Raw genomic sequence first — 57,671 nt, forward strand, 5'->3', positions numbered from 1 at the left:
CGAAAGCAATGCGCGCGGACGGCAGGCGCAATCGCGCGCTGGTGCTGGACGCGGCGATCGCCGCCTTCGCCGAGGCCGGTCTGGCGGTCCCGGTCCACGAGATCGCCCGGCGCGCGGGGGTCGGCACCGGCACCGTCTCCCGGCACTTCCCGACCAAGGAGGCGCTGTTCGAGGCGATCGTGCTCGAACGCGTCGAGCGGCTCCTGACACAGAGCCGCGAACTCGCCGAGAAACTGGAACCCGGCCCGGCGTTCTTCGAGTTCTTCTCCGTGTGGGTACGCGAGGGCGCGCTGAACCTCGGACTGGCCCAGGCCCTCTGCGGAGTCGGGTACGACATGGAGGCTGCGGCCCTGCGATCCGGTCTGGACTTCGGCGGAGCGCTCAAGGAACTGTTGGCCGCGGCCCAAAGCGCCGGTTCGGTGCACGCCGACATCGAGGTCGGAGACGTGAAGGCCCTCATGGCCGGCTGCCTGACCAGATCGGACGCCGACGAGCCCGCCCGGGAGCGGATGATCCGGATCGTCTGCGAGGGGATGCGGACGTCTGAACCGCGCACGTGACGACGCCGGAAACCGCCGGACACGGTCACCGAATCACCGCAGCGGCAGGTTCTCGACGGTGAACACCGGGCTCCTGAGCGGGTTGCCGTACAGGAAGGCGTCCAACTGCGAGTTGGTCACCAACAACCGGTCCCCGCTGATCGCGACACCAGTCGTGGTGTCGGCTCCCGGGTAGGTGCGTTCAGCCACGACCGCACCCCGGGTGTCGTGATGCGACAGCCGCACCTCGGTGACCTCGTTGTTCACGGAGCGCGCGATGTAGAGGGCGTTCCCACGCAGCACCATTCCGTCGTCGCTGGGCAGCGGCGGGGCGTCGATCTTGCGGACCGTGCCGTCGGCCAGAGTGAGCCGGTAGAGCGCGCCGCTGTACCAGTACCCGATGATCAGGGACTTGCCGTCCGGGGTGGCGACGATGCCGTTGCCGTTGGACTGCCCTGCCACATAGTCCGGCAGCCGGTAGGCGACCCGCAGAGTCCGGTGCGGCACCGCCCCGGCCACCGGGGCCCGGACTTCGGCAGCCGGGATCCGGTAGACCACCGCACGCAGGGAATCGGTGATGTAGACGTCGCCGTCGGGGGTGATCGCCTCATCGTTGACGAGCGTCTTCTCGCCGGTGTCGGGGACGGTGTACGAGGCGACGAGCTTGCCGGTCTCGGTATAGACGAAGAAGCGTCCGGTGAAGGCGCCGGCGAGCAGCAGCCGGTCGCCGGCGATCTTGACGCCGGTCACTTCGGTGCGACCGTCCTGGCCGGCCGGCAGGAAGGGCTCCAGCGTCTTCGCTCCCAGCCGCCCGCGGTAGACGGTGCCGTCGTCGATGCTGCCGGTGTAGATGTGGTCGCCGTCGGTCGCGATGCTTTCCGGGAAGGCGTTCTCGCCGTGGATCGTGAGCGTGTAAGCACCCTGCTTATGGTTTTGGGATGTCGTGGTCATGGTTGTTGCCTTGGCCGGAACCGTGACGGCGGCCAGCGCGACGGCGGTCGCGGCGAGGGTGGTCGTCGTGCGTCGCATCATCACCGCACCGCCTCGGCGATCGCGGCGGCCAGGGAGGTCGTGGGCCGGCCGATCAGGCGGCTCAGGTCGCCGGAGTCGCTGAACATCTCGTCGCGGCCCAGGCCGAGGTCAGCGTCGGCGAGGACGTGCGCGAGGTCCGCGGGTACGCCCGAGCCGACCAGCGTCTTCGCGAACGCCTCGGCCGACAGGTCGGTATAGCTGATCGGCCGGCCGAGGACGACGGAGACCGTCGAGGCGAGCTCGGGCAGGCTGAACGCCTCGTCGCCGCCCAGCTCGTACACCTTGCCGGCGTGGCCCTCGGTGGTCAGCACGACCGCGGCGGCCTCGGCGTAGTCGGCGCGCGACGCCGCACTGATCCGGCCCCGGCCCGCCGCCCCGATGAAGGCGCCGTGCTGGAGGACCACCGGCAACTGGGAGGTGTAGTTCTCCAGATACCAGCTGTTGCGCAGCAGCACGCTGGGAATCCCGCGCTCGCGCAGGTACTCCTCGGTCTCGCGGTGCGTGCCGCCGATGATCGTGGCGGCCGAGTCGGCGCGCGTCGTACTCGTGTACGCCACCAGCGAGACGCCCGCGGCCTGGGCCGCGTCGACGGCCCGACGATGATTGGCCAGGCGCTCCTCCACGGGAACGGAGGCCGAGATCAGCAGCAGCTTCTCGGCCCCGGCGAAGGCCGCCGCGAGGCTGTCCGGGTCGGCGAAATCGGCCCGGCGCACCACCACCCCGCGATCGGCCAGATCCTTGATCCCGGCGACCTCCCGCCCGGTCGCGATGATCCGCGAGGCCGGCACCCCGCGCCGCAGCAACGCCTCGACGGCGAGCCGGCCCAGTTGTCCGGTGGCTCCGGTGACGACGACTGACATGGATCCGATCCTCTTTTCCGCCGCGGCCTCCCGCGGCACGCCTTCATGCTGACCTGGGGACTAACCACCGGGAAGGAGCCACTTTTTGGTAAGGAAGCCACCCGGAGGAAAGAAAACAGGTGAGTACGATGCGCTCCGCCGCGATCGTGACGGAGGCAACACCGTCCCCTGCGCGGCCGCGGAGAGATCCGGCGACGCCGCGCTTCTCAACGATGTTGATCCCGGCTCATCGCTGCCTCCGAGCCGGGCACCCGTGGACGACGATCGCCGCCGATCCGGCGCAATTCCGGCCTATGAGCAAGGTCACGGCCGTCGATACTCTGACACCGTGAACCGGCGCACGGCGGAGGATGAACAGCAGGCTGACGTTTCGCACCCGGCCCGGATCGGCACGCCGCGCTTCGTCGGTCGCGAAGCCGAACTCGCCCGAGTCGTCCGCGCGCTGACCACCCCTCCCGCGTTGGTCCTCGTCGAGGGCGAAGCCGGTATCGGCAAGAGCCGGATGGTCCGCGAAGCACAGGCTGTCCTCCGGACGCACTCAATCGCTACAGCCGACCCGAGCACCGCACTCACCACCGCACTCGCCACCACACCGACCACCGAGCCGCTGATCGCCGTGTGCCCGCCGTTCCGCGAGCCGCTCACCCTCGGACCGATCGTCGACGCCGCGCGGGAACGATGCTCCGACGTCGCCGGGCTGGGACTCAGCGCACTGGCAGGCACTCTGCGTCCGCTGTTCCCCGAGTGGGGCGAAGCACTGCCGCCGGCTCCCGATCCGCTGATCGATCCGGGAGCGGCGCGCCACCGGCTGATCCGCGCGCTGGCCGAGCTGCTGGACCGGCTCGGGGTACGCGTGCTCGTGGTCGAAGACGTGCACTGGGCCGATGAGGCCACCATGGATTTCCTGCTCTTCCTGGCCACGCGCCCCACGCGGCGCATCAGCCTCCTGCTGACCTACCGGGCCGAGGATCTTCCCGCCGACTCGCTGCTACCGCGGCTGTCGGCCGGCGTGCGGCAGGTCGCGGACTCCTCGGGCGGCCAGGGGAGCGTCCGCATCACGCTCGGCGGGCTGGAGCCGCCGGAGGTCGCGCAGCTGGTCTCCTCGATGCTGGACGACGAACTGGTCTCCCCGGCCTTCGCCGAGCTGCTGCACGCGCGCACCGAAGGCGTGCCGCTCGCCCTCGAAGAGTCGGTGCGGCTGCTGCACGCCCGCTCCGACCTGATCCGGCGGGACGGCGAGTGGATCCGGCGCACCCTCGACGAGATCGACGTGCCGCCCTCGATCCGGGACGCGGTCACCGACCGCGTCGGCCGGCTCAGCGCCGAGGCACAACACATGCTGCTGGCCGCGGCGGTGCTCGTGGACGCCGAGGCGGAACCGGTGCTGGCCCACGTCAGCGGCCTGGCCCCGCACGAGGTCGGCCCCGCACTGCGCGAGGCGGTTCTCAGTGGCCTGATCAGTGAGGACGAGGCAGGACGCATAGCCTTCCGGCACGTCCTGGCCGCACGCGCCGTCTACCATCGTGCCACCGGGCCGGATCGCCGTGCGGCGCATCGGCGGGCTGCGGCGGCGCTGGAGGACAGGCGCCCGGCACCCGTCGCGCGGCTGGCCTACCACTACCGGGCCGCGAACGAGATGACGCAGTGGTGCCGGTACGCCGAGCAGGCCGCCGATCTCGCGCTGGCCGCGGGCGACCATCCGACCGCGGTCTCCTTGCTGCACGAACTCCTCACCGACGGCGGTCTGCCCGCGAGCGGCGTCGCGCGCATCGCGCAGAAGCTCCCGCTGCTCTCGGTCACCGGCTACCTGCGCCGAGCCGATCTCGTCAGCACCCTGCGATCCGTACTGGACGACGAGCGGATCCAGCCGGCCGACCGGGGCCGCATCCGCGAACAGCTCGGCAGGATACTGATCCACGTCGGGGAGCACGCGGACGGCGTCGACCAGCTCCAGCGCGCCATCCCGGACCTGGCGGACAGCCCGTCGCAAGTGGCGCGCGCGATGGCCACCCTCGGCGGCCCGGTCGGCTCGCTGTGGACCGCCGCCGAGCACCGGCGCTGGATCGACCGGGCCGCATCGGTCGCCGAATCCCAACTGCCGGAGGCGGAACGGCGCATCCTGCTGATCGACCGGATCACCGCCCTGCTCGACCTCGGTGACCCCTCCGGCTGGGACCTGGCCGCGGGCTTCCCCGATCAGCAGGAGGCCACGTCACAAGGCGCGCTGGACCTGGCGCGGCTCTCGCTGAACACCGGCGACGCCGCGATGCAGTGGGGTCTGTACCAGGACGCCCGGCGGCGGCTGGCGATCGCCGGCGACATCTCACGCCGTCACCACCATCAGCGGCTGCGCGACATGACGCTGGTGACGATCGCGCACCTGGACTGGTTCACCGGGTCGTGGAGCGGCCTGGCGGACCGCACCCGACACTGGACTCAGCTCGACGACGAACCGGTCATGCAGCTCGACAGCCAGCTGGTCTTCGGGCTGCTGGGCGCGGCCACGGATGACAACCCGACCGCCGAGGACGCGGTGCGCGCAGTCCACGACGACTCCGCCCGGCGGGGCATCGCCGACATGTCGATGGAATCGACCGGAGCTCTCGCCCGGCTCCGCCTGGCCGCCGGCGATGTCGAGGAGGCGCTGTCACTCACCGACGACGCCGTCAAAGTGGTCCTGGGTAAGGAAATGTGGCTGTGGGCCACAGAAACCGTACCGGTGCGGGTAGCGGCACTGATCGCCGCCGAACGCCTCGGTGAAGCCGAGGATCTGGTGGCCGACTTTGCCCGGGGCTTCGGTGACCGGGCCATCCCGGCGACGCGTGCGGCGCTGGAGACCTGTCGTGCCCTCCTCGCCCAAGGCCGCGACGACCATGCCGAGGCTGCCGCCGCTTGGGAAGTCGCCGCCGCCGCGTGGCAGGTGCTGCCGCGTCCGTACTATGCGCTGCTGGCCCGTGAGCAGAAAGCCTGCTGCCTGCTGAAAGCCGGCGAGAGCGAAGCCGCGCTGTCGCAGTGGACCGAGGCCGCGCAAGGGCTGGCCGTGCTCGGCGCGGAGAAGGACGCCGATCGGGTCGCCACCACGCTTCAGGAGCACGGCGGCAAGAAGCCGGGCCGCCGCAAGGCTGGGCGCCGGGGCTACGGCAACGAGCTCTCGCCGCGCGAGCAGGAAGTCGTCGAACTGCTGCTCAGCGGTCTGACGAACCGGGAGATCGCGATCGCGCTGTCCCGCTCCCCGAAGACCGTCGCGGCGCAGCTCAACTCGGCGATGCGCAAGCACGGTGTGACCACGCGCACCGCCCTGGCCGTCATCGTGACGCAGACCCGTTTCGAGGCCACGGCGCACACGGCTCGGGACTGATTCTTTTCTTTAGGGCATCTGCCCAATCGAGCGCCGCACGATCACGCCGCATACTCGCCAAGAACACGACCCACCCGCCCCATGAAAGGCAACTGCCCGATGCACTCCTCCGGGCGCCGTCGTGCGCCCTTTCTGGGACTGATAGCCGGTCTGCTCGGCTTCAGCCTCTGCTACGCCTCCCCGGCGTCGGCGGGTACGAACTCCGTAAGCAACCCAAGCCTGGCCAAGCTCGCCGCGAACCAGCCGGACTACAGCCCGGCGGGGTGCAACGTGCCCGATCCGGCTCCCGGCCACGCGGTCTGCTTCGCTCTGCAAGCCACCACCAACGTCCGCAGTCTGATCGCCGGCACCGACGGACCGCCGGCCACCGCGCTCGGTCCGGCGCAGATCAAGGCCGCCTACAACCTGCCCGACGGCGGCCAGGGGCAGACCGTGGCGATCGTCGACGCGTTCGGCGCCTCCACCGTGGAGGCCGACCTGGCTGTCTTCCGCCAGCATTACGGTCTGCCCGCGTGCACTTCCGCCAACGGATGCTTCCGCAAGACCGACCAGACCGGCGGCACCGACTACCCGGCCGACGACAAGGGCTGGGCCGAGGAGACTTCGCTCGACGTCGACGCGGTGTCCTCGGCGTGCCCGCAGTGCCACATCCTGCTGGTCGAGGCGGCCAGCGCCGCCTCCACCGACCTGGGCACCGCTGAGAAGACCGCGGTGAGCCTGGGCGCGAAGTACGTCTCGAACTCCTACGGCATCCCCGGCGAGTTCGCGGGCGAAGTGGCCGACACCGACTACGACCACCCCGGTGTGGCGATCGTGGCCAGTTCCGGCGACACCGGCAACGTGGTCAACTGGCCGGCGGCCGCCCCGAACGTGGTCGGGGTGGGCGGCACCACGCTGACCGCCGACGCGTCGACGGCGCGCGGCTGGACCGAGACCGCCTGGGCCTCCGGCGGTTCCGGCTGCTCGGCCTACGAGCCGCAGCCGGTGTACCAGAGCGGCCTGGCCACCGACTGTGCCAAGCGGGCCACCACCGACATCTCGGCGGTCGCCGACCCGAAGACCGGGCTGGCGGTCTACGACACGCTCGGCCAGCCGGGGTGGGTGCAGGTCGGCGGCACCAGCCTGTCCGCGCCTCTGATCACCGCGATGTACGCCCTGGCCGGCACTCCGGCCGCCGGGACGTACCCGGTGACCTATCCGTACGCCTTCGGCGGCAACCACCTGTTCGACGTGACCAAGGGCTCTGACGGCAGCTGCGGCAACGTACTGTGCACCGCCGGTCCCGGCTGGGACGGCCCGACCGGCCTCGGCACGCCGAACGGCGTCACCGCGCTGACCCTGGGCAGCTTCGGTACCGCGACCGGCACCCTCACCTCTTCGGCCGGCAGCCCGATAGCGAACGCCAGCGTGGTGCTGACCGACGCGTCGCAAGGCTTGACCTTCCACGCGACGACCGACGCGCAGGGCAAGTTCACCGTCCAGGTCGCGCACGGTACCTACAGCGCGACCGCATCGGCATACGGTTTCAAGCCCGCGACGCAGACCGGCGTGCAGATCACCGAGAATCAGACCACGACGGTGAACCTCACGCTGTCCGTCATCCCGTCCAAGACGGTCTCGGGCAAGGTGCTCGACTCGACCGGCCACAAGTGGGGGCTGTACTCGAAGATCACCATCGACGGCTATCCCTACGGCGCGATCTACACCAACCCGAAGACCGGCGCGTACTCGGTGAGCCTGCCCGAGGACGCGACCTACGCACTGCACGTGACGCCGATCTATCCCGGCTACGGCACCGCCGACCAGTCGGTCGCGGTCGGCACCGCCGACGTGGCCCAGAACCTCGCGGTGGGAGCCGATCAGAACCTTTGCACGGCGCCCGGCTACGCCTACCCGGCTCAGGCAGATTTCGAAGGGTGGAACGGGACGACCGGCAAGGGCGGCTGGACCGTCGCCAACAACAACGGCGCCGCCAACACCTGGGAGTTCGACGACCCGAACTCGATGTGGAACCTCACCACGGGCTCGGGCAACTTCGGCACGGCCGACCCGTACGACCACAACGGCGCGGCCGAGGACACCGACTTCGTCTCGCCGGTCATGGACCTGTCCGGGCAGCCCGGCGCGGACCTGAAGTTCCTCACCGCGTACCTGCCGGCCGCGGGAACCGTGGCCGAGGGAGACGCGAGCGGCGACAGCGGCAAGACCTGGCACCAGGTCTGGAACGCGAACGGCAGTGTCGTCCAGGGTGCGGTCGACGTACCGCTGACCGGTCTGGCCGGTCACACGGGCGTCCGGGTGCGGTTCCACTACAGCGGCGCGGGCCTTTCGCTGTGGCAGATCGACAACGTCTACGTCGGTAGCTGCCGCATCGTGCCCGGCGGCATCGTCGAGGGTACCGTCACCGACGGCAACACGCGCCAGCCGCTCAACGGTGCGGTGACCACGGACGCGGCGAGCGCGACGACCACCGCGACCAGTCACCCGACTCCGGAGGGCACCGGGACCGCCGACGGCTTCTACTGGCTGTTCAGCCAGGGCGCCGGCCGGCACAGCTACACCACCGCGGCCAACCGGTACGCCACGGCGACCACGAGCGCCAGAACCGTCGCGGACTCGGTCGTCGAGCACGATGTCACGCTGCAGGCCGGGCGGCTTTCGGTGGGTCCGTCGTCGCTCTCGGTCGATGAGGAGCTCGGCAAGAAGACCCAGTGGGACGTCACTCTGACCAACACCGGGCGGGCGCCGCTGCACGTCACTCTCGGCGAGCAGAGTGGCGGCTCCACCGCACCGGTTGCCGGTGCTGCGACGAGCGATGCAGTGGCTCCGAACTCCGAGTCCCCGAACGGGACGGCTAGTGCGCCGGTGCCGCTGAAGAAGGTGCCGGGTAATTACCCGACCGGTCCGGCGGTCCGCTCCGCGAGCCCGGATCCATCGGCCCTGACACCGGCGAAGCAGGCTCCTGCGATCGCCCCGGTGGCAGATTCCGGCGGCTGGCAGGCCATCGCCGACCACCCCGAGCCGATCATGGACAACGCGGTCGGGTACTACCAGGGCCGGGCCTACTCCGTCGGAGGCGTGACTCAGATCGTCGGCGGCGTGCCCCACACCGATGGTTTCGTGTACGACCCGGTCAGTGCTTCCTGGACCGCGATCGCGCCACTGCCCCAGGCGCTGGAGTCTCCGTCGGCGGCGTTCCTGAACGGCACGATGTACGTGGTCGGCGGCTGGAACAGCAATGGCAAGATCCAGTCCACCGTCTACGCCTACCATCCGGGCAGCGACTCGTGGACGCAGGTCGCGGACCTGCCGCAGGGCACTTCTTCGTCCACCGTCGCGGTGCTCGACGGCAGCCTGTACGTGATCGGCGGCTGCGCCACCGACAACTGCGAGACTCTCTCGTCAGCGGTCTACCGCTATTCGCCGAACGCCGACAGTTGGACGAAGCTGGCTGACTACCCGGTGTCCATGCAGTGGGGCGCCTGCGCCGGCATCGCCGCTGAGGTGATCTGCGCCGGCGGCGACACGCACGATTCCGGCGGCCACACCGAGGGCCTGGCCTCGACGTACCTCTTCCACCCGAAGACGAATACCTGGACGCAGGCCACTGACATCCCCTACCCCGACTGGGGCATGTCGTCCAGCGGCGCCAACGGCCAGCTGCAGATCGTCGGCGGCATCACCGGCGCCGACGGTACCAACCAGGCAGAACAGTACGACCCGATCAACAACGTGTGGAGCGCGCTGCCGAACGCGGTCTACCCGACCTTCCGCAGCGGCGGCGCGAGCTGCGGCATGTACCAGATCGGCGGCTCGATCGCGGCCGGCTTCGGGTTCCCGAGCGGCAATACCGTGGCCCAGGTGCTGCCCGGGTTCGACCAGTGCGGCGGCGACACCGTCGCGTGGCTCGCCACCCAGCGGAACCGCGGCGCACTGGAGCTGGCGCCGGGCGAGAGCGTCAACGTCCGGGTAACAGTCGACGCCTCGCAGCTCACGGCGCCGGGCAAGTACACCGGCGCGCTGACGTTCACCACCGACACCCCGTACGTCACCGACGCGCTGCCGGTGAACCTGCACGCGACCGCACCCCGGTCCTGGGGCGAGGTCAAGGGCACGGTGACCTCGGCCGCCACGTCGGGCAGCGCCGCGAAACCCCTTCCCGGCGCGACGGTGCAGCTGTGCACGGCCCGCGACGCGGCCTCCGGCACCTGCACCCACCCGAAGTACACAGTCACCACCGACGCCCACGGCGCGTACTCGCTGTGGCTGCCCGGCCGGGGCGAGTCCCTGGCAGTGGTCGCCTCCACCCCGGGATACGCCTCGCAGTCCAAGGAGGTGGTGATCCGCAGAGGCGGCGTCTTCGAGCTCGACTTCACGCTGGCAGCCGCGTAACAGGCTGCGGCACTCCGGATTCCCGCCCAGGCGACAGCTTCGGCGGGAATCCGGCGCTACTGAGGACGAAGGGCCTGGTTGAATCTGCATACAGGCCCATCGATCGGAGGCTGTGTGTCGGAGAAGTCTGTGACCACACTGCTGGCACGGGCGCGCCTGGCGATCGAGGCCGGTGACTCGGTCGGTGCTCGGGCCGCTTGGGACGAGGCCGAACGCCTCGGCCGCCTCGCGGGTGTGTCCGTCAGGGACAGGCTCGATTCCATCGCGTGCCATGAGGATGGGTTGTCGTGGAGTCTGTGGGGAGCGGCGAACGGGAACCCCTCCGCCATGTTCAGCGCCGCATGCTGCTACCGCGACGGGGTGGGCACGCGCCGCGATCGGATGCAAGCGGTGCGCTGGTATCTGGTGATGGTCGCGCACGGTGACGGCGACGCGGCACATGACGCGATGGAGGTCGCCAAGCAGGGCATGACCGATGCACAGATCCTTGAGGCTGGGCGCCTGGCGGGCCAGGAGGCGTGGGCACGCAGCCTGATCAGCGCTGTGCCGGCGGGTCGGCGGCGGGGACGCTGGCTCCGCGGGCGGTAGTGAAGGATGAAAGGCTGAGTTCTACGGCGGTTTGAGGGCGAGGCCGGGTCTTGCCCAGCGCGGCCAGGGCGTCGACGCCGTGCGGGGCAAGATTCGCCAGTGATCGTTTCAGCGCCGACCACAGGCCTTCCACCGGGTTCAAGATCGGCGCGTACGCGGGGAGGTAGTACACGGTCAGCCGGAGCCGGTCGGCGATCAGCTTCTTCGTCGTCGCGTCGCGATGGCTCGCCTTCTGCCCGCTCGACGTCACCCTGGCGAACCTGAGCGAAACGTCAGCCCGAACCGTCGGCGGCGACGGCTCGGCGGCGCTCGCGGGAAGCGGCCAGATTGGTGCGGTTGCCGCAGGTGCGCACGTCGTGCCAGACGCGGCTGTTGTTGCGCGATTCGTCGTAGAACGCGACGCCGCAGACCGGGTAGCGGCAGGTCTTCAAGCGCGACCACGTTCCCGCGTGCTGGGCGAGCATGATCTCCCCGGTCGCCAAGGCGGCCACGCCGCGCCAGCCTGAAGCCGTCGTGCCGTGGCGCACCACTCCGTCGCCGTCTATGCGCAGGCTCAGGTTCGCGGCGCCGAGCTGAACGGCGGTCTGGGTCTGCTCGTCGTGGCCGGCGGCGAGCGCCCGCACGGCCTCGCGGAACCTGGTCAGCGGCGCCAGGTCGGCCTCGGACAGGTGCAGCGCGGGCGGGGTCTGACCGTTCGCGGCGGCCCACCGGGCCAATGCCCCGTCCAGCCAACGGTTCGCCGCCGCGAGGTCCGTGAGCAGGTCGCCGGGGTACGCGCGCTCGGCGTACTTCTCCAGCGTCGCGGTGTTGACCAGGTCCTGGACCAGGACAAGCCCGCCGGGCGCGCGCCCGGCGGGCTGGAGCGCCTGATCTGTCGCGACAGCCTTCATCCCTTCATGCTACCCGCCCCAGAGCCGGTCGCCGGGTTGTGCTGACGCAAGCTAAGTGCCTATGGTTATGTCCAGAAGACTGAAGCAAAATGCTTTTGACTCTGTCAGCCAAGTCTGAGAGCGGAGAGATCGCGATGGCGACGTATCTGAGCGGCACGTATCTGGGCAGCGGGGATGAGGGCAGGCAGAACCGGGACTACTGGCCGGCGTGGCTGGACAAGCTCGCCGACGACGTGACCATGGAGGCGTCCGTCATGACGGACATCGTGACCGGGGCGGAAGCGGTGCGGACGATTCTCGGCTTCGCCAGGACCCTGTACGACTACCAGGAGTTCGAGTACGCCGGCCCGTACGGCGAGCCGGGCCATGGGTTCGCGGAGGACTACAGCGCGCAGGTCAAGGGCGTCGCGCCGATCGGCAGCATCGTGGTCGTCCGCTACAACGAAGCGGGTCGGGCCCAGCACATCGTCATCAACCACCGTCCGCTGGGCTCGGTGCTGCTGTGGTCGCGGCTGATGGCCGAGCACTTCGCCGGCACCGAGTACGCCCGATACTTCTCGGCGGATCCCGGGTCGCTCGCGGCTCCGGCCCTGCAGGAAGCGCAGGTGCACGCATGAACGCGCTGCAGTACGACGTGTCCGTCTCCGGCCTGGAGCCGGTGGCCGGAGCGAGCCTTCCGGACGGCACCACGGCGAACTGGTCGCCGCTGGCGCACACCCTCGTCTACGGCGCCCGCGAGGCGGCCGTCGTCGATCCGCCGATCACGCGCGGACAAGCGACAGCGCTCGCGGACTGGATCGCCGCGCACGAGCGGGAACTCACCCACATCTACATCACGCACTGGCACGGCGACCACTGGTTCGGCACCGCCGAGCTGCTGCGCCGCTTCCCCCACGCCACCGTCCTGGCCGGCGGCGAGACCCGGCGGCGCCTTCGCGAGAGCGTGGCCGACGGAAAGGTGCCGGCGCTGTGGACCAGTCTGTTCGGGGAAAGGCTGTCGGACGGAGCCGAACTGGCGGCCGCGGCAGCAGCGGTCGAACAGGTGCCGGCCGACGGATTCGAGATCGACGGCCACCAACTGGTGTCGATCGAGGTCGGCCACAGCGACACCGACGACAGCACCGTCCTGCACGTCCCCTCACTGGGTCTCGTGGCAGCCGGCGACGTGGTCTACAACAACGTTCACCAGTACCTCGCCGAGACACCGAACGGAGGACTCGAAGCCTGGCACCGCGCCCTCGACCTGGTGGCCGCGCTGGAACCGCGCCACGTCGTCGCCGGCCACAAGGACGCCCGGCGCCCCGACGCGGTATCAGATATCGACGAGACCCACCGCTACCTGGACGCGACATCCACCCTGCTCGGGAACAACCCCACCCGGGCCGAATTCCTCGCACAAGTCCTGGAGCTCTACCCGAACCGGGTCAACCCGTACACCATCTGGCTCAGCGCCGGCCGGCTGCTCGCGGACTAGCGGACTGACCACTGGGGGACGCCATGGCGGCGATCGGAATGCCGACGGCGCCAGCGGGGTTGTGGCAGCGCCGGTCGATCATCCGCCACCGGTGTCGCCGTCCACCCTGACCGCCGATACTGGTCCCGACAAGGAGTAGTCCATGCCAGCCGACAGCAACGACCGCCCGACCCCGGAGCGCCCGCAGATGCGCGCCGTCGTCCTGGAGGAGTTCGGCGTCGAGCCGACGCTGCGCAGCGTCGAGCGGCCGACGCCCGGCCGCGGTGAGGTCCTGGTGCGGGTCGAGGCCAGCAGCGTGAATCCGCTGGACATCAAGATCAAGGGCGGGGCGGCGGGGCATGCGCAGGTCAAGCCGCCGCAGGTGCTCGGCATCGACCTCGCCGGGGTCGTCACCGAGGTCGGCGCCGGGGTGACGCGGTTCGACGTCGGGGACGAGGTCTACGGCATGGCCGGCGGCGTCGGGGAGCTGCCCGGCACGCTGGCCGAATACGCGGCCGTGGACGCCGACCTGCTGGCCCGCAAGCCCGCCCGGCTGAACATGGTCGAGGCGGCGGCGCTGCCGCTGGCCCTGATCACCGCCTGGGAAGGGCTGGTGGACCGGGCCGGAGTCGGCCCGCGCCAGCTCGTGCTGGTGCACGGCGGCGCCGGCGGCGTGGGGCACATCGCGGTGCAGCTGGCGCTCGCGAACGGCGCCACGGTCTTCGCCACCGGCAGCGAAGCGAACCTGGAGACCATTCGCGGCCTGGGTGCCGAGCCGATCGACTACCGCGCGACGTCCATGCAGGAGTACGTCCAGACGGCGACCGGCAGGGAAGGCTTCGACATCGTCTTCGACACCGTCGGCGGAGCCACCCTCGACCTCTCCTTCGCCGCGGTGCGGCCCTACACCGGCCGGGTCGTCAGCATCCTGGGCTGGGGCGAGCACAGCCTGGCGCCGCTGAGCTTCCGCGGCGCCAGCTACTCCGGCGTGTTCACCCTCTTGCCGCTGCTCACCGGAAAGCACCGCGCGCACCACGGCAACGCGCTGGCCGCCGCGGCGGACCTGGTGGACCGGGGCTTGATCACCCCCATCGTCGACCCGACGCCCTACCACCTGGGCACCGTCGGCGAGGCGCATCAGGCCGTGGCCTCGGGAAGCCGCCGAGGCAAAGTCGCCGTCGCCGTCGGCAGCGACACGGGTCCGGACAGGCCCGAAGGCGGGTCAGCTTCCTGACACCGCCGTGCCCGGCCGGAGAGTGATCCGGCCGGGCGGCGGGGTGTGCGAGGGCCGAAGCGACGCCGCCTCAGCCCTTCGCAGCGAACCGCGACGCGATCTTCGCGCCGAGGCCGGTGACCCACTGCTTGTCGGCCTGCGTGAAGGAAGACGCGCCCTCCGGGCTGTTGACGTCGACCTGGATCACGACGTCGCCGAAGCGGACGAACACGTTCCACGTCTTGCTCGGCAGCCCGGGAATGTTCTCGACGAAGCCGCCGTCCCCGATCCCGCTCGGCAGTGAGGCCACGGTCGTGGTCCCGCATCCGGTCTCCGCCTGCTTGCGGAGGTCGGCGAGCTTCTGGGCCCCGGTCCCGGACTTCACCGTCAGCCGGAGGACGTCGGCCCGGACGTTCAACCCGCTGGGCGTCGGACCGGCGAAGGTGTAGTCCGGCACGGTCGAGCCGACCAGATCCGACTGGTCGCTCGCGCACGCGTCGGTCACCAGCGTGGACGGCCGGTTGGGCGTGCCCGTCAGGTCGAGACGCCACCCCGCACCGAAGTCAGCCACCTGAAGCAGCGTCGGCGGCACCGTGACGGCGGCAGCCGCCTTCAGGCCGGGGGCGAGGCCGCCGCCGGACAGCACGCCCGTCAGGTCCCGCACGGTGATCGGCGACGGCGAGAGCACCGTGTCCGGGTTCGGCCCCACGCCGTTCGCGCCGTCCTTGATCGAGTAGTTCAGCCAAAGGGTCTCCACCGTCCCGGCACCGCCGGGGAACTGCCGCATCACGAAGATCGCCGTGAGCTTGCCGAACGACTTCGTCGTGCTCGCCAGGACCGACCCGTCCCCGAGCTGGCGGTGGTCGCACGCACCCCAAGCCACCCGGTCCGGACCGTCGAGGTTGGAGGGGTCCGCGTTGAGATTCGACCAGGTCTCCCCCAGCACGCCCGCGGCCCCGCAGCCGGGCATCGCCGGCTGGAACTTCGCCTCGTCGCCGTCCAGGAACCGCGTGAGCAGGTTGCCGCTCGGCGAGACCGGAAGCCCGGCCGAGCCGCCCCGCGCGGTCGGCTTGCCGTTCGGCGTCCAGGAGGAGTTGATCTGGAGGGTGGCGATGTTGTCGCCGCTCGCGTCACCGAACGGCACGGCCTTGGCCGGGGTTCCCTGGTTGGGCATCGGGACGATGTGCGAGGACGTCGGGTCCAGCCCCGCCAGCAGGACCCCCATGTCCGACACCGCCGGTTCGGGCACATCGATGGACGTCGGCGCGACGCCGTTGCCGAGACTCATGTCTTTGACCTCCGCGGGCAGGAAGGCGACCCGGTCCAGGACCGTCCCGTCCGACAGGGTCGGCGGCGCCGACGGCTTGGTCGGGGAGGTCGCCGGTGACGTCGTCGGCGGCGCCGTCGTCGACCGTCCGCCGCCGCCCGGCGCGGCCAGGCTCACCGCGATCGTCGCCGCCACCGCGACCACGGCGAGCGATCCGCTCCCGGCCCCGACGGTCCGCAGCCGCCGCCGGCGGTCGCCGCCGCCGATCATGGCCTGCGCGTCGGCGTACCAGATCGGCTCCTCCTCTCCCCGCGTCGTGTCGAACACTTCCCGCATCCACTCGCCGTCTTCGGTCATGACTGCTCCTTCTTCGCCGTGAGGAGTTCCTCGCCGCCGGGGCGAGCGGGGTCGGGCAGGATCGAGCGCATCGCCGCCAGACCGCGTGCGGTCTGGCTCTTGACGGTGCCGGTCGAGACGCCGAGCAGCCGGGCCGTGGCCTGGATGTCCTGGTCGTCGAAGAAGCGCAGGACGAGGACCGCGCGCTGCCCGGGCGGCAGCCGGCGCAGCGCCGCCACCACGACGTCCCGGTCGGACACCCTGGCCACCGCGCTGTCGTGGGCCGCGGCCGGGTCGGGCATGGCGTCCGACGAGGGCTGCTCGCGCCGCCAGTGCGCGCGCCGCTTCTCGTCGATGCAGGCGCGCAGCAGCGTGGTGCGCAGGTATGCGTCGACGCCCTGCTCCGAACGGACCCGCCCCCAGGCCGCGTGCAGCTTGATGAAGGCGATCTGCACCAGGTCCTCCGCCTGGGTCCAGTCCCCGCACATCAGGTACGCCATCCGCCGCAGCGCCAGTGATCTGGCCGCCACCAGTTTCGTGAACTCACCGTCATCAGGTCTGCGCATCGATCTCCTCCCCCGACTCCTCGGTATCGCCTCGCTATACGAGGACGGTGCCCGGAAAGGTTGTCATCCGGCTCGGTTCTCGCCATCAGGAAGCGGACTCAGAGTCCTGCGAGACCTACCACCTGGCTCACATCGTCTCTAGTTCATGACAGCCCATGGTTCCGGTCCGCACGTCCCGCGTCCCGGAGCCGTGGCGATGATCTGGAGGAAACGCTTGTGCTAGCACGCATCCGCCGTGTCTCGACGCTTTCGGCGGCCATCGCATTGGCTGTGGTCACCGTGGACGGCGCCGCCACGGCCACCACGGCCAGCACGGCCGCCACGTCTGCGGCCCGGCCACTCGCCGCCGCCACCACCGCCACCGCACCGCAGATCAGCACCCTGCCGAACGGCGACCGGGTTGTCATCATCGGTTCCGGCCAGGGCTCTACCGTCGCGGTGATGGCCCCCGACGGCAGCAACGTCCCCGCCGTCCGCTACGCCCCGAACGCGCAGCATTCCTACGTCATCCCCGAGTCCGTCCTGGCCGCGCCGGCCCAGTTCGTCGCGTCGCAATACGAGGTCCCGGCGCTGAGTACGTCAAACAAGCCTGCGGTGATCCCGCACTTCCCGATGGGGATCGTGCAGATCAACGGCACAGGCATGGACGGCGAAGCCGCCGCCGGCATCACCTTCCTCACCGACGTCGACGACTCCAACCGCTGGAGCAACCCGATCCCGTTGACCAACGGCGTGGCCCGGGTCGCGGTGCCGACCGGCCACTACTCGGCCACCACGCTGTTCACCGAGACCGATCCGAAGACGAACATCCCCACGCTGCGCCAGGTGGTCCAGCTCGACATCACCGTCGCCGGAGGCGGCGTGAGCACCGTGACCGCCGACGAGCGAGCCGCGACCTCCCAAGTGACGGCCACGACGCCGCGCCCGGCGGTGCACGACAACGGAATCCTGCTGGACAACCGCACCGACCTCAACGGGCAGACCAGTGTCCTGATGACCCCGGCCGTCGGGCCCACGTACACGAACGCGACCGCGCCGGCGCAGGTCGGCGGTTTCACGTACCAGGTGCTGGGCTGGGGAGCCTCCAGCCCGGCCGGGACCGTGGACCTCTACCTCTACGACGTGATGTTCCCGGCGTCCGACCACATCGCCGCGAACCAGAGCTACCGGATCGACGCCTCGACACTCGGCACGATCCACAACTCGTTCGACAACGACCCCGGCTTCACGTCCCACAAGGGCGTGTACCTGACCGGATCGGTCTTTCCCAGGGGCACGGGGATCGGCCGCGTCTACCCCGTCACGGTCCCGGGAACCCTCACCACGTACTACGGCCCGCCGGCCGGCGGCGCGGAGTACGTCCGGGACGTCATCCCCGACGCGCCGGCCGCCGGCATCGCACCGCCGATGATCGATCTGCAGACGTTCAACCCGGCCTACACCGGTCCGACCGAGTCCTGGCGGACCTGGGGCCACGGCCCCCTGACCCCGCAGGCCGGGCGCTATCAGGGTGACGCGCCGTGCCGTTCCTGCGCCGACGGCAGCGTCGTGGACCTGGGGATGGACGCGCTTCAGGACAGCAATCCGGACACCGTCGGCGGGCCGGTGGGCCCGGAGAACAGTACGTTCACCATCTACCGCGACGGTGTCCAGATCGCCTCGCAGAGCGGCTACCCCTGGACCGAACTCACCGGCCAGTCCCAGCAGCCCGGCACCTACCGCCTGGTGTTCGACCAGGACCTCAGCCAGCTCCCGCTCGCGCAGTCCACGGCGACGCACACCGACATCACCGTGCCCTACACCCCGACGCCGGACCCGGCGTGGACCTTCCCAGTCGCCGACATCTGCTACGCCCAAGGCGCCAGCACCACGCCGTGCTCGATCCTGCCGGTACTGAACCTGAACTACCAGCTGGCCACGGACGCCTCGAACACCAGCCACGGCCCGGTGGCGGCGCTGCTGCTGACGGTCGGCCACCAGTCCTACGGCACGGCCGGCGCGAACGCCGCGATCACGGCCGAGACCATTTCAGTGTCCTCCGACAAGGGTGCGACCTGGACCCCGGTCTCGGTGATCCCGGCCGGCCCGAACCACTTCGTCGCGTTGTGGAAGAACGGCGCCAAGGGCGGCACGCCCTGGCTGAAGGTGACCGCCACCGACGTACTCGGCGGATCCATCACGCAGACCGTCGCCAACGCCTACACCATCGGCTGAGGGGAATCAGAACCATGAGTCGATTCGCCAATCGCAGGGTGCTGAGCACGTTCGCGGCCGGCATTCTGACCGTCAATGTGATCGCGGTGGCCGTGGCACCGGCCGACGCCGCCACACCCTCCTACGCCGCCGCCACCGCCACCGCTGCCACCACCACGAGTAACGTGAAGGACGTGTGCGGCACACCGAAGCCCGGTTTCGACCGCTGCTTCGCCGAGATCCGCACCGACGTCCACGAGCCCGCCCACATCAGCCGCGCAACCGGCACCGCCGGCAAGCCCGCCACGGCGGCAGCCGCTCCGGTCGGTTTCGGACCGGCGGACCTGCACTCCGCGTACAACCTGCCGATGACCGGCGGGGCGAACCAGACTGTTGCGATCGTCGATGCCGGGGACGACCCACAGGCCGAGGCGGACCTCGCCGTCTACCGCTCCACCTACGGCCTACCGGCCTGCACCACCGCCAACGGCTGCTTCCACAAGGTCAACGAGCGCGGCGCGGCCTCCCCGCTGCCGGCCGACCAGAACTGGGGCGTGGAGATCGCCCTGGACCTGGACATGGTCTCGGCGGCGTGTCCGCAGTGCGAGATCTTGCTGGTGGAAACCGACCAGGCCAGCGGCGTGGACCTGGGCACGTCGGTGAACACCGCGGTCAAGCTCGGCGCCACCGAGGTCTCCAACAGCTACGGCGCCACCGAGTCCAGCGACACGCCCGCCGACGCCGCGTACTACTCACATCCCGGCGTCGCGATCACCGCCTCCTCCGGCGACCGCGGCTACGGCATCCCGAACGAGCCGGCCGTGTTCTCCTCCGTCATCTCGGTCGGCGGCACCTCGCTGACCAAGGCCGCGAACACCCGCGGCTGGTCCGAGACGGCGTGGAACGGCGCCGCCAGCGGCTGCTCGGCCTGGGTCGACAAGCCCGCCTGGCAGACCGACCCCAACTGCCCCGGCCGCATGGTCGCCGACGTCTCCGCCGACGCCGACCCGAACACCGGCCCGGCGGTGTACCTCACCGACTACGGCGCGCCCGGCTGGATCGTCGTCGGCGGCACCAGCGCCTCCTCGCCGTTCATCGCCGGCGTCATAGCCCTGGCCGGCAACCCCGCCAAGTACCCGAACGCCTCGACGCTCTACGCACCGTCCGCACAAGCGGGCCTGAACGACGTCGTCGGCGGCTCGAACGCCCCGAGCACGGTGTGCGGCGGCGACTACCAGTGCAACGCAGTTGTCGGATACGACGGGCCGACGGGGATGGGCTCGCCGAACGGGCTCTCCGCGTTCTAGTCGTGGGCCGGTGCCCTGTCACCAGGGCACCGGCCCGGCGTCGTCGAAGAATCCGCCGGTCGGTCCGTCGTCGGACAGGGTCGCGAGGCGAATCGCGATCGCCGCGCCCTGGTGCGGAGTGCGGACGCCTTGGAAGCCGTTGAGGTCGGTGGCGGTGAAGCCGGGGCAGCCGGCGTTGATCAGGATGTCGGTGTCGCTCAGTTCCTTGGCGTATTGGACGGTGACGGCGTTGAGGAAGGTCTTGGACGCCAAGTACGCGGCGGGAACCGGGCCCAGGTCGATGCCGGGCGTGGTCTGCAGGGTGAGCGAGCCGACGCTGCTGGACATGTTCACGATCCGGGGCGAGGCCGAGCCGCGCAGCATGGGCAGCATCGCGTTGGTGACGCGGACGACCCCGATCACGTTGGTCTCCACGACGTCTCGGACGGTCGCGGGATCGACCGTGGTGGGCGTCTGCGGAAAGCCGCCGGTGATCGCGGCGTTGTTGACCAGGACGTCGAGCCCGCCGACGCGGTCGGCGACCAGCCCGGCCGCGGCGGCCACGCTCGCGTCGTCCGCCACGTCGAGCGGAACACCGAACGCGTCGGTCCCGGCCGCGCGCAGCTTCTCCACCGCGGTGTCGCGGCGCTGTTGATCCCGCGCGCCGACGCCGATTCGCCAGCCGAGGGCGCCCAGGCCCGCCGCGATCTCGTATCCGATTCCCTTGTTCGCACCTGTCACCAGCGCGATTGTCTGTCCACTCATGGCATCGATCGTGGTGCGGACCCGGGTGGGACGTCCAAGACCGGCTGGGTGGGCGGCGATACCGCACGGATATCGGCGGTGGTGAGCGCCGGATACGATGACGCGGTGGAGACGCGAGAGCTGCGATACTTCGTCGCCGTCGCGGAGGAGCTGCACTTCGGGCGGGCGGCGCAGCGGCTCGCCATGGCGCAACCGCCGCTGTCGCGGGCGATCCAGCAACTTGAGCGGCGGCTCGGAGTGGTTCTGCTGCACCGCACCGCTCGCGCGGTCGCCTTGACCGAGGCCGGATCGGTGCTGCTGCGGGAGGCCCGGGCCGCGCTCGACGCGGTCGAAGCCGCCGAGCGCCGCACCCGCCGCGCGGCTGCCGAACAGCCCGGTGTGGTGCTGGCCACGAAAGCCGGAGCGTCCAGCGAACTGTTGTCGAAGCTGCTGGACGCCTACGCCGCCGAGCCCGGCGCGGTCGCCGTCGAGGTGACGCTGTGCGGGCCCGGCGAGCAGGAGCGGCGGCTGCGCGACGGGCGCGCCGACGTCGCCCTGCTCCAGCGGCCCTTCGACACCACGGCCGGACTCGACACCGAGGACCTGCACACCGAACAGCAGGTCCTGGTCCTGCCCGCGGGGCACCCCCTGGCCGACCGACCCCAGCTGTCGATGGCGGAGATCAGCACCCTGACAGACCCACCCCTGCCACGCTGGCCCCGACAGGGCGGCGGCTATCCGGACGGACCCGGCCCTCAGGTACGCGACCACACCCAACTGTTCCAGCTGATCGCTCTCGGACGAGCCTGCGCGGTCGTGCCCGAGTCGCTCCGGGCCCACCTGCGCGACGATCACGCGACGGTGCCGGTGCCGGACGCGCCGGCCGTCACGACCGTCATCGCCTGGCCACCGCACAGCAGATCGAAAGCCGTCGCCGACCTGGTCCGCACCGCGACCCGCCTCTAGCTTCTTCCATCCTGAGACGCCGGCGAACTCGCGTCATGAATCAGAACACGCGGCTCTCCCCCGCCGTCGGCGGGCACGGCCCAGACGTCCCAGTCACCGCCGGACTGACGCGGCCGGCCGTACATGACCGTCTGGTCGTCGAGCCAGGCCGCCTGATCGTCGACGCTGTGCTCCTCCGCCAGCGGCGTCTCCCGCATGGTCCGCAGGTCGAGGACGTACAGGCGCCAGGGCCGGTTCGCGCTGGCGTTGACGCGCTTCTTGAACACGATGCGCGTGCCGTCGGGTGACAAGGAGGGGCATTCGACGTTCTCCCGCAACGTCCGCGCGGTCCAGGCACGAAAGTCGCCCTGGACGAGGTAGGTGCGGCCCCCGGTCCGCACCGTGGCGTAGAAGGTGTTGTCGTCGGCGGCGAAGGTGACGCCCCAGTAGTTCACGTCCGCCGCGTGGTACGGCTTACCGTCGAGCGTGAGGGGAATGCTCTCGACGTTGTCGATGAGCCGACCGGTCCTGGTGTCCAGGATGGACGTCCGAGTGGAGAAGTCGTCGGCCAGGTAGGAATCACCCTGGACGAAGGTCGTCCAGGACACCATCGTGCCGCTGGCCGAAACCCGCGCGCGGTTGGGAAAACCGGCGGTCTTGACCTGGCGAACCTGATGCAGCGAGTGGTCCAGGACGCTGGCATAGGTGGCGGGCAGCGCACCTCCGCGCCGCAAACAGATCGCGGTGCCGTGCGCGGCATAGAAGCGATCGCACAGGGTGCTGCTGACGGTCGGCACGGCGTCCGGACGGGCAGCCGGCACAGACGCCACGTGGCCGAAGTCGGGCCCCGGCGCGGTGTCGCGGAAGAGGATCGTCCCGGCCGCCCCAGCCTTCCCAGCCCGCCCAGCCGTCCCGAGATCGATGCTGCCGGTCGGGGAATCACCGGCGGCGGCACCATGGGCGTTCACCACGTACCCGGTGATCGCAGTGGCCGCCAACAGCCCGGAGACCGTCAGTATCAGTACTCGTACACGCGTGTTCATGTATTGCTTTCCTTCGCCAACGGGAGGATCCACAGGGCCGCGAGGATCGCGGCGGCCAAAGAGACCACGGCCAGCGCGATGGCCGCGTGCAGGCCCCATCGGTCCCAGGCCGCGCCGAAGAGCACCGAGGACGCCAGCAGCGCCACCGACTGGCCGGTCTGGATCAGGGCCATGCCGCTCGCCCGCAGATGCGCGGGCAGCATCGGCCCGACTGCGGCCATCAGGACGCCGTCGGTGGCGGCGTAGAACACGCCGTGCAGCACGAGGGTGGGCAGCAGCAACACCACGCCGCCCACGGGACCGAACAACATCAGGTAGGCGCACAGCAGGGCGGCATAACCGCCGACGAACACCCGGATCCTCCCGACCCGATCGGCGAGCTGCCCGAACGGGACGGCGAGCAGCAAGTACGAGGCCGTGGTGCCGAGCGGCAGCAGCGGGAAGTACTCGGCCGAGATATCAAGGCGCTGTTGCAGGAGCAGGTACACGAAGGAGTCGCTGAGCGCCACGGCGCCCAACAGCAGGGCGGCGACGCAGACCCGGCGGAATCGCGGCAGCAGCAGAAGCCGAAGCGCGGCGCCCACAGAAACCGGGTTCTCCCGGTCGACGGCCTCCGTCCGGTCACGGACCAGCACGGCCAGCATCACAACGCCGAACGCCGCGATGCCGAAGCTGGCGACGAAGACGGTGTCGTAGCGCTCCGGGTTCGCCAGCAGCAGGCCGAACGCGACGACCGGCCCCAGGAACGCCCCGACGGTGTCCAGCGCACGATGCACGCCGAACGAACGGCCGAGGGTCTCCGGTGTGCTGCTCAAAGAGATCAGCGCGTCCCGAGGCCCGGTACGCAGCCCTTTCCCGGTGCGGTCGGCGGCGATGACGACGCCGAGCGCCGACACCGAGGAACCGGCGGTCAGCAGGCCCAGTTTGCACAGTGCGGACAACGCGTAGCCGCTGCCCGCCACGAGCTTACGGCGCTGCCACCGGTCGGCCGCGTGCCCGCCGGCCAGCCGCACCAGCGCGGTGACGCCGAAGTACAGACCGTTGAGCGCGCCGAACTGGAGCGGGCTCAGGCCCAGGGTGAAGATCACATACATCGGCAGCACCGCCGTGATCATCTCCGAGGAGATGTCGGTGACCAGGCTGACCGAGCCCAACGCCAGGACGTTGGGGGCCACGGCCGCGCGGGGGCGGGCCGGTGCGGAATCTTCAGACGCCGCGGAGCCGACCGCGATCGCCGAGTTCTCTGAGATCTGTGAAGAGATCTGCGAAGCGGCTACATCGGTGGGATTCACGCGCGCCGACGAGATGTACATGTCCGTCCTCTCAGACTGACTGCGCGAGCGGGGGCTTCCGGTGGGCACGCCTCAGCGATGTGCCCACCGGAAGCGGTAGGAGGGCGAGCCGGCGTCAGTCGGCGAGGTGGTACGCGTCGCCGTCGGTCTGCCACGTCAGGGGCGCGTTCAGGTTCAGATTGCCCTTAGCGAGGAAGACCTGCTGTTCGGTGTCGATGCGGCTGGTGTCCTCACGCGCGGCCGAGGCGTGCATCGCGGCCTTGCGAGCGCCGAGGAAGGCGTTGATGTACGTCGCCTCGTCACCGCCCTGCGCAGGCGTGCGGGCCTGCTTCAGGGCCGCGGCGCGGATCGCGGTGAAGCCGGCCGGATCCGTCCGGGAGCCGTTCGCGATCATCGCGTCGAAGTAGGCGAACTGCCCCAGCGCGTGCAGGCCGTCCGCCTTGGCCTGGGCGACCGCGGGGTTGAAGTAGAGGCGGTCCGTCTCGTCGGTCTGGGCACGCTGGAACGCCGGGTCCAAGGCGGCGGTGTGCCAGGCGGAGGTGAAGTCCGGGTCCAGCCCGAGGTGCGAGCTGCTGCCGTTGACCGCGCGCAGCGCCGGCAGGTACGCGGCGAGCACGTTGTGCGGGACCCGCTGGGTGTAGAGGTTCACCAGGTCGAGCAGCGTGCCGTTGGCGGAGCTGAATCCGGCGGTTCCGGCGGTGTAGCCGCGGCCGTCGCTGATGTCCTCGATGGACGCGTACTGCGATTTCCAGTCCAGCGAAGAGTTCTGCGCGCTGGAGACCAGTTCCATCGCGGCTTCCTTCTTACGCGGATCGGTCAGGTCGCTCGCTACTGGCGCGTTCGCCGGCGGAGCGGCCTGAGCAGCCTGAACAGCCGGGGCCGCCACGGCCGACGCCGGGCCGTAGACGCCGAACTCGTAGAGCGAGTAGCCGTAGGAGGTGCCGCGTTTGGTGCCGTACATGCGGACGTAGCGGCCGTGGCCGTTGACGGTCAGGTCCTCGGTTCCGCCGTGGCCGGTGGTCGTGGAGAAGACGGTCGTCCAGGTTTTGTCGTCGTCGGAGGTCTGGATCGTGTAGGCCTTGCCGTACGCGGCCTCCCAGCTCAGCTTGACCCGGTTGATCGCCGTGTCCGCTCCCAGATCGACGGAGATCCACTGCGGATCCGAGCCTTCCTTGCTGGCCCACCTCGTCGTCAGCTTGCCGTCGAAGGCGTTGGCCGCTCCCAGCGACGAGCTCTCCATGGAGGACGCGGTGGCCGACCGGTTCACCGCGAGGTCCGTGCCGCCGCCAGGCGGCGAGGTCGGCGAAGTCGGGGACGTCGGCGGGGGTCCACCCTGATCCCAGATGCCGGAGATATCGCCGGCCGTGGCCGCGCTGCCCAGCGCCGGCAGGCCGTAGACGTCCTCCATGGTGCGCAGCAGCGAGTAGTGGTTGTAGCGGGTGCCGCTGCTGGCGCCCAGCGTGACGTGGGCGCCGACGATCACGGTGGCGATCTGGTTGTCGGAGTCGTCGCCGTCGTTCTCGTCCCAGGTCACGATCAGCAGGCTGTTGTGCGCCTTGGCCCACTGCGCGTAGCCGTCGAGGTGGTCGCGCAGCCAGGTGTCGCCGGCCTGGACCGTGCCGTCGTGCATGTCGTCGTCGAGGTTCGGCGTCACGAACGACACGGTGGGCAGCCGGCTGAAGTCCGTCGGGAAGCGGCTGAAGCGCAGGTTCGAGCTCGCCGGGATGTCGGCGAAGTCGACCCAGCCGTTGTGCTTGCGGGCGTAGCCACCGCTTCCGTCGTCGCCGCAGTCCTTCGAGCCGTCCGCGGGCAGGCTCTCGGAGTAGCCGACGAAGCTGTGACCGCTGGTCAGCAGCTGGTTGCCGAGGTTGTCGGCGCTGAAGTTATAGGGACAGTCGTCGGAGTTGACCCCGTGCAGCGAGCCGGAGAACAAGGCCACGTAGTTGCCCTGACTCGGATGCGTCGTGCCGTGGAAGTTCGTGAACGACGCGCCCTGCGTGATCAGGGAGTTGATGTACGGCGCGGAGCTGCTGCCGACGATGTCGTCGTAATACTTGTTCTCCTCGGTGACCAGCACGATGTGGTCGTACACGGGCAGACCCGCGGCCGAGGTCGAGAACGAGGAGGACGAGGACGCCGGGGACGACCCCGCGGCAGCGGTCGACGCCACGCCGAGCGCGACGAGCGCGAAGGCCGCGCCGGCGGCCACAAGCGCGCGGCGCTTCTTCGTGGCCAAGAGGGGTTCCGCAGTCAGCGGTGGACGTGTGCGCCCGGGACGCACAAAGGGGTGCCGAGATCGCATGTCAGTCTCCTTGAGGGACGCTGCCCTCGATGCGATGGGGGAACGGCAGCGCCCAGCACATCGCCACAGGCGCTTTCCGCAACGAGAAGACGGCATGGGGCCGCAGGCAGCCGGGTCAGATTCCCTCTGAGCGTGTCCGGTTCGGAACTTTCACGCCAAGCCGCTGATATGAATACCTACATGCGCCGATACGCGCTTGTCAAGAAGGTTTACCAGAAGTCGTCCTCCGAGGTCAGCCTACTGACTCAGTGGCGGACTCATCCCATCCGGGTGGTGAACTGGCTCAGGTCGAAGTAGTCGCGCCAGGCGTCGATCCTGCCGTCGGTCACCTCGAACGTCCCCATGACCGGCAGCTCGAACGATTTGCCGGGGAGCCTGAAGACGTCCACCCGTTCGGTCATCACGATCGGCCCGTTGGCCGCGATGTTGATGACGCGGAACTCGATGTGCTCGATGCCCGGCGCACCGGGGCGGATGAACGTGGCGATGGTTTGGGCGATGGCTTCCCGGCCGTGGACCGGTGCCAGGGGGATGTTGTGGTAGGTGGCGTCGTCGGTGAAGAACGCTGCCAGCTCGGCGGCGTCGGCGTTGTCCGACCACGCCGCGCAGAACCTACGCACCACCTCGATGGGGCTCTCCATCTGACTCCTCCTGCGGTCTGCGACTGCGGTCTGCGATCGAACGTGACAGCGTGCTGCGATAGCCGCGCTACGCGGCGAGGACGAGCTTTTCGTGTGCCGTGCCGGCTTCGAGCAGGGCGTGCGCCTGCGCGGCGTCCCGCATCGGCAGCAGCCGCTGCGCGCGCAGCCGGAGTCGTCCGGAAGCCAGGAGCGGCATGGTCAGCTCGACCGCGTCGGGGGCACGGTCCGGGGTCGGGGCGGACAGGGCCACGCCGAAGTCGGCCGCGTGCTCGTCCGCGAGGGTGATCACGCGCGCCGGGCCGCCCGCGAGTTCGACGGCGTCGCGCAGGCCGCCCCTGCCCGCGGCGTCGAAGACGGCGTCCACCTTGTCGACGTGTGCGCGCATCCGCTCCAGCAGCGCCGATCCGTAGCGGACCGGGATCGCGCCGAGTTCCTCGGCGAACCGCTCGTCGCTCGGGCCGGTGGCACTGAAGACCGTGAGGCCCTGGGACACGGCCAGCTGAGTGGCGATCACGCCGACCGACCCTCCGCCGCCGAGGACGAGCAGGGTCTCGCCGGAGGTGACGCCGAGCTGGCGCAGGACGCCGACAGCGGCTTCGGCCGAAGCCGGCAGCGCTGCGGCGTCGGCCCAGCTGACGGTGGCCGGTTTGGCGGTCCAGGCCGAGGCGAGGGCGTATTCGCCGTACCCGCCGAGCGCGGGCAGTTGGGCGGCGACCTCGTCACCCACCGACACGCCGGTCACGCCCGAGCCGAGGGCGTCGACGGTGCCGGCGGCCTCGAAGCCGAGCACGGCGGGCTCGGGCAACGGGAAGACTGCCCGGAGGTCGCCGCGGCGGATCTTCAGATCGGTCGGCCCGACCCCCGCCGCGTGGACCCGCATCCTGATCTGGCCCGGTCCGGGTTCCGGCAGGGCGACCTGCGACCACACGAGCGTCTCGGGCGATCCGTATCCGGTGAGCACTGCTGCGTACGGCATGGGTACCTCCTGCTCCTGGCGGCCCGCGCGAGAATGAGGCTGGCACGGCTCCACGTTGTGCTCAACAGAAAGCATAGGTGACATGTCACGCAATGCCAACCGCGGCGCGCCGGTGCCCGAGGGCGGGTGGCTCGACGGCGAGCAGCAACGGGCCTGGCTGGCGTACATCCGGGTGCAGCTGCGGCTGACCTACGAAATGAATCGCCAGCTGCAGTCCGACAGCGACCTGTCCCTGCCGGACTACGACGTCCTGACGGCCCTGAGCGTCGCCGACGGCGGCCTGATGCCGATCACGGTGCTGGCCGCGCAGATCGGCTGGGAGCGCAGCCGGGTCTCGCACCACGTGCGGCGGATGGCCGACCGGGACCTGGTGAGCTGCGGCCCGTCCGCGAACGACCGGCGCGTGACCGAGGTGAGCCTGACCCGGCACGGCCGCGAGGTGCTCGAAGCCGCGGCGGTGGGACACGTGGACCTCGTACGCCGCCTGTTCTTCGACGGCTTGCCGCGCGAGCTGGTCGGGCCGCTCAGCCAGGCGCTGGAGAGCGTCTACGCGAACATCATCGCGCACGGCACGCTGCCGGCGCCGGTGGACTGGCCGCCGCCACCCCAGGACGAGTGACCGGGCCGGTCACCCCAACCGGCCCGGCATCCCCTCCGCAGTCGGGAACTTCAAGCAAGAACGTCAGGCGAAGCGGGCCCGCAGCCACTCGGCCATCAGGTCGACCACCTCCGGAAGCTTCGAGGCGGCGCAGTGCCCGGTGCCCGGGATCAGGTGGACCTCGGTGTCCCGGCGGCCTTCGAACACGAGGGTGTCCGCCTGGACGACGTGCACGTCGTCGGCGCCGTTCACCACCAGCATCGGGCAGTTCTCGTCGCGGGACAGCAGGTCGGAGCGCTCGAAGGGCCCGACTGCCGCCATCAGCTCGTCCAGGGTCGGGATCGCCTCGAAGCCGAACGCGTTGCCGGCGATGTCGCGCATGCCGAACATGAGGTGCTCGAAGTTGGCCGGGGTGAACGAGCCGACCATCGGTCCGCCCAGGTCGATCGCGGCATCGACCACGCCGCGCAGCCCCGAGGCACCCGACAGGTTGGCGCCGAACGAGAACCCCGCGTGCGCGACACGGCCGTCGCCCAGCTCGCGGGCCACGGCGATGAGGCCGTCGATCACGTCCACGGCGTGCTCGTCCAGCCGGGCACGGGTCTCGCCGGTGCCCGGGTGGTCGAACGCCACCACCGTCACGTCCGCCGTCCGGGCGAACGCCACCGCCAGGACGTGCAGGTCCACCTTCCAGCTGTCCAGCCCGCCGCTGAGGATCACCACCGGCCGCGCGGCCGGATCCGCGGTCGCGGACAAGATGTGCACCGGCACCGGGGTCGTGCCGCCGAGATAGGGAATATCCAACACGCGGCGCTCGAAGGCGACGGGGAACGTCGGCGCGGCCTTCACGTACTGCTCGATCTGCCGGGTCAGGGCCTCCCGCTTCGCCTCGTCGGCCAGCGTCGGGAACCGCGCCACGCCATACGCCAGAGCGGACTGATAGTGCTCGCCGGCCTCGGCATAGCGGGCCGCCAGCGCGGAGAACTCGTACGTCCAGCCTCCCGGCCGATCGGACCAGACATCGGTGACCCGGCTCATCGCCTCGTCCAGATCGGCGGCGGGCAGACCCTGGTTGATGAACTGGGGACGCCGCTCGCCGTAGAGGGCGGCGGCGTCCACCGGGAATTCGTAGCTCATGCGGATCCCTACTCGGTGACTGGCGCCGGCCGGTATCGGAGGGCGCTCGCCACCAGGGTCGCGGCAGTCGATACCCACACGGTCCCGACTCGATACCCGTCGGATCAGCACCGCACCAACGGCAGCCCGACGTCCTGTTCGATGCCCATCGCCGCATAGTGCCCGGCGGCTTCCGCGCGATGCGCACGGGCCTCCGCGGTCCGGCCGAGACCGTCCTCGGCAGCGGCCATGCCGTGCAAGGACAACGCGACACCCCGGCGAAACTCCACCTCCACGGCGCGAGCGTGGGCGTCCCGGTGATCACGCAGCGCGGACTCGTACCGGCCCCGATCACACTCGGCGGCCCCGAGCATACTCAGCATCCTGATGGCCGCGAAGGGCTCGACGGGTCCGCGCAGACACTCGCGGGCGCGGCCGAACCACCGGCTCGCCTGCTGTTCGTCCCCGAGCAGGTGATGGATGCGCCCCAAAGACGTCATGACGATCGGCCGGTCCGCCTCCGCTCCGGTACGGTCCACGACCGCGTAGGCCTCGGCGAAGCGGTCCCGCGCCGTCTCCCAGCGGCCCAGCGCGATCTCGGCGTTGCCGATGTCGAGCAGGGCCAAGGGCATGTGGGGATGGGTCCCCAGGCCTTCGTAGATCCCCAGCGCCTCGACCGCGCTGGCCAGGCTGCCTTCGTGGTCACCGATCGCGTGCTGGGCCGAGGCGAGGTTGACCAGCGTCAGGACGGATGTCGCGGCGCTGTCGCAGCTGCGGAAGATCTGTACGGCCCGCGTCAGCATCCAGATGGCCTGCGGGTAGTCGCCGAGGGTGCTGACGAAACATCCGAGGGTGGACAGACGTTGGGCCAGGGCGACGGGCGTTCCCTCCTTCTCCGCCAGGGCGAGCGCTTCTTCGGCCAGAACCCGTCCGGCCCCGGTGAGCCCGACGGACCAGTAGGCGGCCGCCGTCTGGCTGAGTGCGGCGCACAGCAGTCCCGGATCGTCGGACCGGCGGATCACGGCCAGCAGGGACTCGCAGTGCCCGGCCCACGCGGCGCGCTCGGGGCGGCGGGTGAGCCGGTTGCGGCCGATCGCGGAGAACAAAGCCACCGCCTCGCGCCCCAGCCCGTACTCGCCGGCCTTCAGCGCCGTCGCCGTCGCATTGTCCTGTTCGAGCTCCAACCACGCTGACGCCGCTTCCCCACTCTCGAAGACCGGAGGCGGACCGTCGGCCGGCGTGCTGTCGAACGCGCAGCGCCCCGGAAACAACACGCCCACGGCGGCAGCCGCCCACCGCAAGTAGTGGTCGGTCAGCCTGCCGACGGCGCCGGCGTCGCGGTCTCCGTCCGGCGACGGTAGCGATCGCGCGAAGTCGCGCACCAGATCGTGGAAGACGTAGCGCCCGGCCACATGCTGCTCCAGCAGGTTCACGTCCAGGAGCGCCTCCAGGCACCGCTCGGCCTGGTGAACGGGTGTGCCGAGCAGCGCGGCGGCTGCCCGGGCGTCCAGATCGCGGCCGGGGAACAGGCCCAGCGAGCGGAACGACTCGCGGGCGTCGGCGTCCATCACCTCGTAGGACAGGCCGATGCTCGCCGCCACGCTCCGCTGACCCGAGGCGAGCTCCGACAGCCGGCCGGGACCGTGGCTCAGGCGGTCGGCGAGATAGCCCAGGTTCCACAGCGGCCGGTCGGCCAGTCGCCGGGCCGCGATCCGCAGGGCCAGGGGCAGCCGTCCGCACTGCTCGACCAGCGCGGCCAGCGCCTCCGGATCGGCGTCCGCACGGTCCCGGCCGACGACCCGCGCCACCAGATCCTTGCTGTCGTGCTCGGTCAGCGCACCGAGCGGCAGGACCCGGGCCCCGTCCACGGCGGCCAGCCGGACCCGGCTCGTGGCCAGGACGAGGCAGCCCGGCGAGGCCGGGAGCAGAGGCCGCAGCTGCTCGGCGCCCGCGGCGTTGTCCAACAGCAGCAGGATCCTGCGATCAGCCGTGGTGATCCGCCACAGGGCGGTGCGGGCGGCCAGGTCGCCCGGGATGTCGGAGACCGGGACGGCCAGACCGCGCAGCAGGACGGCCAGCGAGCCGCCGACGTCGAGCGGCTCGCGGCCCGCGGTGAAGCCGCCGAGATCGAGGTAGAGCTGGCCGTCCGGGTACCGCTCGGCGAGGCGGTGCGCGGCGTGCACGGCCAAGGTGGTCTTCCCGGAGCCGCCCATCCCCTCGATCAGGACGATCCGCACGTGCGCGCCGTCCCGATGGTCTTGCGTCAGCTCGTGGAGTTCGGCGACCCGGCCCACGAAATCGGGAAGGTCGTACGGCAGCGAGCAGGGAGCGGAGCGACGAGGGTGGCCGGCGGAGACGTCGGGGGCGTTGCGGAGCATGTCCGTGTGAAGCCTGCGCAGCTCCGGACCCGGGTCCACGCCGAGCTCCTCGGCCAGGACCGAGCGGACGCGTTCGTACTCCTGGAGGGCTTCGACCTGCCGGCCTCCGCGATACAGCGCGGTCATCAGCTGCCCGCGCAGCCGCTCCCGCAGCGGGTGCAGGCCGACCAGCTGCCGCACCTCGCCGACGAGCTCGGACCCGGCGCCCAGCTCCAGCCGCGTCGCCAGCAGGTCCTCCACGGCGGTCAGCCGTTGTTCCTCCAAGCCCGCGGCCCACGCCTCGATCACAGTCCCCTGCGCGGGAATCGGCCCCCGCCACAGCCCCAGCGCCTCCCGCAGCAGCTCCGCGGCCTCCTTCGGACGCACAGTCCGCGCCCGATCGACGAGCGCGGCGAAGCAGCCGGCATCCACCTGCGCGTCCGCCGTCACCAGCTGATAGCCCGAGCCGACGGTCCGCAGCACCCCGGCGCCGTCAGGAATCCGACGACGCAGCGCGGCGATCATCTTCCGGATCTGATGGACAGCCGTGGCGGGCGGACGTTCGTCCCAGACCTCACGAACGAGGTCAGGCATCGGCACAGGCCTCCCGGCCGCCGAGACCAGAAGGACGACAAGCCGCTCCTGCGTCGGCCCGCCCAACGGCACCGGCACCCCGTCCCACCGGCATTCGAGCGCCCCGAGTACCCCGAATGACAACCCTTGTCCGCCGAACATCGCAGGCCCCCTCCGTGATCACCGCAGCACGACGATACTGAGAGATGCCGACGGTGGAGGAGAACAGGAGACGGCGTCATGAAGTTGGTCGGACTGCTGGGTGGAATGAGCTGGGAATCGACGCTCACCTACTACCAGGGCCTCAATCGCGGGGTCCGCGAGCGCCTGGGTGGTCTGCACTCGGCACGGTGTCTGGTCGCTTCCGTCGACTTCGCTGAAGTGGAGCGGATGCAGGAGCGCGGGGCCTGGGACGAAGCAGGCGCCTACCTCGCATCCTGGGCTCGGCGCTTGGAAGCCGGCGGGGCCGAGTGCCTGGTGCTGTGCACCAACACCATGCATCGCGTCATCGACGACATCAGCGCGGCGGTCACCATCCCGATCCTGCACATCGCCGAGGGCACCGCCGACGCGTTGCTGGCGGACGACGTCCGCACGGTCGGGCTGTTGGGCACCCGCTACACCATGGAGCAGGACTTCTACCGCTCGATCCTGGAACGTCGGGGCCTGACCGTGGTCACGCCCGATGAGCCCGGCCGCACCCTCGTACACAACGTCATCTATGACGAGCTGTGCCTGGGCAAAGTCCTCGACCACTCACGACAGGCCTACATCGAGGTGGTCGAGTCGCTGAAACAGAACGGCGCGCAAGCCGTCATCCTCGGCTGCACCGAAATCGGACTGCTCCTCGACCAGGAAACCAGTCCACTGCCGGTGTATGACACGACCCTGCTCCACATCGAGGCAGCGCTGGACTGGGCCCTGAAACCCGCATAACCCGAAGCCGCCTCCGGCCGATGTCTCCACCGGCCGGAGGCGACGCGTTTCACCCCATCCGAACAGCCCGAAGCTGGTCCAGCAATCGCTCGCGTATCACAGTGCCGGCTTCGGTCCCGAGCGCGTGCAAGGCGGCACCGGCCACCGGCGGCTCGGTCACGACCCGCAACTCGGCTTTCGACCGCTGCGCGAACCCCTCGCTGATCCGTCCCAGGAGGTAGGGATCTGCGGCGCCGAGGACGCCGCCGCCGAGAATGACCGGTGTCGGTGTCTGCTCCAGACCCAGCCGGCGCAGCGCGGCCAGTCCCAGGGCGCAGACCTCGCCGGCCTGGCGGTCCACAACGGATCGCGCGACCGGATCGCCGGTCAGCGCGAACAGCGCCGGGGTCAGCGTCCGCAGTTCGCCCTCGGCGAGTTCCCCGGTGTGGATCGCCAAGGTCACGTCCAGTGCCGTCCGCAGCCCGAAGTGGCCGGCGACCGCCGCGGTCAGGGCCGTCCGTGGGCCGCGGCCGTCTTCGCCGCGTACCGCGTGCCACAGCATCTCGGTGCCGATGTCCTGGCCGCCGCCCCAGTCCCCGGACAGCGCGCCGAGCGCCGGGAACCGCGCCACCGAACCGTCGGGCCCGATGCCGACGCAGTTGATCCCGGTACCGCAGACCACTGCGACGCCGGTACCGTTCGGCGACCCAGCGTGCAGCAGGGCGAAGGTGTCGTTGGCGACGTGGACGCGCCGGGCCCAGCCCCGCTCGACGAAAGCCGCCTGAAGCGCCTCCTCCTCCTGGGGAAGATCTGCGCCGGCCACGAACGCGGACAGCGCGTCGATGCGCCCGGCTTGACCGACTTGACCGACTTGCCCGGCCGCCGCCGTCACCTGCGCGACCACCGTTTCGAGAGCGTCGAGCGCCGCTCGGACTCCAGTGACCTGGGGCCGGAAGGGACCGCTGCGGGCCCGGGCGTGGATCGTTCCCGCGAGGTCGCCGAGGACGACGTCGGTCTTGCTGTTGCCGCCGTCCACGGCGAGAAAGAGCTCGTTCACGACGCGGCCCAGGGCAGATACCGCCGGTTCACCGCGATGAGCTCGGCGGCCAGCTTCTGCGCCGGCTCGGTCTGCCCGATCAACGGATGCGCGATCAGGGCGTCCTCGACCCGACCGGCGCCGCCGTGTATGGCAGCCTGAAGCGCGAGCTCTTCATACGCCGCGACGTGAGCAATCAGTCCCGCCTGTAGCGGCGCGACCGGTGCCGCAGGCAGCGGGTGCACGCCAGTGGCGTCGACGCGGCAGGGCACCTCGATGACCGCATCGGCAGACAGGAACGGCAGGGTATCGCCGTTGCGCACGTTGGCGACCTGGACGGTGCCGCCGTCGCCGCCGCCCTCACCTTCGCCAAGAAGCCCGGCGACCAGCGCAATCGCGGCCTCGGAATAGTAGGCGCCGCCACGCTTCGCCAACAGCGGCGGCTTCACATCCAGCCCCGGATCCGCGTACATCGCCAACAACTCCCGCTCCAACTCAGCCACCTGCTCGGCCCGCGACTGCTGGGCCAGCTGCTCGGCGACCACGGCGTCGTGCGCGTAGAAGAACCGCAGGTAGTACGACGGAATCACACCGTGCCGCCGCATCACCTCGACCGGGATCTGCACGCGCGCGGCCAGCGCCTCGCTGTGCTCGGCGAAGATCTGCGGCAGTACGTCCACACCGTTGATCCGCACGCCGCGCTCCCACGTCAGGTGGTTGAGTCCGACGTGGTCGAGCTGGACCTGTTCGGGATCGACGTCGAAGTACTCGCCGAACAGGTGCTGGAAGCCCTTGGCGACATTGCACAGCCCGACCGCCTTGTGTCCGGCGTCCAGCAGCGCCCGGGTCACGATGCCGACCGGGTTGGTGAAGTCCACGATCCAGGCCTCGGGGGCGCGCTTCCGGATCCGGTCGGCGATGTCGAGGACCACCGGCACGGTGCGCAGCGCCTTGGCCAGCCCCCCGGCACCGGTGGTCTCCTGCCCGACGCACCCGCACATCAGCGGCACCGTCTCGTCGGTGTGCCGGGCGGCCTGACCGCCGACGCGCAGCTGGAGCAGCACCGCGGCCGCGCCGTCCAGGTGCTCGTCCAGATCGGTCCCGGTGACCAGCCGGCCGGGATGCCCCTGCTTGGCCAGGATCCGCGCCGAGACCCCGGCGACCAGGCCGAGGCGTTCGGCGTCGGGATCGATGAGAACCAGTTCGTCCACGGCCAGGGTGTCGCGCAGCCGGGCGAACCCGTCGACGAGTTCGGGGGTGTAGGTGGATCCGCCACCGACGACGACGATTTTCAACCCTTGACTCCTGTCAGTGTGACGCCTTCGATGAAGGCTTTCTGGGCGAAGAAGAACACGATGATCACCGGCGCCATGGCGATGACGGTCGCGGCCATGGTGAGGTTCCACTGGACGGCGTGCGCGGTCTTGAAACCGGCCAGCCCGACCGCGAGCGTCCAGTGGTCCGGGTTCTCGCCGGTGTAGATGAGCGGTCCGTAGTAGTCGTTCCAGGCGTTGAAGAACGCGAACAGGCCGACCGCGACGACCGCGGGACGCATCATCGGCAGGACCACGCGCAGCAGGACGCGCACTTCGCTGCATCCGTCGACGCGTGCCGCGTTCAGGTAGTCCTCCGGGATCGTCAGCAGGAACTGCCGCAGCAGGAAGATGGAGAACGCGTCCCCGAACGCACAGGGGATGACCAGCGGCCAGATCGTGCCGGTCAGGTGCAGGCGGGCCCACATGATGTACATCGGGACGACCAGCACCTGCGGCGGCAGCATCATCATCGTGATCACGGCGAGGAAGACGCCGTTGCGGGCCCGGAAGCGGAACCGCGCGAGCGCGTAGGCGACGGGGATGCTGGAGACCAGCGTGCAGGCGGTCACCAGTCCGGCGTAGACGACGGTGTTGGTGAGCCAGGTGGCGGTCGGGGCCTGGGAGAACACCTTGGTGTAGTTGGACCACTGCCAGTGCCTCGGCCACAGGTCGGAGGTCAGGGACTGCTGGTCGGTCATCACCGAGGTGAGCAGGATGAAGACGACGGGTCCGAGGAAGGCGACGGCCAGCCCGACCGCGATGGCGTGTTCGGCGATCCAGATCAGGACGCGACGGCGCCGGGACCGGCCGCGCGCGGCGCGATGGGGCGACGTCGCTGCCCGGGCGGACCTGTCGCGCGCTGTGGGCGCCAGGGTGGTCACTTCGCTGCCTCCTCGATGTCGAAGCCGGAACCCCGGCGCAGCAGGACCACGGTGAACGCCATCGCCACCGCGAACATCACGACGGCCAGGGCGCAGGCGTAGCCCATGTGGAACTGGTTGAACCCGGCGACGTAGATCTGCTGGGAGAAGGTGAGCGTCGATCCGCCGGGGAACCCCGGCGAGGCCTGGATGTTCCCGTTGGCGGTCTGCGAGGCCACCATCGCCTGGGTGAAGTACTGCAAGGTGGCGATGACCGCGGTCACGGTCGCGAACAGCAGCACCGGCGAGATCGACGGCAGCGTCACGAAGCGGAACCGTTTCAGCGGCCCGGCGCCGTCGAGGTGCGCGGCCTCGTAGAGCTCGGCGGGCACGTCGAGCAGCGCGGCCAGGAAGATGACCATCATCGTCCCGCTCCCCCACAACGTGAGCAACGTCAGGGCGGGCTTGGACCAGGTCGGCGAGTCGAACCACAGCGGCCCGTGCACGCCGAGCAGACCCAGGGCCCTGTTCACCGGCCCGGTGGAGGGGTTGAACAGGCACACGAAGGCGACGGTCGCGGCGACCGGCGGCGCGAGAGCCGGCAGGTAGAACACGGTCCGGAAGACGCCCGCGCCGGCCTTGAGCCGGGCGGTCACCATGGCCACGCCGAGCGCGAACAAGACCTGCGTCGGGACCATGACCGCCATCAGCCAGCCGGTGTTGCGGACCGCCTGCCAGATCAGCGGGTCGTCGTGGAGCAGGTAGCGGTAGTTGCGCAAGCCCACGAAGTGCGGGGTGGAGATCATGTCGGAGTTCGTGAACGACAGCCAGAAGGTCATGACCAGCGGGTAGGCCAGGAAGACCCCGAAGCCGACGATCCACGGGGACAGGAACAGCAGGACCCGGATCCGCCGGCGCCGATGCTGGGCGCGCAGGGCCGGCGGGACGGGGAAGGACGGGGCGGGCCGCCGTCGGAACGTCCGGGCGGACAGTATCGGTGTGCTCATGATGGGGGCCGGTCTCCGGTTCTCACTGGCTGAGCTTGAGCGCGGCGTCGTTCTGCTTGTCGATGTCGGCGAGCCCGGCCAACAGATCGGGGACCTTGCCGTTCTGCCACTTGTCGGCGAACGGGCCGAAGTTGGTCAGGTACGCGCCACCGTTCGGGCTGGCCGGCGTGGTCGAGGTCTTCGGGTTCTTGAAGACCTGTAGGAACGTCGCGAAGTTCGGGTCCTTGGCCAGCGTGAAGTCCGGGGAGTCGAGCGCGGCCAGCGTCGTCGGGACGTTGCCGATGGCGTCGGCGAACGAGGCCACCGCGTCGGGATCGGTGGTCAGGAACTTCACCAGCTTCCAGGCGGCGGCCGGATGCTTGGCGCCGCGCGGGATCCCGATGACGTTGCCGCCGACGAATCCGGATCCGTACAGGTCGGGCTTGTCGTCCGCGACCGGCATCGGCGCCGTGCCGTAGTCGACGTCGGACTTGTCGTTCTTGATGAACGCGGTGCGCCACTCGCCGTCCACCATCATCGCCAGCGAACCGGTCTCGAAGGCGTTCTGCGCCGAGAACTCGTCGCCCATGCCGGCCTTGAACTTGGCCAGCTTGTCCGCGCCGAACCAGTCGACCAGGTTCTTCTGCCAGGTCAGCGCGGAGGCGAAGGCCGGGTCGGAGGAGGTGTTCGAGGTGCCGTCGGCCTTCAGCCAGCTGCCGCCCCAGCTGGGGAGCAGGTGCTCGGTGAGCATCTCGTAGGCCCCGAAATACGGCATGAAGCCCGCGGTCTTGATCGAGCCGTCCGGGTTGCGCACGGTCAGCTTCTTGGCGTCGTCGGCCAGTTCGGTCATCGTCTTGGGCGGTGCGGTGATCCCGGCGGCGGCGAACAGCTTCTTGTTGTAGTAGAGCCCGAAGGTGTCGGCCAGCCACGGCATCGTGCAGCGTTTGCCGGCGTACGCGGTGTAGGCCTGGACGGCCTGCGGGATCTGCGTCATGTCGACGTGGTCGGCGGCGATGTCCGGACCGAGGTCCTGGAAGGCGCCACTGGCACACCACCCGCCGACGTTGTTCGCGTTGAACGACGAGGCCACGTCCGGCGCGGTGCCGCCGCGGATCGCCTGGTTGATCTTGTCATCGTCCTGGGCCTTGACCGCCTGCACGGTGATGTACGGGTACTTCTGGTGGAACTTGGCCAGGACCGCGTCGATGGAGGCGACCTCGTGCGGCGAGCTCAGACCGTGCCAGAAGGTGATGGTCACCGGCGTGGTGTCCTCGGCGCCGGTGTTCGCCTTGGCGGTGGAGCCGCCGCCGGCCGAACAGGCGGCCGTCGTCCCGGTCAGTGCCAGGGCGAGGGCCGGGACGACGGCGGCGGCGGCCAGGCGGGCCCGGGTACTGTTCCGGGTGCTCGGCGAGCCTGCGGGTGTGCGGCGGTACAGAAACATGGGGGCCTCCGACCCAGGGATGGGTGGAACAGAAGTGGTATGGATTCAGGTCATCCACGGTGGGCAGCGGCCACATCCAGGGCCGAAAACTTACCAACCATTGACCAGTGGGCTTATCGTGGGTCATTATTTGGTCGACGTCAAGGGTTCCGGATCACGACGGACAGAAGGGGAGCCGAGCGCCGATGAACGTGGGCGAGAGCCGCTGGCAGAAACGCGAGCGCATCCGCGGACACCTGCTGGACCTGGTCGACGAGTACGGCCCGGGCCGGGCGATCCCCGGCGAGCGCCAACTGAGCGACGAGCTCTCGGTGTCCCGCCCGACGCTGCGCTCGGTCGTCGACGACCTGGTCCGCGACGGCCTGCTGGTCAGGGAGCACGGCCGCGGGGTCTTCGTGGCCAAGGCCAAGGTGGCCCAGCGCCTCGGCGCCCCGGCCACCGCGCCCGGCCGGCCGCTGGCCGTCGGCGGCGTGGACGGGGTCTGGACCAGCCGGATGGTGGACTTCCAGGCCGTCGCGGCCGGGGCCCGGATCAGCCGGCGGCTGAACGTCTCGCCGGCCGAACCGGTCCTGCGCATCACCAGGCTGCGGCTGGCCGACGGGGACCCGATGTCGGTCGACACCCTGCACGTGCCGGCTGCGCTCGTGCCCGGACTGACTCCTCAGGACCTTGAGACCGGCTCGTTCTACCAGATCCTGGGACAGCGGTACGGGATCGGGCTGGCCACCGCCACGCAGATCATCGAACCCACCGTCGTCGACACCGCCGAAGCCGAACTGCTGGGAGTGCCGGTCCACACCCCGGCGCTGCTGTTCGAGCGGGCGACCGCCGACACCGAGGGCCGGGTCGTGGAGTTCACGCACTCGGTGTACCGCGGTGACCGCTACCGCATCGTGACGCAGCTGTCGCTGGCCGCCGACGACGACGGCAGCGGCGGCCGGGTGCTGGGCGGCTCCTGGTCGACGGCCTCGGCCGTCCCCGGCGCCGACACGCTGGTCCTGGACTCCTACTGGTCCGGCTGAGCAGTCGGCGCGGCGGTCCGCGCACCCGCAGGCACAACAGGCACCACCGGAACCATCGCCACGCCCCGCGCGGACCACCCGGTCCGCGTGGTGATCAGTCACGCTTTCCGGAGGACACATGCTTCGCCGAACAAGACCGCTCAGCATCCTGACCGCCTGCGCGGCGGCGGGAATCGTCGCGACGACCGTGCCCGCCATGGCGGCCGTCCCCAAGCCGAAGCCCGCCGCGCCGAGCGCCGGCGTGCAGTTGCAGACCTGGCTGTATCCCGGCTCCCCCGGCGACTCCACCTGCTCCGCGCCGCAGGAGTACGCCGACAACCGCGTCCTGAACGGCGCGCTCAAGCCCGAGTACTGGTCGGTGCAGTCGAACGGCTCGGTCAAGCTGGAGACCACAGCCTCAGGACTGTGCAACGCCTACAGCACGGCGAACGTCGCCAGCGTGAAGGCGCACTCGGCGTATCAGTACCCGACCATCTCGGGGATGACGACCGCCGACGTCCACGCGCTGGTCAGCAGCTCCGGCAACCGGTCCAAGGCCGTCTCGCAGCTCACTTCGCTGATCGTCGGCAACGGCCTGTCCGGCGTCGACGTGGACCTGGAGGACTACTGGTCCTGGTCCCCGGCGGACTTCACGAACTACAAGAAGTTCCTGACCCAGCTCGCGACCTCGTTGCACGCCCACGGCAAGCGTCTGCAGGTCGACGCCCCGGCGATGACCGCCGACGCCACGTTCTACGACTACGCGCAGGTCTCGGCGACCGGCGTCGACGAACTCGTGATCATGGCCTATGACGAGGAGTTCGACACCCAGCCCGGCGCCCGCTGCCTGGCGATCACCCCGTACGCCTGGCTCAAGCAGGTCACCACCTACGCCCAGAGCAAGGTCCCGGACCACTCCCGGCTGGTCATCGGGCTCCCGTCCTACGGCTACCACGCCCCAGACCCCTGCGACCTGAACGCGGTCACCGGCAACATCCAGTTCAGCGATATGAAGAGCAGCCCCGGTTTCTCCTCCGACCCGGCCGTCACCGCAGCCCGCCGCGACCCCTCCTCGGGAGAGATCCGCTGGACCTCCGGCGGGGTCCTCTACGACTACGTCGACAGCGCCTCCCTGACCGCCAAGCTGAAAGTCCTCACCGACCTGGGCGTCACCAAGGTCTCGGTGTGGTCCCTCGGCGGCGGCAACCCCTGGTTCAGCTAGTCCCACCCGGAACCCCACCCGGAGCACCCCACCAGCACGAAAGAGAGAACATGACGAACCACCGGAAAACCCGTCGCACGCTTGCGGTCTCTGCGGTCTCCGCCCTCGCGATCGCCGCGATGACCCTCCCCACCGGCACCGCCTCCGCCACCACCGGCCTGCCGGTGGTCGGCTACCAGGAGGAGGGCGACGCCACCTCGCTCATCGATGCCAGCGCCGGTGCCCTCGGCTCGGTCGGCGCCGACGGCGTCAACATCACCGCCGACGGGACAAGCGTCGGACAACCCAGCGGCGCCGCACAGAACCAGCTGGCCGCCGCGCACGCCGACGGCCTCCCGGCCGAGTTCCTGGCCGGGAACTTCAGCCAGAGCATCGGAGACTTCGACGAGCAGGCCGCCTACAACCTGCTGAGCAGCCAGGCCAACATCGACAACGTGGTCGGCGCCCTCAGCAGCGCGGTCAGCTCCCAGGGCTGGGACGGCGTCACCATCGACCTGGAGTCGTTGCAGGCCCGGGACACCGCGGGCCTCACGGCGTTCATGACCGCGCTGAAGCAGGCGCTGCCGGCCGGCAAGACCGTCAGCCTGGACCTGATGAACGGCCAGAGCGCGGACGAATACGCAGCCCTCGGATACGACCTGCCGGCCCTCGGCCAGGTCGTCGACCACCTGGTGCTGATGGCCTACGACCAGCACACCCAGGCCTCGGACCCGGGCCCGGTCGGCGCCCTGTCCTGGCAGCAGCAGGGCCTGGACGCGCTGGTCAGCCAGGTCCCGGCGGCCAAGGTGGACCTGGGCGTCGCGGGCTACGGCTACTCCTGGCCGCCCGGCGGCGCCGCGACCCAGGTCAGCGACCAGGGCGCGCGCGACCTCGTCGCCGCCGACGGCGCCACCGCCCAGTTCGACGACGCCTCCGGGGAGTGGACCGCGACGCTCTCCGACGGCACGGTCCTGTGGTGGTCCGACGCCCGGTCCTTCGCGCTGCGCCGCACGATGGCCGCGAACGAGCAGATCCACGGCCTGGCGGTCTGGGACCTCGCGCTGTCCGACCAGATCCAGCCGTAGCGCCTTTCCGGTCGCGAGGGCTGGAGCCGCCGTGCGGGTGCTCGTGGTGGAGGACGATCCCGGACTCGGGCCGCTGATCGTCGACGGTCTGCGCTCGGCCGGCTTCGCGGTCGATCTCGCGGAACGACTCACGGAGGCCGACTTCAAAGCGTCCGTGAACACCTACGACTGCGTGGTCGCCGATCGCGGCCTCCCCGACGGCGACGCCTTGGAGCTGCTCAAAAGGTGGCGCCGGTCAGGACACACGGTCCCCGTGCTGATGCTCACCTCCTTCAGCACTGTCGAGGACCGGGTGTCAGGCTTCGAAAACGGAGCCGACGACTACCTCGTCAAACCGTTCGCCATGGCTGAGCTGACCGCGCGGGTACGGGCCCGGTGCCGACGCGGTCAGCCTCAGTCTCTGCCAGAAGTCGCGGTCGGCGATCTGACCATGGACCTGCCCCGCAGGCAGGTTCGGCGAGCCGGCGTACTGCTCATTCTCACCGCGAAGGAGTTCGCCGTGCTTGAGACCCTGATGCTCCGGGCCGGGCACGTGGTCACGCGCAGCGAGCTGATCGAGAGCTGCTGGGACGAGATGAGCGACCCGATGTCGAACGTCGTCGACACGGTGATCGGCCGGCTGCGTCGCAAACTCGGGGCGCCGGATCTCATCGAGACTCTGCGGGGCGCCGGCTACCTCATCCGCGAGCCGGCATGACCGTGGACGGCCCCGCCGTCGCCAGGCTGCGGCGCCTGCGCAGGTCGATGACTGTGCTGTATGCGGCCAGCAGCGCCGTGTGTCTGATCACGCTGGCGTTCATCGCCGCCACCATCGACGCCCGGTCCCGGGCGCACAGCGTCGACGCACAGGTGGCGGGTCATGCCGAAGCGCTGTCCCGGGCAGTCTGGATGGACCAGGGCGTACTCCATCTCGATCCGTTGTCCGAGGACGAGTTGGCTGGTGCGTCCGCGGTCACCGCCGTGCTTCAGCGTCCTGGCAGCGGGCCCGTCCAGGTCCGCTGGGTGCGGCCTGCCAACGCCGCGCTGCTATCGCCGGCAGGCCTCGATCTGCTGTGGACCTCGACCGTGCGAGAACAGGACACGTTCTTGACGACGATGGCAGGTGCTGACGGCAGGCGAACGCGCTGGGCCGCCGCGCCGGTGTGGGACGCCGATGACATCGGTGCCGTCGTGCTCACCGCGGCCGACCTCGCACCGGAGAAGAAGAGCCACGACACGCTTGTCCAATGGCTCGTCGCCGGCTGCACCGGGCTGGTGCTCGCCTCGGCCGCCGTCGGACACCTGCTGTCCGGACGCAGCATGCGACCGACGCTGCGGGAGCTGGGCCGGCAGGAGCAGTTCCTGGCCGAGGCGGCCCACGAACTGCGCACGCCGCTGGCGACCGTCCGCCTGATGATGGAAGACGGCCGTGCCTCGCCGTCCCGCGCGCCGGCCGCGATGATCGAGGCGGTCCGGCTCGTCGACCATATGGGGCGGCTGGTGTCCGGGCTCCTCACGCGGGCCCGCGTTCAGAGCGGAACCGGCCAGGTCGTGCTCACGCCGCTCCGGCTGGACCAGCTCGTCGAGCAGGCGGTCGACGAGCTCCCGCTCCTCGCCGGGCAGGTCGTCGTCCGCACGACGCCAACCGTCGTGCGTGGCGATCCCGACCTCCTCGCGCAGGCGGTCCGCAACCTTGTGGAGAATGCCCTACACCACGGAGCAACGCCGTCGACACCGCCGGTCGAGGTGGATGTGGCAGCGGGGACGGTGGCGGTCCGGGACCACGGGCCGGGAATCGCCCCGGCGGAACGGGAGCGGATCTTCGACAGCCGAGTCACCTGCCGTCGCGAAGGAAAAGGCCCTGGCCTCGGTGTCGGCCTGGCGATCGTCCGCTGGGTCGCGGAGCTGCACAGCGGGACGGCCGACGCCACCACCGCCCCCGGAGGAGGGGCCCTGGTCAGGCTCAGACTTCCAGAACACCGGCCCTGAGCCGTCTCATCATCCCGTCATGATCCACTCGACAGACTGCCGACGTGACCAGATACCTCAGGCGCCGGCGCGCCGCCTCCTCCGAGAACACCGAGAACACCGAGAACGCCCCCGATGAGAAGCAGTCCAGACGTCGCCTCCGCAAGAGGTACGGCATCGCGGCAGCGCTGATCCTCACCGCCGCAGCGATCCCCGCGGCCAGCATCGCGGCCTCCGCCGGAATCACGCCGTCTGACGCGAGAGACATCCTCGTCCCCGACCAAGGAGCGCTTCTCGGCCACTACTACGGCGCGGGCACCATCGCCGACACCGATGCGCGCATCGGCCGCAAGCCGGCGGTCCACCTCACTTACTACAACTGGGCCGACGATTGGATGGCGGCACCGGCCACCACCGCCGACTTCGCCGACGGACGGATCCCGCTGGTCAACTGGGAGCCGTTCGGCGTCGACTTCAACGACATCGTCAGCGGCGGCCTGGACGCCACCATCCAGGCCCGCGCCACCGCCGCGGCCCAGTCCGGCAAGAAGTTCTTCCTCGACTTCGCCGCCGAGATGAACGAGGACGAGGGCTGGGGCGGCCACGACCCGGCGAAGTACATCGCCGCGTGGCGCCACATCCACGACATCTTCACCGCGGCCGGCGCCACGAACGTCGTCTGGGCCTGGTGCCCCAACGTCACCGACAGCTCCGGCGCCCCACCGGCGATGGACTACTACCCCGGCGACGACTACGTCGACTGGACCGGCGTCGACGGGTACAACTGGGGCACCTCCGCGGCAGGCTTCACGTGGCAGAGCTTCAACGACGTGTTCGCCGGCATCTACCCTCAACTCGCCGCGAAGGGCAAGCCCATCATCATCGGAGAGATGGCCTCCGACGAGGTCGGCGGCAGCAAGGCACAGTGGATCGACGACATAGTCCCGACGCTGAAGAACAACTACCCGCAGATCAAGGCCTTCGTCTGGTTCGACGTCGACAAGGAGAGGCACTGGCAGATCAACTCCTCGCCGGAGTCGCTCGCGGCGTACCAGCGCATGGCGCAGGACCCGTATCTCAATCCGTGACAGGACGATTCGCGCGGAGGACAGGGCCCGGCGGCCGGACCCCGTCCTCCGCGTCGCCGCGTCAGCGGCCGTGGCGGATCAGGAATGCAGCCAGCTCAGCTTGAACGTGCCGCCGGACAGCGACGAGTTCTTCGTCAGCGGAGTGTTGCCGCGCTCGATGTCGGTCGAGTTGACGGTGCCGGCGCTCGCCAAGGGCTTGCCGTTGGCGGTGAGGCTGGTGAAGGTCACCGATCCGAAGGGCGCGACCGGCTGGATGCCGTTGCCCAGGTCCTCCACGATCGCCTCGGCCGAGGAGAGCTGGTCGCTGCCGGTCTCGTGGAACGTCTTCGACCAGCCCCGGGTCGTGTCCTTCTCGGTCAGGGTCCACGAGCTGCCGCTCACCGACACCGAGGCGGTGATGTGGTCGCCGGCCCTGACGGTCTCGGTGAAGTAGATGGAGTCCGCCGGATACATCTCCACCCACGGGTAGTAGGCGGCCACCCCGTTCTCGCAGTCCTGGTCGAAGCCGATCTGCTCGACCGTGTCGGAGGTGAAGCCGTCGATGCCGATCCACGGCGAGACCGAGCTGTTCGGCACCGACGAGCAGTTGAGCGCGGGCACCGTCCACGACCCGCTGATCGAGGTGAAGCGCGCGCCGGTGTCCGCGTAGCCGCCCCAGATCTGGTCCGAGTGCCGGGCGTGGTCGTAGTGCGGGAAGCTCGCGGGGGACGCGGCAGGCGACGCGCTGGCGGCCGAAGCGGGATCGGCCAGGGCGGCGGCGAGCACCACCGAGCCGGCGGCGGCCAGACAGGCCAGGCCGACCCGGTATCCGGGTATTGCCATAGTGGTCCTTTCACGTGGCGATGGGCGGCCGCCCGGTTCAGGGCGAACCGCCGTGAAGGCAGGTGGGAGCCGGGCACGGAGCCAGGCGGTATGGCAGGCGGTACGGCACGGGCAGGTGCATACGTGGCGGGGCGCGTCCGATTTCTCGGAAAATAGAAGCGTGTTCGAACCCTGTCAAGGCATGCCGAAGAAACACCGCGCCGGATGCGGACGCATCGCGGGCGCGGGCCGTCACCGAGTAGGCCCTGAACAGGCGAAACACTTAGTCACAGCCCCGCCGGGGAAAACCCGAAGCAGGACGCGAGGGGACCATCGGTCTTCCTTAAATGGAGGAGTCCGGTTCTTCCCGCGAACGCGGCCGAAGGGGGTCACCACCATGACCTACCAAAGCAACAACAACGCCGTCCTGTACGCCGAGTGCGAACCGCTCCTGAACGCCTCGGTGCTGCTGGAGGTGACCGAAGACCTCGAAACCACCGACGGCAGCGGCTTCTCGCTCCAGTTCAACGCCTATCCCCCGGCGGGCCGGCTGAGCCAGGGCCAGACGCTGGAGATCTTCCAATACATCATCTATGTGCTGAACAACAAGCTCTGGTACGAGATCCAGTACTGGGCCGCGGGATCGACCTGGCCGCCGAACTACATCCCGGACCCGGGCACCACTCCCTGGCTGCCGGCGCTGCCGAACGACTACTACCTGACGTCGTTCGGCTCCGCGCCCGGCAACAAGATCCCCCGCGAGTCCACGCTCCAGATCTCGCTGACCACCGACGGCCACGCCAACGTGACCGGCGCGACGTTCAGCTACACCGACCCCGACGACAACGTCTCCAGCACCACCTTCTCCTTCCCGGAGCGCGCGCAGTACCCGATCGTCGCGTTCGAGCTGGACCTGGTCGGTCCGGGCGGCGGGTCGAACTGCACGTTCACCAGCGGCCTGACGGCCAGCCGCGGGATCATCTACTACTCGGTCTCACCCGGCACGCTGTTCGTCCAGAACGGCGGCCCGGGCGCCGCGTGCGGCGAATGGGGCGGCGGGACCGCGGAGACGTCGAACGCCGTCTACAGCGATGTGAGCCCGGCCTCCGGGTCGACCGTCACGCAGACCCTCGGCCAGCCGGTCGACTGCGCCGTCAACCACCTGGCCCGCACCCGGCTCGGGGCGGAGGCTCCCGCCACGACCAAGCACATGCGGCACCTGCGCGACACCAAGGTGGCCCGGGCCCGCAGCGGCCAGTGGCTGGCGGAGATGCTGGAGCGGCATGCCGCCGAGCTCGCCGGGCTGCTCGATATGGATCCCGGGTTGGCCCGGGAGAGCTGGAGCCTGCTGGAGAAGGCCCGGGCGGCTTCGGACTCCGGCGAGCTGATCGGCGCGGACCTCGTCGACGCCGCGCAAGAGCTGGTACGTCGGGCGTCACGGACCGCGACTCCCGCGCTGGCCGCGGCCGCCACCCCGCTGGGGGTGGTGCTCGACGCCCTGCGCGGTCGCACGCTGGAGGAGGGTTTGGAGAAGGCGAGCCGGACCATCCACCCGCGGACGACGACATCCGCGCGGCGCGTCGGCGAGGTCCGGCTCCCTCCGGACGAGACGTCCTGACACCTGGGTGAACATGCCAGCACGGCGGCGTGACGGAGCGCTGTGGCGGCGCCGACCATCGAAAGTCGGCGCCGCCAAAGGGTCTTCAGCCGCTGTGCTCCCACGAGGCACGCACCAATGCCCGCTCCGTGGCCGCCAGCTGCAGCCCGGCAGCCAGCCAGGCCTGCGCGTAGCGGCCGGGGTCCGGATCGGTCAGGCGGCCGAACACGTCCCGGTTCCGGCGGTCCGCCTCGGCGGCGAGCGCCGCGACCCGGTCCGCGGCGGCGTTCAGGCCAGACTGGCGCAGGTGCGCGATGTGCGGCGCCGCCGTACGTGCGAACTCTGCGACGGTGCGTCGTCCGCCGGAGACGGCCAGCTCCACGATGTGCCGGAGCCGCCACAGCGGTGAGTCCGCGACCAGGTCGGACGGTCCCGAGACGGCCGGTCCGAGTCCGGCTCCGAGTCCCGGTCCAGTCCCGGCGCCGGGCGGCGGCGGGAAGTGGGCGCCCTGCAAGCGGTCGTACCCGAGGTCGGCGTGCCCCTGCCAGGACTCCGGCAGCCGTAGTGTCGCCTCGGCGTCCGGGACGGGGCCGACCGCGAGCGGTCGCAGCGTCGCCGTACGGTCCGGGTCCAAGCGTCCGACGACCCGGATGCGCAGACCCGGATGCGCGGCAAGCCTTCGGAGGTTCTCGGTGTGCGCGAAGTCGGGGTGTCCGTGCGCGGCGACGAGACGGATCAGCGGGCCCGGCAGGCCTTCGTTTCCGTCGGCTTCCCGCACCAGCAGACAATCCCCGGACGCCCCGACGACCACCACCTCGCAACCGAGCAAATCAGAGCCCTGCCGCTCGGCGTCGGAGCCCGCTCCCAGAACGCCGGTGAGCCGGTCCCGCACCGCCGCGCCGAGCGGCTTGGCGAACAGCGCCGACAGCGGTCCGCCGGACCACCCCTGCCCGGTCAGCGGTGTGGCGCGCACGCCCTTGCCCGCGCCGAGCCGGCCGTCCGCCGAGACCGTGGCCCCGGCGATCAGCAGCCCGCTCCGGGACAGCTGGTCGTGGTCGAGGGCCGACGCGCCGATCGCGACCGGAGCCGTGGCCGCTCCCCGGGCCCGCGCCGCGCCGCCGGGCTTCACGTCGGAGACCGTGAACCAGTGCCCGTCCTCGGCCAGGACGTGAGTCACGACGCCGCCGTAGCCGGTCGCGCTGAGCACCGGCTCCCGGCATACGCCGTGGACGCGCAGGCTCCCGCCGGGCTCGTAGGCCCGCCGTGCCGTGCCGACCAGTTCCGGATCCGGGTCGGCCGCAGCCAGCAGCCCCGCGGTGAGCAGGAGTTCAACCAGGTCGGCGACGAGATCGCCGAGCCGGTGCGCGTCGCTCTGGGACCGGGCCGCGCGCAGGTTGCGGACGACGCGGAGCGCGGCGGCTTCCGGCCGGTGCAGACCCGCCAGGCGCGCGGTGTGCGCGGCGCGGAGCAGCTCGGCCTGCGGCACCGCGCCCGCGGCGGGGATCCCGGCGGCCAGGATCGCGGCCGCCGCCGACCACAATGCTGCCGCCGCGGCCAGCTGAGCGTCACCGGGTCCGGCCGGCTGCGCGCCCTCGGGGGCTTCGGCGGCATCGGCGGTTTCTTTGGTTTCTGCGGCTTTTGCGCCCTCAGCGGTTTCGGCGACCTCCGCCGGAAGAGCAGTCGCACCCTGCGAATCCGCCACCGGACACGCGGTGAGCACGGCAGCCCGATGCAGACACTTCGGCGCCAGCAGACACGTACACGAAGCCTGCTCATCCAGCGCCACGACACCCGAGGCGTCCGGAGCGAGAGTGACCACGGCGTCCTCGCCGCACCGCACCCGCACCACGTCCCCGTCGGCCACGGCCTCCGCCGCGCCGTACTGCCCGACCGCCGCGTCGAGCTTCTTCAACAGCCGCGAGGTCAGGCTCTCGACCGCGGCGGCTGTGACCTCCGGCGCTACCGGTGGCAGACTCATCGACCCTCCCCTCGAACACGCTCGCCGACCCACCGGGCCAGAGCGAGAGGACTGAGCGCGGCTACCGGCATCCCGGCGGCGACCAACTGTTGCGCGATCGGCACCGAGTACCGGGCCAGCCCGGTGTCGTCGAGCGCCGCGCAGCCGATCAGGTGCACCCCGGAGGCCGCCAGCGAGCGGACCTCGCCGAGCAGGCCGCCGACCGGGTACCCCTCTTCGAAGTCGCTGACGACCGCGACGATGGTCCGGCTCGGCACCGTCACCAGCGAGCGCGCGTGCCGCAGCCCGGCGGCGATGTGCGTGCCGCCGCCGACGCACACCTCCAGCAGCAGCGCCAGCGGGTCGGGGACGCGGCCGGTCAGGTCCACGACCTCGGTCGAGAACGCCAGGAAGTGCGTCGACAGCGCCGGCACCCCGCTCAGGACCGCGGCGGTCAGCGCCGACCACACCACCGAGGCCTCCATCGAGCCGGAGACGTCCACGACCAGGATCAGCCGCCAATCTGCGGCGCGCCGGGCGCGGGTGCCGAAGATCGGCCGCTCGGGGACGATCAGGGTTCTGCCATCCTCCAGCCGCCGCGCCGTGCCGAGGTTGGCCCGGACGGTGCGGGACAGGTCGAGCGGACCGCCCGGGCGCCGGGTCGGCCGCGGCGTGGCCAGACCGGTCAGCGTCGGGCGCAGCCGGGTGGCCAGCTCCCGCGTGAGCTCCGCGACCAGGCGCTGGACCAGCGGTCGCAGCTTGGCCAGCTTCTGCTCGGGCAGTCCGCCGGCCAGCGACAGGATGTTGGTCAGCAGCTCGACGGACGGACGGACGGATTCCGGGTCGAGCTGGTCGAGCACGTCGGTGCGTCCCGCCGCGGCGGCCCGGCCGAGGACTTCCTCGCGGACGTCGGCGCCGAACAGCGCGTTCAGCTCGTCGGCCCACTCGCGGGCGGTCGGGAAGGCGGCCTGGAGTCCGCCCTCCGAACCGTCGCCGGTCCGGCTCTCCAGGTCCTGGGAGCCTTCACCGCGGCCGGTCCCGTAGAGCTCGTCGAGCGCGCGGGCGTAGCGGCGCGACCCCGCGGACAACTGGTCCGGCCGGCGTCCGAGCAGCAGGCGCCAGCGTTCGGCGGGAGGAATGCGGTGCTTGTCGTTCGAGGCGCGCGGTTCGGATTCCGCCACCGGCACAGATTTCACAGACGGCACAGATTTCACAGACGGTACAGATTTCACAGACGGTACAGATTCCGAGTGCTGCGCGGCGTCGGGGAGGACCACGCCGAGCGCGCGGACCGCCTCGAAGGCCTCGGCGTCGGCGGCGGTCCACAGCGCGAGCAGCGCCGGATCATCGGCCAGGGTGACATCGGGCCGGTCGCCGAGGCGCTCGGCGACGGTTGTCAGGACCCTGCCACGCGCGGCCGGAGAGAGGATGTCGAAACCGCCGCGCAGGGCCGGGAGCCGGTCGAGGAAATCGCGGTCGGGCAAGGTGTCGACCCGGTCCAGCAGCGGGTCCAGGGCCTTTGGCGCCGCCTGGAGCAGCGGTGCGGCCGCGGTGAGCAGACCCGCGAGGTGACGTGCCAAGCGCTGTCGGCCGTCCGGATGCGCGGCGGCGTCGACCCATCCGCCGACCCGGGTGCCGACCTCTTCGGCACCGTCCAGGCCGAGCAGCACCCGCACCGCCGCGACCGCGCCCTGGATCAGCGGCGAACCTGACCGCGCCAGGGTGTCGAGCGCGTCGGCCAGCCGCAGCCCGAGGTGCCGTTCGGCGGCACGGTCGGCCAGCGCGACCAGGGCGGCGGCGTCGGCCGGGTCGTCGCTGCCGGCCAATCCCGGCAGCGCGCGGACGGCGGCTTCGAGCAGCGTCCCGGACAGCGTCGCAGCCTGCTGACGCTCGGCTTCGCCGGCCCCCGGAAGGTGTCCCTCGACCAGCGCTTCGAGCAGGTCCAGCGCGGCCAGCAGCTCCGGAAGCGCGGCCTGCCCCGGCAGCGTTCCGGCGGCGTCCTCCAGCCGGGCCCGAACCAGCTCCGGCAGGTCACAGGCCGCTGCGGCCCGCAGCCCGTCCAGGACGTCGGCACACGAGGCGCCGCCGTCCTCGGCCTGGCGACGGAAACGCTCGCGCAGCGTCCCGGCCGCAGCCTGCGCCGCGGTGACCCCGCGCACCCCGGCCAGATCCAGCCGCACGGGAACGCCCGGCGTCCACGCGAGCCGCCACCGGGAGGTCAGCGCCGTCCCGTCGCCGGTCCCCATCACCTCGACCGGCTCGCCGTAGCCGGCACCGCACGTCAGCAGCCGTTGGAGCAGGACTTCGCGCCGGCCGTCGAGCTCGGAGCGCAGCGGATCCAGCCGGACCTCGCGCGGCGCGGGGTCCTCCGGATTCGGCAACCGCAGCCCGGCCAGCTCGGCCTCGACCGACGGGCCGAGGCCGGAACGCGGCGTCCCCGGAGCGACCCGCCCGCGCACAGTACCGACCAGCACAGTGTCCAGCGCACGGGCCAAGGCCCGGCCGCGCCCCAGCAACTCCCCCTGCCCCAGCACCATGTTCACGGCTTCGAGAATCTCGCCCCGCCCCGGCGCCGGAAGCGCACGCAGCCGCGCCAGATCACCGGCCAGGCGCAGAGCCTCGGACGCCTCGCCGGTCCCGGCGGTATGGCCGGCAGCCCGCAGCTCGCGACAGACATCGGTAATAGCGCGCGCCGCCGCCAGCTGAATCGACTCGGGGTCGCCGCCCGCGGTGAAGACAGCCTGCTGCCAGCGCGGATCACGGATCCCGGCCGGGTAGCCGGAACGCGAGTCGAGCAGGTCGAAGGCATAGGGGACCAGGGAGGTGGTCGAGGTCGCGCCGGCGGCTGCTGCTGCCGAGCGCGAAGCTGAAGCTGAAGCCCCTGCTGCCGAACCCGAACCCGCCGCCGAGGTTGCCGCTACCACTTCCACAACCGAAGCCGCCAAGCCCGAGCCCGAGCCGGCACCCGCACCGTCGCCCGCCGAGCCGACCAGCGCCGGCGCATGGAACGCCCCGACCACCGCCGCCACGCGCCGGCCGCCCTCGCCAGCCTGCGAAATCACGCCCCGCATATGCGCCTCGCGCGCCAGGTCGACCGGCGGCACCCCGTCGCCGTTGTCCGTCCGTAGTGCCCAGCCGACTCCGAGCGCCGCGCGCCGGACCGCCTCCGGAGTGCATCCGGGAGCCAGCACCTCGACCGCGCGGTCCCAGTAGTCGTCGCCCTCGCGTCCCGAGCCGGAGTCGCGCAACGCGTCGGCGAAAGCGCTGCCCGCCTTCGTGGCTTCGCCGCCCGACGCCCACCCCACGTCGTCCAGGGGCAGGTCGCAGCAGACGACTTCGCGTCCCCGCTCGCGAGCCCACCTGATCGCGGCGAGCTCGGGAGAGAAGTCGGCGAAGGGGTAGAACCCGAGGTACCCGTCCGCTCCCGCGCCGGCGAGCGCGACCGGCGCGACCGTGTTGGGGTCGGCCAGATGCGGCAGCCACGTCTGGAAGTCCGTCGGCAGCTCGACACACACCACTTCCGCATCCGCCGCGTCCAGCAAGGCCGGGACCACCGCGGCCAGCGCTGGGCTGTGGTGCCGCACCCCGATCAGGTACGGCGCCGAGCTCTGCGCGAGCTCGGCGACCGCGTCGCGCGGATCGGCCCCGGACAGGGCATAGCCGCTGTCTGTCGGCTCCGCCACCGTCGTCGTCACCGCAGCGTCTCCCGCAGATCCCACAGCCGACGCCATGTCGCCGACCCCTGCTCGGCCCGCCGGCGGACGGGGCCGTCCCAGTACCCCAGCAGCCGCGCGTGGTCCTGCGGGTCGTCCTTGCGCACCACCCCGAGCAGGTGCCCCGGCAGCAGGTCCAGGATGTCCCCGCCCGGCAGGTACGCCGAGGCGATGCCCAGCGCGGCTGTCACCTGCACCGCCTCCGCCGTGGACATCACCGTCCCCGGGCGCTCGACGTCCCAGCCCTCGGACGACCGCCCGGTCCGCAGGTCGCGGAACGCCGTGACCAGCACCTCCAGCACCGCGTCGTCGACCGCGTACGCGGCGCCGGCCCGCTGCACCGACGCGCGCGCCTGGCGGCGCACCAGCTCGGTCTCGGCGTCGGCGTCGGAGATCGGGTCGATGGTCTCGAAGTTGAACCGGCGCTTGAGCGCGGCGGACATCTCCGACACGCCCCGGTCGCGCAGGTTCGCCGTGGCGATCACGGTGAACCCGGGAACCGCCGGCACCGAGCCCTCCGGCGTCCCGGTCAGCTCCGGGACGCTCATGTGCCGGTCGGACAAGATCGACACCAGCGCGTCCTGCACCTCCGGCAGGCAGCGGGTGATCTCCTCGACCCGCGCCACCCGCCCGGAGCGCATCGCGGCCAGCACCGGCGAGTCGACCAGGGCCTGCGGCGTCGGACCCTGCGCGAGCAGCAGCGCGTAGTTCCAGCCGTAGCGGAAGGCGTCCTCGGTCGTGCCCGCGGTGCCCTGCACGGTCAGCCGGCTCGTCCCGCACACCGCCGCCGCCAGCAGCTCCGACAGCATGGACTTGGCGGTGCCGGGCTCGCCGACCAGCAGCAGCCCGCGCTCCCCGGCCAAGGTCACGACGCAGCGCTCGACCAGCGCCCGCTCGCCGACGAACTTGCGAACGATCACCAGCTTGTCCGGCACGTCCGGCTGAGCCTTGGCGAGCTTCAGCGCCTCGCCGTCGCTGCCGCACAGAAAGGTGACGACGGCCCGCGGCGTGAGCCGCCACCCGGGCGGCCGCGGCCCGGTGTCGTGCGCGGCGAGAAAGGCGAGTTCGGCCTCGTGGCGCTGTTCGGCGGGCAGCAGCTGGGCCGTCGGCGTGTCCGGGGCCTGGGCTGTGGTGGTCATGGACGATCCTGCCTTGATGTCGTTGTCCGTGGATTCGGTGTCAAGAGATTGAGAAAACTGCCGCGGAGGAGTTCTGCGAACCCGAGGGAAGAACTCACCGGCGCCGTCCCCGACGCGCGGTCTTCAACTCCTCGAACCGCGGCGCGTCGCCGTCCTGAATCCGCTGCCACGCCCTGCGATACAGGTCGGCGGCGGGCTCGGTCGGCACCAGCACCCCGAGGACGGCGCCCCGGTCGTGCAGCAAGCCCTCGAAGAAGGGCAGCTTCCACGCCTCCATCGGCGTGTGCGGGGACCGGATGTCCACCCACCCACCGGGCAGGAACAGCGTCCGGCCCGCGCGGGTGCGTGCGGCCTCCACGACGGCGTCGGTCCGGGCCAGCTCGGCGCGCGCCGCCTTGAGCCGGGCCGGCTTCCATCCGGTCCAGCGCGCGGTGTTCCGGTCGGTCGGGTCCGGCATCGCCAGCAGCATCAGGTACACCGCAGCGGCGTCCTCGCCCGCGCCGAGCTCCTTCGCGGCCTCGGTCACCAGTTCCGGCACCGATCGCGTCGGGTCCTGCGGGGACCAGGTGCCGTCGGCGTCCCGGGCCCCGGCGGCCGGGTCGCCCGGGTCGGCGAGCAGCGCGGCGAACCGCGGGTCGCGGGCCAGCCGCAGCGCGACCTCGGCCGGGAACGGTAGCTGGGCCTCGCCGCGCAGGGCCGGTATATAAGGGTCGGTGCCTGCCGCGTCCAGCAGCGGCACCTTCAGCGCCGGCGCCGGTTGGCCGTCGTGGGTGGCCATGACGACCGCGCCGTACCGCTCGAAGCCCTCGCCGACCTCCGTCGGCGTGCCGGCGCTCTTGCGGAACTCCTCCAGGCCGACGAACCGGCGCAGGTCGAGCATCAGCTCCGGGTTCGCCAGGCGCTCGCGCACCGCCGCGAACGCGGCTGGCAGCGCCGAGCGCACCGGGTCGCCGACCGGGAGCCGATGGGCCAGCCAGGCGGCCAGCGACACCGCACCGGCCAGCGTCGCCGCGTCGAAGCCGACGGCCTTGTCGTCGGTGGGACGGGCCCGGTCGCCGTTGATCCGCCACGTCAGGTCGACGCTCAGCCGGCGGGAGGAGGCCGGGTCGAGCAGTGCCGGAAGAGCGTCCAGGATGTCCCAGTCGGTGCGCACCGCGCGCCGCGCCTCGGCGGTCAGCGCCTCCGGCACCGGAACCTGCTTGCCGACCGACCGGTTCCACACCCCAGCCGCGGCCGCGACATCAGGGCCCTGCGTCCACAGGGCGGCCGGGTCCGCCGGAAGCAGCGCCGAGAGGAGTTCGATCGCGGTGGGAAGGCCCAGCGCCGTCAGACGGTCCCGGGCCACGGCCGCCTCGGTGGCGGTGACTCCGAGCGCCGTGGACACCTCGCGGGGCAGGAAGCCGCGCTCCTGCCGGTCGAACCGCGGCAGTCCGGCGACCACCAGCTTGGCGACGGTCGGGGTGACACCGGTGAGCGCGGCGAACTCCTCGGCCGCGGTCGCGAACCAGGGCGCGACGTCCTCGCGGGCCGCCGCCTCGGTCAGGAAGGCGCCCAGCCAACCGGTCGGCCAGTCGGTCCCGACGGGGGTCAGCGAGGTCACCCGGTAGGGGCCGGGCAGTTCGAAACGACCGGCCGGATCGTGGATCAGGCCTTTGAACTCGAAGTGCGGGGAGTCCCAGTCCATGTCCAGGAACGCCGCGTAGCCGCCGCCGTCCAGGGGCAGCAGGCCGAGCCAGGAGTCCCTGTGGTCGGCGGACCCCAGCTCCGATCGCAGCACGTTGCCGGTGAACCGCCGCCACGTGGAGTGCTCTGCGGGTGCGGCCAGTCCCAGCGCTTCCAGCTCGGTCAGCAGGCTGCGCAGTACGTCCCGGTGTTCGGGCTCTGCGAAAGGCGAGACGGACCGCAGGGCGGCGGCGGGCGCGGCGGCGACTGCTGCTTCCCACAGCTGGGTGGTCGGCAGAATCGGTCCGTCGACGTGGACCCGCACCGGCCGGGCCCGCTGCGGCTTGTCCCGCAGTTCCCTGGTCAGCACCCGCAACACGCCGAACAGGGCCGGATCGGCCGTTCGCCACCGCGAGTAATAGCCCTGATTCACCAGGCCGCCGAGGGCGGCGGTGACGACGTCGTCCTTCGGGCCGGCGTCGTCGAGCTCGGATTCCCCCGGTCCGCCCTGCAGCGTCTGCTCCAGCCGCTCGGCGGCCCGATCCAGTTTGCTCTGCTGCTTCGCCGCGTGGCGCACGATCCCGGCGATGCCCGTGAGCAGCGCCTCGTCGGTCACCTGCGGGAGCAGTTCGCGGATCCGCGCGCGCCGGGCGGCCTTGGCCTGGTCCGTCGTCGGCGCCGCGATGTCGGCTCCGGCGGCCAGCAGCGCGGCGGCCGTGTCCCGGTCGATCCCACGCAGCGCCCGCGAAGCCTGCTCATCGCGCGGGCGCAGGTAGCGCCAGTAGGAGACCGGCGGCAGGAGCACGGTGCCCTTGGCATAGGTGCCCGGCTTGCCGTCGGTTTTGGCCTGTGCGACCAGGACGCCTTCGGTGTCCAGCATGCTGATCTCGTAGCTGCCGGTGCCGACCAGCGCCCGCCCGGCTTCGTCGCCGGGGAACACGATCGCGCCGCTGATGCCCGAGGTCCCGGCCGGGGCGGTCACCGTCACGCCGGCCAGGTCCTCGCCGCGCAGGGAGCCGTCCGGCAGCTTGATGATGCGGAACCCGAGGAGCCCGTCGACCGGCCGCGCTGTGGGGCCCGCCTGGTCGAAGACCGCGGGGATGACCCTTCCGTCGACGAGTTCCGAGCCGGACGGGGCGCTCTTCAGCGCGTCGGCCACGAACGCGGGCGCCGACGTGCGGCCGGTCTGGCCGGTCGCCGGGTCGTACTCGTACCAGGCCACCGTCTCGCGGTTCACGCCGTCCCAGGTCCAGACCCAGTACGACACGCCGTCACTCATGATCTGCAGGTCCGTCGGCACCGCGGTGTCGCCGGGCCGCAGCGGCGCGTTGCCGGTGGTCCGGCCGCCGTCCGGCAGCGGAAGGCT

At 70.9% G+C, this 57,671-nt stretch carries 43 protein-coding genes (2 of these 43 running past the window's edge); 19 read left to right on the forward strand and 24 right to left on the reverse strand.

What is annotated here, in order from left to right; all coding sequences use genetic code 11:
- Positions 1–560, forward strand: the 3' portion of a protein-coding gene (locus ABH935_RS12770; RefSeq protein ID WP_370378065.1) for a TetR/AcrR family transcriptional regulator. The gene continues 37 nt to the left of window position 1, outside the view; the window shows 560 of its 597 coding nt (coding positions 38–597); its start codon lies off the left edge, out of view; it ends in the stop codon at positions 558–560.
- Between the two features lie 33 nt (positions 561–593).
- On the opposite strand, the gene ABH935_RS12775 is transcribed toward ABH935_RS12770, so the two are convergent.
- On the reverse strand, positions 594–1,571 hold the full coding sequence (locus tag ABH935_RS12775) for an SMP-30/gluconolactonase/LRE family protein (protein ID WP_370378066.1): 978 nt from the start codon (positions 1,569–1,571) through the stop codon (positions 594–596).
- Complete coding sequence (locus ABH935_RS12780) at positions 1,571–2,431, reverse strand: SDR family oxidoreductase (RefSeq protein ID WP_370378067.1); 861 nt, start codon at positions 2,429–2,431, stop codon at positions 1,571–1,573. The genes ABH935_RS12775 and ABH935_RS12780 overlap by 1 nt, the downstream gene beginning before the upstream one ends.
- A 328-nt stretch (positions 2,432–2,759) precedes the next feature.
- Between ABH935_RS12780 and ABH935_RS12785 the strand changes: the two genes are divergently transcribed.
- The 3 genes from ABH935_RS12785 (at position 2,760) to ABH935_RS12795 (ending at position 10,769) form a co-directional block, all read left to right on the forward strand.
- Positions 2,760–5,789: an AAA family ATPase gene (locus tag ABH935_RS12785; protein WP_370378068.1), complete on the forward strand. Its 3,030-nt coding sequence runs from the start codon at positions 2,760–2,762 to the stop codon at positions 5,787–5,789.
- An 81-nt stretch (positions 5,790–5,870) separates the two neighbouring features.
- Positions 5,871–10,181, forward strand: a complete 4,311-nt coding sequence (locus tag ABH935_RS12790; protein ID WP_370378069.1) for a carboxypeptidase regulatory-like domain-containing protein — start codon at positions 5,871–5,873, stop codon at positions 10,179–10,181.
- A gap of 129 nt (positions 10,182–10,310) precedes the next feature.
- Positions 10,311–10,769 (forward strand): hypothetical protein, encoded by a 459-nt coding sequence (locus tag ABH935_RS12795; RefSeq protein ID WP_370378070.1) that lies wholly within the window; start codon positions 10,311–10,313, stop codon positions 10,767–10,769.
- Here ABH935_RS12795 and ABH935_RS12800 read toward each other — a convergent pair.
- Positions 10,717–11,019, reverse strand: a complete 303-nt coding sequence (locus ABH935_RS12800) for a transposase (protein WP_370378071.1) — start codon at positions 11,017–11,019, stop codon at positions 10,717–10,719. The two genes, ABH935_RS12795 and ABH935_RS12800, sit on opposite strands and share 53 nt — an antisense overlap.
- Positions 11,020–11,041: 22 nt before the next feature.
- A complete protein-coding gene (locus ABH935_RS12805) occupies positions 11,042–11,659 on the reverse strand; it encodes a CGNR zinc finger domain-containing protein (protein WP_370378072.1) in 618 nt (205 codons plus the stop codon).
- 134 nt (positions 11,660–11,793) lie between these two features.
- Between ABH935_RS12805 and ABH935_RS12810 the strand changes: the two genes are divergently transcribed.
- The 3 genes from ABH935_RS12810 (at position 11,794) to ABH935_RS12820 (ending at position 14,346) form a co-directional block, all read left to right on the forward strand.
- Positions 11,794–12,276 carry a hypothetical protein gene (locus tag ABH935_RS12810; RefSeq protein ID WP_370378073.1) on the forward strand — a complete coding sequence of 161 codons (483 nt, stop codon included), beginning with the start codon at positions 11,794–11,796 and terminating at the stop codon, positions 12,274–12,276.
- Entirely contained in the window at positions 12,273–13,133 is an 861-nt protein-coding gene (locus tag ABH935_RS12815; RefSeq protein WP_370378074.1) for an MBL fold metallo-hydrolase, read from the forward strand. The genes ABH935_RS12810 and ABH935_RS12815 overlap by 4 nt, the downstream gene beginning before the upstream one ends.
- A gap of 142 nt (positions 13,134–13,275) precedes the next feature.
- A complete protein-coding gene (locus tag ABH935_RS12820) occupies positions 13,276–14,346 on the forward strand; it encodes a zinc-dependent alcohol dehydrogenase family protein (RefSeq protein WP_370378075.1) in 1,071 nt (356 codons plus the stop codon).
- Between the two features lie 70 nt (positions 14,347–14,416).
- On the opposite strand, the gene ABH935_RS12825 is transcribed toward ABH935_RS12820, so the two are convergent.
- Both ABH935_RS12825 and ABH935_RS12830 read right to left on the reverse strand, forming a co-directional pair.
- Positions 14,417–15,949 carry a hypothetical protein gene (locus tag ABH935_RS12825; protein ID WP_370378076.1) on the reverse strand — a complete coding sequence of 511 codons (1,533 nt, stop codon included), beginning with the start codon at positions 15,947–15,949 and terminating at the stop codon, positions 14,417–14,419.
- Positions 15,946–16,494, reverse strand: coding sequence for a SigE family RNA polymerase sigma factor (locus tag ABH935_RS12830; protein ID WP_370378077.1), 549 nt, complete (start codon positions 16,492–16,494; stop codon positions 15,946–15,948). Before ABH935_RS12830 ends, ABH935_RS12825 begins: the two co-directional genes overlap by 4 nt.
- A gap of 216 nt (positions 16,495–16,710) precedes the next feature.
- Between ABH935_RS12830 and ABH935_RS12835 the strand changes: the two genes are divergently transcribed.
- Positions 16,711–18,708: a hypothetical protein gene (locus ABH935_RS12835; protein WP_370378078.1), complete on the forward strand. Its 1,998-nt coding sequence runs from the start codon at positions 16,711–16,713 to the stop codon at positions 18,706–18,708.
- Between the two features lie 14 nt (positions 18,709–18,722).
- Positions 18,723–19,994: a peptidase S8 gene (locus tag ABH935_RS12840; protein ID WP_370378079.1), complete on the forward strand. Its 1,272-nt coding sequence runs from the start codon at positions 18,723–18,725 to the stop codon at positions 19,992–19,994.
- Positions 19,995–20,012: 18 nt separating this feature from the next.
- Here the strand turns inward: ABH935_RS12840 and ABH935_RS12845 are convergent, their stop codons facing one another.
- Positions 20,013–20,738, reverse strand: a complete 726-nt coding sequence (locus ABH935_RS12845; RefSeq protein WP_370378080.1) for an SDR family NAD(P)-dependent oxidoreductase — start codon at positions 20,736–20,738, stop codon at positions 20,013–20,015.
- A 105-nt stretch (positions 20,739–20,843) separates the two neighbouring features.
- On the opposite strand from ABH935_RS12845, the gene ABH935_RS12850 reads away from it, so the two are divergent.
- Positions 20,844–21,683 carry a LysR family transcriptional regulator gene (locus ABH935_RS12850; RefSeq protein ID WP_370378081.1) on the forward strand — a complete coding sequence of 280 codons (840 nt, stop codon included), beginning with the start codon at positions 20,844–20,846 and terminating at the stop codon, positions 21,681–21,683.
- On the opposite strand, the gene ABH935_RS12855 is transcribed toward ABH935_RS12850, so the two are convergent.
- The 5 genes from ABH935_RS12855 to ABH935_RS12875 form a co-directional block, all read right to left on the reverse strand.
- Positions 21,680–22,705, reverse strand: coding sequence for a TolB family protein (locus ABH935_RS12855; RefSeq protein ID WP_370378082.1), 1,026 nt, complete (start codon positions 22,703–22,705; stop codon positions 21,680–21,682). The two genes, ABH935_RS12850 and ABH935_RS12855, sit on opposite strands and share 4 nt — an antisense overlap.
- Complete coding sequence (locus ABH935_RS12860) at positions 22,702–24,018, reverse strand: MFS transporter (RefSeq protein WP_370378083.1); 1,317 nt, start codon at positions 24,016–24,018, stop codon at positions 22,702–22,704. The genes ABH935_RS12855 and ABH935_RS12860 overlap by 4 nt, the downstream gene beginning before the upstream one ends.
- Positions 24,019–24,112: 94 nt before the next feature.
- The gene (locus tag ABH935_RS12865) at positions 24,113–26,233 is read right to left on the reverse strand and encodes a chitosanase (RefSeq protein ID WP_370378084.1); all 2,121 of its coding nucleotides are present in this window, start codon (positions 26,231–26,233) and stop codon (positions 24,113–24,115) included.
- Positions 26,234–26,556: 323 nt separating this feature from the next.
- Positions 26,557–26,940, reverse strand: a complete 384-nt coding sequence (locus tag ABH935_RS12870) for a limonene-1,2-epoxide hydrolase family protein (protein WP_370378085.1) — start codon at positions 26,938–26,940, stop codon at positions 26,557–26,559.
- A gap of 67 nt (positions 26,941–27,007) precedes the next feature.
- Complete coding sequence (locus tag ABH935_RS12875) at positions 27,008–27,916, reverse strand: alcohol dehydrogenase catalytic domain-containing protein (RefSeq protein ID WP_370378086.1); 909 nt, start codon at positions 27,914–27,916, stop codon at positions 27,008–27,010.
- Between the two features lie 82 nt (positions 27,917–27,998).
- Between ABH935_RS12875 and ABH935_RS12880 the strand changes: the two genes are divergently transcribed.
- Positions 27,999–28,535 carry a MarR family winged helix-turn-helix transcriptional regulator gene (locus tag ABH935_RS12880; RefSeq protein ID WP_370378087.1) on the forward strand — a complete coding sequence of 179 codons (537 nt, stop codon included), beginning with the start codon at positions 27,999–28,001 and terminating at the stop codon, positions 28,533–28,535.
- A gap of 63 nt (positions 28,536–28,598) precedes the next feature.
- On the opposite strand, the gene ABH935_RS12885 is transcribed toward ABH935_RS12880, so the two are convergent.
- The gene (locus tag ABH935_RS12885) at positions 28,599–29,651 is read right to left on the reverse strand and encodes an alpha/beta fold hydrolase (protein WP_370378088.1); all 1,053 of its coding nucleotides are present in this window, start codon (positions 29,649–29,651) and stop codon (positions 28,599–28,601) included.
- Between the two features lie 104 nt (positions 29,652–29,755).
- Positions 29,756–32,581 (reverse strand): BTAD domain-containing putative transcriptional regulator, encoded by a 2,826-nt coding sequence (locus tag ABH935_RS12890; RefSeq protein WP_370378089.1) that lies wholly within the window; start codon positions 32,579–32,581, stop codon positions 29,756–29,758.
- A 219-nt stretch (positions 32,582–32,800) separates the two neighbouring features.
- Between ABH935_RS12890 and ABH935_RS12895 the strand changes: the two genes are divergently transcribed.
- Positions 32,801–33,496 (forward strand): aspartate/glutamate racemase family protein, encoded by a 696-nt coding sequence (locus ABH935_RS12895; protein ID WP_370378090.1) that lies wholly within the window; start codon positions 32,801–32,803, stop codon positions 33,494–33,496.
- Between the two features lie 49 nt (positions 33,497–33,545).
- On the opposite strand, the gene ABH935_RS12900 is transcribed toward ABH935_RS12895, so the two are convergent.
- The 5 genes from ABH935_RS12900 to ABH935_RS12920 are packed head-to-tail and all read right to left on the reverse strand — an operon-like array spanning position 33,546 to position 39,114.
- The gene (locus tag ABH935_RS12900; RefSeq protein ID WP_370378091.1) at positions 33,546–34,532 is read right to left on the reverse strand and encodes an N-acetylglucosamine kinase; all 987 of its coding nucleotides are present in this window, start codon (positions 34,530–34,532) and stop codon (positions 33,546–33,548) included.
- Positions 34,529–35,806 (reverse strand): 6-phospho-beta-glucosidase, encoded by a 1,278-nt coding sequence (locus ABH935_RS12905; RefSeq protein WP_370378092.1) that lies wholly within the window; start codon positions 35,804–35,806, stop codon positions 34,529–34,531. The genes ABH935_RS12900 and ABH935_RS12905 overlap by 4 nt, the downstream gene beginning before the upstream one ends.
- Complete coding sequence (locus ABH935_RS12910; protein WP_370378093.1) at positions 35,803–36,708, reverse strand: carbohydrate ABC transporter permease; 906 nt, start codon at positions 36,706–36,708, stop codon at positions 35,803–35,805. Before ABH935_RS12910 ends, ABH935_RS12905 begins: the two co-directional genes overlap by 4 nt.
- Entirely contained in the window at positions 36,705–37,694 is a 990-nt protein-coding gene (locus ABH935_RS12915) for a carbohydrate ABC transporter permease (protein WP_370378094.1), read from the reverse strand. Before ABH935_RS12915 ends, ABH935_RS12910 begins: the two co-directional genes overlap by 4 nt.
- A 22-nt stretch (positions 37,695–37,716) precedes the next feature.
- Positions 37,717–39,114: an ABC transporter substrate-binding protein gene (locus ABH935_RS12920; protein WP_370378095.1), complete on the reverse strand. Its 1,398-nt coding sequence runs from the start codon at positions 39,112–39,114 to the stop codon at positions 37,717–37,719.
- A 185-nt stretch (positions 39,115–39,299) separates the two neighbouring features.
- On the opposite strand from ABH935_RS12920, the gene ABH935_RS12925 reads away from it, so the two are divergent.
- The 6 genes from ABH935_RS12925 (at position 39,300) to ABH935_RS12950 (ending at position 45,436) form a co-directional block, all read left to right on the forward strand.
- On the forward strand, positions 39,300–40,136 hold the full coding sequence (locus ABH935_RS12925; RefSeq protein WP_370378096.1) for a GntR family transcriptional regulator: 837 nt from the start codon (positions 39,300–39,302) through the stop codon (positions 40,134–40,136).
- 118 nt (positions 40,137–40,254) lie between these two features.
- On the forward strand, positions 40,255–41,337 hold the full coding sequence (locus ABH935_RS12930; RefSeq protein ID WP_370378097.1) for a glycosyl hydrolase family 18 protein: 1,083 nt from the start codon (positions 40,255–40,257) through the stop codon (positions 41,335–41,337).
- Between the two features lie 50 nt (positions 41,338–41,387).
- Positions 41,388–42,401 carry a glycosyl hydrolase family 18 protein gene (locus tag ABH935_RS12935; protein ID WP_370378098.1) on the forward strand — a complete coding sequence of 338 codons (1,014 nt, stop codon included), beginning with the start codon at positions 41,388–41,390 and terminating at the stop codon, positions 42,399–42,401.
- 31 nt (positions 42,402–42,432) lie between these two features.
- The gene (locus ABH935_RS12940; RefSeq protein ID WP_370378099.1) at positions 42,433–43,098 is read left to right on the forward strand and encodes a winged helix-turn-helix domain-containing protein; all 666 of its coding nucleotides are present in this window, start codon (positions 42,433–42,435) and stop codon (positions 43,096–43,098) included.
- Positions 43,095–44,369 (forward strand): sensor histidine kinase, encoded by a 1,275-nt coding sequence (locus tag ABH935_RS12945; RefSeq protein ID WP_370378100.1) that lies wholly within the window; start codon positions 43,095–43,097, stop codon positions 44,367–44,369. Before ABH935_RS12940 ends, ABH935_RS12945 begins: the two co-directional genes overlap by 4 nt.
- Before the next feature lie 44 nt (positions 44,370–44,413).
- Positions 44,414–45,436: a glycoside hydrolase family 26 protein gene (locus tag ABH935_RS12950; RefSeq protein ID WP_370378101.1), complete on the forward strand. Its 1,023-nt coding sequence runs from the start codon at positions 44,414–44,416 to the stop codon at positions 45,434–45,436.
- A 78-nt stretch (positions 45,437–45,514) separates the two neighbouring features.
- Here the strand turns inward: ABH935_RS12950 and ABH935_RS12955 are convergent, their stop codons facing one another.
- A complete protein-coding gene (locus ABH935_RS12955) occupies positions 45,515–46,258 on the reverse strand; it encodes a G1 family glutamic endopeptidase (protein WP_370378102.1) in 744 nt (247 codons plus the stop codon).
- A 376-nt stretch (positions 46,259–46,634) separates the two neighbouring features.
- Here ABH935_RS12955 and ABH935_RS12960 point away from each other — a divergent pair, with 376 nt between their 5' ends.
- The gene (locus ABH935_RS12960) at positions 46,635–47,855 is read left to right on the forward strand and encodes a hypothetical protein (protein ID WP_370378103.1); all 1,221 of its coding nucleotides are present in this window, start codon (positions 46,635–46,637) and stop codon (positions 47,853–47,855) included.
- Positions 47,856–47,940: 85 nt separating this feature from the next.
- On the opposite strand, the gene ABH935_RS12965 is transcribed toward ABH935_RS12960, so the two are convergent.
- The 4 genes from ABH935_RS12965 to ABH935_RS12980 form a co-directional block, all read right to left on the reverse strand.
- Entirely contained in the window at positions 47,941–49,812 is a 1,872-nt protein-coding gene (locus ABH935_RS12965; protein ID WP_370378104.1) for an SWIM zinc finger family protein, read from the reverse strand.
- Positions 49,809–53,522: a DUF5682 family protein gene (locus tag ABH935_RS12970; RefSeq protein ID WP_370378105.1), complete on the reverse strand. Its 3,714-nt coding sequence runs from the start codon at positions 53,520–53,522 to the stop codon at positions 49,809–49,811. Before ABH935_RS12970 ends, ABH935_RS12965 begins: the two co-directional genes overlap by 4 nt.
- Entirely contained in the window at positions 53,483–54,643 is a 1,161-nt protein-coding gene (locus ABH935_RS12975; RefSeq protein ID WP_370378106.1) for an AAA family ATPase, read from the reverse strand. The genes ABH935_RS12970 and ABH935_RS12975 overlap by 40 nt, the downstream gene beginning before the upstream one ends.
- A 94-nt stretch (positions 54,644–54,737) precedes the next feature.
- Positions 54,738–57,671 carry the 3' portion of a DNA-binding protein gene (locus tag ABH935_RS12980; protein WP_370378107.1) on the reverse strand. Its footprint extends 2,055 nt past the window's final position, so only the last 2,934 of its 4,989 coding nucleotides appear in the window; its start codon lies beyond the right edge, outside the window; it ends in the stop codon at positions 54,738–54,740.

Source organism: Catenulispora sp. GAS73, assembly GCF_041262085.1.
GTDB lineage: Bacteria > Actinomycetota > Actinomycetes > Streptomycetales > Catenulisporaceae > Catenulispora.

Excerpts from the sequence above, each read along its gene's own strand:
- ABH935_RS12930 (WP_370378097.1), top strand. The coding sequence starts at position 40,255 with ATGCTTCGCCGAACAAGACCGCTCAGCATCCTGACCGCCTGCGCGGCG.
- ABH935_RS12860 (WP_370378083.1), bottom strand. The coding sequence starts at position 24,018 with ATGTACATCTCGTCGGCGCGCGTGAATCCCACCGATGTAGCCGCTTCG.
- ABH935_RS12845 (WP_370378080.1), bottom strand. The coding sequence starts at position 20,738 with ATGAGTGGACAGACAATCGCGCTGGTGACAGGTGCGAACAAGGGAATC.
- ABH935_RS12875 (WP_370378086.1), bottom strand. The coding sequence starts at position 27,916 with ATGCCGTACGCAGCAGTGCTCACCGGATACGGATCGCCCGAGACGCTC.
- ABH935_RS12935 (WP_370378098.1), top strand. The coding sequence starts at position 41,388 with ATGACGAACCACCGGAAAACCCGTCGCACGCTTGCGGTCTCTGCGGTC.
- ABH935_RS12825 (WP_370378076.1), bottom strand. The coding sequence starts at position 15,949 with ATGACCGAAGACGGCGAGTGGATGCGGGAAGTGTTCGACACGACGCGG.
- ABH935_RS12790 (WP_370378069.1), top strand. The coding sequence starts at position 5,871 with ATGAAAGGCAACTGCCCGATGCACTCCTCCGGGCGCCGTCGTGCGCCC.
- ABH935_RS12945 (WP_370378100.1), top strand. The coding sequence starts at position 43,095 with ATGACCGTGGACGGCCCCGCCGTCGCCAGGCTGCGGCGCCTGCGCAGG.
- ABH935_RS12810 (WP_370378073.1), top strand. The coding sequence starts at position 11,794 with ATGGCGACGTATCTGAGCGGCACGTATCTGGGCAGCGGGGATGAGGGC.
- ABH935_RS12870 (WP_370378085.1), bottom strand. The coding sequence starts at position 26,940 with ATGGAGAGCCCCATCGAGGTGGTGCGTAGGTTCTGCGCGGCGTGGTCG.
- ABH935_RS12775 (WP_370378066.1), bottom strand. The coding sequence starts at position 1,571 with ATGATGCGACGCACGACGACCACCCTCGCCGCGACCGCCGTCGCGCTG.
- ABH935_RS12820 (WP_370378075.1), top strand. The coding sequence starts at position 13,276 with ATGCCAGCCGACAGCAACGACCGCCCGACCCCGGAGCGCCCGCAGATG.
- ABH935_RS12955 (WP_370378102.1), bottom strand. The coding sequence starts at position 46,258 with ATGGCAATACCCGGATACCGGGTCGGCCTGGCCTGTCTGGCCGCCGCC.
- ABH935_RS12830 (WP_370378077.1), bottom strand. The coding sequence starts at position 16,494 with ATGCGCAGACCTGATGACGGTGAGTTCACGAAACTGGTGGCGGCCAGA.
- ABH935_RS12885 (WP_370378088.1), bottom strand. The coding sequence starts at position 29,651 with ATGAGCTACGAATTCCCGGTGGACGCCGCCGCCCTCTACGGCGAGCGG.
- ABH935_RS12975 (WP_370378106.1), bottom strand. The coding sequence starts at position 54,643 with ATGACCACCACAGCCCAGGCCCCGGACACGCCGACGGCCCAGCTGCTG.
- ABH935_RS12855 (WP_370378082.1), bottom strand. The coding sequence starts at position 22,705 with ATGAACACGCGTGTACGAGTACTGATACTGACGGTCTCCGGGCTGTTG.
- ABH935_RS12805 (WP_370378072.1), bottom strand. The coding sequence starts at position 11,659 with ATGAAGGCTGTCGCGACAGATCAGGCGCTCCAGCCCGCCGGGCGCGCG.
- ABH935_RS12960 (WP_370378103.1), top strand. The coding sequence starts at position 46,635 with ATGACCTACCAAAGCAACAACAACGCCGTCCTGTACGCCGAGTGCGAA.
- ABH935_RS12920 (WP_370378095.1), bottom strand. The coding sequence starts at position 39,114 with ATGTTTCTGTACCGCCGCACACCCGCAGGCTCGCCGAGCACCCGGAAC.
- ABH935_RS12815 (WP_370378074.1), top strand. The coding sequence starts at position 12,273 with ATGAACGCGCTGCAGTACGACGTGTCCGTCTCCGGCCTGGAGCCGGTG.
- ABH935_RS12890 (WP_370378089.1), bottom strand. The coding sequence starts at position 32,581 with ATGCCTGACCTCGTTCGTGAGGTCTGGGACGAACGTCCGCCCGCCACG.
- ABH935_RS12880 (WP_370378087.1), top strand. The coding sequence starts at position 27,999 with ATGTCACGCAATGCCAACCGCGGCGCGCCGGTGCCCGAGGGCGGGTGG.
- ABH935_RS12895 (WP_370378090.1), top strand. The coding sequence starts at position 32,801 with ATGAAGTTGGTCGGACTGCTGGGTGGAATGAGCTGGGAATCGACGCTC.
- ABH935_RS12970 (WP_370378105.1), bottom strand. The coding sequence starts at position 53,522 with ATGGCGTCGGCTGTGGGATCTGCGGGAGACGCTGCGGTGACGACGACG.
- ABH935_RS12915 (WP_370378094.1), bottom strand. The coding sequence starts at position 37,694 with ATGAGCACACCGATACTGTCCGCCCGGACGTTCCGACGGCGGCCCGCC.
- ABH935_RS12965 (WP_370378104.1), bottom strand. The coding sequence starts at position 49,812 with ATGAGTCTGCCACCGGTAGCGCCGGAGGTCACAGCCGCCGCGGTCGAG.
- ABH935_RS12925 (WP_370378096.1), top strand. The coding sequence starts at position 39,300 with ATGAACGTGGGCGAGAGCCGCTGGCAGAAACGCGAGCGCATCCGCGGA.
- ABH935_RS12780 (WP_370378067.1), bottom strand. The coding sequence starts at position 2,431 with ATGTCAGTCGTCGTCACCGGAGCCACCGGACAACTGGGCCGGCTCGCC.
- ABH935_RS12840 (WP_370378079.1), top strand. The coding sequence starts at position 18,723 with ATGAGTCGATTCGCCAATCGCAGGGTGCTGAGCACGTTCGCGGCCGGC.